This is a genomic window from Pseudomonas fulva (genome assembly GCF_023517795.1).
GTDB classification, from domain to species: domain Bacteria; phylum Pseudomonadota; class Gammaproteobacteria; order Pseudomonadales; family Pseudomonadaceae; genus Aquipseudomonas; species Aquipseudomonas fulva_D.
The window spans coordinates 4,590,097-4,644,625 of record NZ_CP082928.1; the positions used below are offsets into that span (position 1 = coordinate 4,590,097).

The 54,529-nt window shown below is 63.2% G+C and carries 55 protein-coding genes (1 of these 55 cut by a window edge); 30 read left to right on the plus strand and 25 right to left on the minus strand.

Translation table 11 applies throughout. From position 1 onward, the window contains the following. The 4 genes from K8U54_RS21165 to K8U54_RS21180 all read right to left on the minus strand — a co-directional run. A protein-coding gene (locus tag K8U54_RS21165) for an aldolase (protein WP_249907651.1) crosses the window boundary here: on the minus strand, window positions 1–358 show its 5' portion. It extends 281 nt beyond the left edge of the window; the window shows 358 of its 639 coding nt (coding positions 1–358); its start codon is at window positions 356–358; its stop codon lies beyond the left edge, outside the window. Beyond that, the gene (gene otnK / locus K8U54_RS21170; protein WP_249907652.1) at window positions 358–1,644 is read right to left on the minus strand and encodes a 3-oxo-tetronate kinase; all 1,287 of its coding nucleotides are present in this window, start codon (window positions 1,642–1,644) and stop codon (window positions 358–360) included. Before otnK ends, K8U54_RS21165 begins: the two co-directional genes overlap by 1 nt. Window positions 1,645–1,647: 3 nt before the next feature. Beyond that, window positions 1,648–2,550, minus strand: a complete 903-nt coding sequence (ltnD, locus tag K8U54_RS21175; protein WP_249907653.1) for an L-threonate dehydrogenase — start codon at window positions 2,548–2,550, stop codon at window positions 1,648–1,650. Window positions 2,551–2,844: 294 nt separating this feature from the next. Continuing rightward, window positions 2,845–3,663 (minus strand): DeoR/GlpR family DNA-binding transcription regulator, encoded by an 819-nt coding sequence (locus K8U54_RS21180; RefSeq protein ID WP_249907654.1) that lies wholly within the window; start codon window positions 3,661–3,663, stop codon window positions 2,845–2,847. 261 nt (window positions 3,664–3,924) lie between these two features. On the opposite strand from K8U54_RS21180, the gene K8U54_RS21185 reads away from it, so the two are divergent. Beyond that, entirely contained in the window at window positions 3,925–4,599 is a 675-nt protein-coding gene (locus K8U54_RS21185; RefSeq protein ID WP_249907655.1) for a DUF2076 domain-containing protein, read from the plus strand. 11 nt (window positions 4,600–4,610) lie between these two features. Here the strand turns inward: K8U54_RS21185 and K8U54_RS21190 are convergent, their stop codons facing one another. Both K8U54_RS21190 and K8U54_RS21195 read right to left on the minus strand, forming a co-directional pair. Next, window positions 4,611–5,783: a GGDEF domain-containing protein gene (locus K8U54_RS21190; RefSeq protein ID WP_249907656.1), complete on the minus strand. Its 1,173-nt coding sequence runs from the start codon at window positions 5,781–5,783 to the stop codon at window positions 4,611–4,613. A gap of 137 nt (window positions 5,784–5,920) precedes the next feature. Then, window positions 5,921–6,589: an ion channel gene (locus K8U54_RS21195; RefSeq protein ID WP_249907657.1), complete on the minus strand. Its 669-nt coding sequence runs from the start codon at window positions 6,587–6,589 to the stop codon at window positions 5,921–5,923. 237 nt (window positions 6,590–6,826) lie between these two features. Here K8U54_RS21195 and K8U54_RS21200 point away from each other — a divergent pair, with 237 nt between their 5' ends. Further along, complete coding sequence (locus K8U54_RS21200; protein WP_249907658.1) at window positions 6,827–7,570, plus strand: class I SAM-dependent DNA methyltransferase; 744 nt, start codon at window positions 6,827–6,829, stop codon at window positions 7,568–7,570. Between the two features lie 317 nt (window positions 7,571–7,887). Here K8U54_RS21200 and K8U54_RS21205 read toward each other — a convergent pair whose 3' ends face one another. Further along, window positions 7,888–8,580, minus strand: a complete 693-nt coding sequence (locus K8U54_RS21205) for a GNAT family N-acetyltransferase (RefSeq protein ID WP_249907659.1) — start codon at window positions 8,578–8,580, stop codon at window positions 7,888–7,890. A 133-nt stretch (window positions 8,581–8,713) separates the two neighbouring features. On the opposite strand from K8U54_RS21205, the gene K8U54_RS21210 reads away from it, so the two are divergent. Both K8U54_RS21210 and K8U54_RS21215 read left to right on the plus strand, forming a co-directional pair. Continuing rightward, window positions 8,714–9,049: a hypothetical protein gene (locus K8U54_RS21210; RefSeq protein WP_249907660.1), complete on the plus strand. Its 336-nt coding sequence runs from the start codon at window positions 8,714–8,716 to the stop codon at window positions 9,047–9,049. After that, entirely contained in the window at window positions 9,033–9,221 is a 189-nt protein-coding gene (locus K8U54_RS21215) for a DUF1289 domain-containing protein (protein WP_249907661.1), read from the plus strand. The genes K8U54_RS21210 and K8U54_RS21215 overlap by 17 nt, the downstream gene beginning before the upstream one ends. Window positions 9,222–9,278: 57 nt before the next feature. Here the strand turns inward: K8U54_RS21215 and K8U54_RS21220 are convergent, their stop codons facing one another. Further along, the gene (locus K8U54_RS21220) at window positions 9,279–9,911 is read right to left on the minus strand and encodes a hypothetical protein (RefSeq protein ID WP_249907662.1); all 633 of its coding nucleotides are present in this window, start codon (window positions 9,909–9,911) and stop codon (window positions 9,279–9,281) included. A gap of 317 nt (window positions 9,912–10,228) precedes the next feature. On the opposite strand from K8U54_RS21220, the gene K8U54_RS21225 reads away from it, so the two are divergent. Further along, window positions 10,229–11,194: a tetratricopeptide repeat protein gene (locus tag K8U54_RS21225; protein WP_249907663.1), complete on the plus strand. Its 966-nt coding sequence runs from the start codon at window positions 10,229–10,231 to the stop codon at window positions 11,192–11,194. 273 nt (window positions 11,195–11,467) lie between these two features. Here K8U54_RS21225 and K8U54_RS21230 read toward each other — a convergent pair whose 3' ends face one another. After that, the gene (locus tag K8U54_RS21230) at window positions 11,468–11,776 is read right to left on the minus strand and encodes a MerR family transcriptional regulator (RefSeq protein WP_249907664.1); all 309 of its coding nucleotides are present in this window, start codon (window positions 11,774–11,776) and stop codon (window positions 11,468–11,470) included. 129 nt (window positions 11,777–11,905) lie between these two features. Here K8U54_RS21230 and K8U54_RS21235 point away from each other — a divergent pair, with 129 nt between their 5' ends. Further along, window positions 11,906–12,721, plus strand: a complete 816-nt coding sequence (locus K8U54_RS21235) for an aminotransferase class IV family protein (RefSeq protein WP_249907665.1) — start codon at window positions 11,906–11,908, stop codon at window positions 12,719–12,721. 88 nt (window positions 12,722–12,809) lie between these two features. Here K8U54_RS21235 and K8U54_RS21240 read toward each other — a convergent pair whose 3' ends face one another. Next, the gene (locus K8U54_RS21240) at window positions 12,810–13,340 is read right to left on the minus strand and encodes an REP-associated tyrosine transposase (RefSeq protein ID WP_249907666.1); all 531 of its coding nucleotides are present in this window, start codon (window positions 13,338–13,340) and stop codon (window positions 12,810–12,812) included. A gap of 196 nt (window positions 13,341–13,536) precedes the next feature. Further along, entirely contained in the window at window positions 13,537–13,824 is a 288-nt protein-coding gene (locus tag K8U54_RS21245) for a hypothetical protein (protein WP_249907667.1), read from the minus strand. Between the two features lie 551 nt (window positions 13,825–14,375). Between K8U54_RS21245 and K8U54_RS21250 the strand changes: the two genes are divergently transcribed. The 4 genes from K8U54_RS21250 (at window position 14,376) to K8U54_RS21265 (ending at window position 17,913) form a co-directional block, all read left to right on the plus strand. After that, entirely contained in the window at window positions 14,376–14,894 is a 519-nt protein-coding gene (locus K8U54_RS21250) for a PAAR domain-containing protein (RefSeq protein ID WP_249907668.1), read from the plus strand. Further along, complete coding sequence (locus K8U54_RS21255; protein WP_249907669.1) at window positions 14,891–15,592, plus strand: VRR-NUC domain-containing protein; 702 nt, start codon at window positions 14,891–14,893, stop codon at window positions 15,590–15,592. Before K8U54_RS21250 ends, K8U54_RS21255 begins: the two co-directional genes overlap by 4 nt. 15 nt (window positions 15,593–15,607) lie before the next feature. Beyond that, window positions 15,608–16,696, plus strand: coding sequence for a DUF3396 domain-containing protein (locus K8U54_RS21260; protein ID WP_249907670.1), 1,089 nt, complete (start codon window positions 15,608–15,610; stop codon window positions 16,694–16,696). A gap of 131 nt (window positions 16,697–16,827) precedes the next feature. Further along, the gene (locus K8U54_RS21265; protein WP_249910490.1) at window positions 16,828–17,913 is read left to right on the plus strand and encodes a DUF3396 domain-containing protein; all 1,086 of its coding nucleotides are present in this window, start codon (window positions 16,828–16,830) and stop codon (window positions 17,911–17,913) included. Window positions 17,914–18,110: 197 nt separating this feature from the next. Here K8U54_RS21265 and K8U54_RS21270 read toward each other — a convergent pair whose 3' ends face one another. The 4 genes from K8U54_RS21270 to K8U54_RS21285 form a co-directional block, all read right to left on the minus strand. Next, window positions 18,111–18,569, minus strand: coding sequence for a BRO-N domain-containing protein (locus tag K8U54_RS21270; protein WP_249907671.1), 459 nt, complete (start codon window positions 18,567–18,569; stop codon window positions 18,111–18,113). 541 nt (window positions 18,570–19,110) lie between these two features. Next, complete coding sequence (locus K8U54_RS21275) at window positions 19,111–19,875, minus strand: BRO-N domain-containing protein (protein ID WP_249907672.1); 765 nt, start codon at window positions 19,873–19,875, stop codon at window positions 19,111–19,113. 109 nt (window positions 19,876–19,984) lie between these two features. Then, entirely contained in the window at window positions 19,985–21,247 is a 1,263-nt protein-coding gene (locus tag K8U54_RS21280; RefSeq protein ID WP_070886483.1) for a ribonucleotide-diphosphate reductase subunit beta, read from the minus strand. Window positions 21,248–21,419: 172 nt separating this feature from the next. Continuing rightward, a complete protein-coding gene (locus K8U54_RS21285) occupies window positions 21,420–24,329 on the minus strand; it encodes a ribonucleoside-diphosphate reductase subunit alpha (RefSeq protein ID WP_249907673.1) in 2,910 nt (969 codons plus the stop codon). Window positions 24,330–24,339: 10 nt separating this feature from the next. Here K8U54_RS21285 and K8U54_RS21290 point away from each other — a divergent pair, with 10 nt between their 5' ends. Further along, window positions 24,340–24,837 carry a hypothetical protein gene (locus tag K8U54_RS21290; RefSeq protein ID WP_249907674.1) on the plus strand — a complete coding sequence of 166 codons (498 nt, stop codon included), beginning with the start codon at window positions 24,340–24,342 and terminating at the stop codon, window positions 24,835–24,837. Between the two features lie 202 nt (window positions 24,838–25,039). On the opposite strand, the gene K8U54_RS21295 is transcribed toward K8U54_RS21290, so the two are convergent. From K8U54_RS21295 to minC, 6 genes are all read right to left on the minus strand, one after another. Continuing rightward, on the minus strand, window positions 25,040–25,873 hold the full coding sequence (locus K8U54_RS21295) for a 5'-nucleotidase, lipoprotein e(P4) family (protein ID WP_249907675.1): 834 nt from the start codon (window positions 25,871–25,873) through the stop codon (window positions 25,040–25,042). Between the two features lie 303 nt (window positions 25,874–26,176). Beyond that, complete coding sequence (locus tag K8U54_RS21300) at window positions 26,177–28,327, minus strand: TonB-dependent siderophore receptor (protein ID WP_249907676.1); 2,151 nt, start codon at window positions 28,325–28,327, stop codon at window positions 26,177–26,179. Window positions 28,328–28,558: 231 nt separating this feature from the next. Further along, a complete protein-coding gene (locus tag K8U54_RS21305) occupies window positions 28,559–29,194 on the minus strand; it encodes an RluA family pseudouridine synthase (RefSeq protein ID WP_249907677.1) in 636 nt (211 codons plus the stop codon). A gap of 184 nt (window positions 29,195–29,378) precedes the next feature. Further along, entirely contained in the window at window positions 29,379–29,633 is a 255-nt protein-coding gene (gene minE, locus K8U54_RS21310; protein WP_013790888.1) for a cell division topological specificity factor MinE, read from the minus strand. After that, the gene (gene minD / locus K8U54_RS21315) at window positions 29,630–30,445 is read right to left on the minus strand and encodes a septum site-determining protein MinD (protein WP_013790889.1); all 816 of its coding nucleotides are present in this window, start codon (window positions 30,443–30,445) and stop codon (window positions 29,630–29,632) included. The genes minE and minD overlap by 4 nt, the downstream gene beginning before the upstream one ends. Window positions 30,446–30,625: 180 nt before the next feature. Continuing rightward, window positions 30,626–31,357, minus strand: a complete 732-nt coding sequence (minC, locus tag K8U54_RS21320) for a septum site-determining protein MinC (protein ID WP_249907678.1) — start codon at window positions 31,355–31,357, stop codon at window positions 30,626–30,628. Between the two features lie 225 nt (window positions 31,358–31,582). Between minC and K8U54_RS21325 the strand changes: the two genes are divergently transcribed. The 4 genes from K8U54_RS21325 to K8U54_RS21340 all read left to right on the plus strand — a co-directional run bounded on the left by K8U54_RS21325 (window position 31,583) and on the right by K8U54_RS21340 (window position 35,335). Then, entirely contained in the window at window positions 31,583–32,101 is a 519-nt protein-coding gene (locus K8U54_RS21325) for a GNAT family N-acetyltransferase (protein WP_249907679.1), read from the plus strand. 35 nt (window positions 32,102–32,136) lie between these two features. Beyond that, on the plus strand, window positions 32,137–33,036 hold the full coding sequence (locus K8U54_RS21330) for a LysR family transcriptional regulator (protein WP_249907680.1): 900 nt from the start codon (window positions 32,137–32,139) through the stop codon (window positions 33,034–33,036). Between the two features lie 192 nt (window positions 33,037–33,228). Then, the gene (locus K8U54_RS21335; RefSeq protein ID WP_249907681.1) at window positions 33,229–34,443 is read left to right on the plus strand and encodes an MFS transporter; all 1,215 of its coding nucleotides are present in this window, start codon (window positions 33,229–33,231) and stop codon (window positions 34,441–34,443) included. A gap of 223 nt (window positions 34,444–34,666) precedes the next feature. Then, window positions 34,667–35,335 (plus strand): TIGR04211 family SH3 domain-containing protein, encoded by a 669-nt coding sequence (locus tag K8U54_RS21340; protein WP_249907682.1) that lies wholly within the window; start codon window positions 34,667–34,669, stop codon window positions 35,333–35,335. 215 nt (window positions 35,336–35,550) lie between these two features. Here K8U54_RS21340 and K8U54_RS21345 read toward each other — a convergent pair whose 3' ends face one another. Further along, window positions 35,551–36,414, minus strand: a complete 864-nt coding sequence (locus K8U54_RS21345) for a LysR family transcriptional regulator (RefSeq protein WP_249907683.1) — start codon at window positions 36,412–36,414, stop codon at window positions 35,551–35,553. Window positions 36,415–36,799: 385 nt separating this feature from the next. Between K8U54_RS21345 and K8U54_RS21350 the strand changes: the two genes are divergently transcribed. From K8U54_RS21350 to K8U54_RS21375, 6 genes are all read left to right on the plus strand, one after another. Continuing rightward, on the plus strand, window positions 36,800–37,225 hold the full coding sequence (locus tag K8U54_RS21350; RefSeq protein WP_070886472.1) for a VOC family protein: 426 nt from the start codon (window positions 36,800–36,802) through the stop codon (window positions 37,223–37,225). 194 nt (window positions 37,226–37,419) lie between these two features. Beyond that, a complete protein-coding gene (gene pxpB, locus K8U54_RS21355) occupies window positions 37,420–38,187 on the plus strand; it encodes a 5-oxoprolinase subunit PxpB (protein WP_249907684.1) in 768 nt (255 codons plus the stop codon). Continuing rightward, a complete protein-coding gene (locus K8U54_RS21360) occupies window positions 38,184–39,125 on the plus strand; it encodes a biotin-dependent carboxyltransferase family protein (RefSeq protein ID WP_249907685.1) in 942 nt (313 codons plus the stop codon). The genes pxpB and K8U54_RS21360 overlap by 4 nt, the downstream gene beginning before the upstream one ends. Beyond that, window positions 39,115–39,501 carry a LamB/YcsF family protein gene (locus K8U54_RS21365; RefSeq protein ID WP_249907686.1) on the plus strand — a complete coding sequence of 129 codons (387 nt, stop codon included), beginning with the start codon at window positions 39,115–39,117 and terminating at the stop codon, window positions 39,499–39,501. Before K8U54_RS21360 ends, K8U54_RS21365 begins: the two co-directional genes overlap by 11 nt. 210 nt (window positions 39,502–39,711) lie before the next feature. Next, window positions 39,712–41,037 carry an MFS transporter gene (locus K8U54_RS21370; RefSeq protein WP_434059965.1) on the plus strand — a complete coding sequence of 442 codons (1,326 nt, stop codon included), beginning with the start codon at window positions 39,712–39,714 and terminating at the stop codon, window positions 41,035–41,037. Next, a complete protein-coding gene (locus tag K8U54_RS21375; RefSeq protein ID WP_249907688.1) occupies window positions 41,034–41,828 on the plus strand; it encodes a D-glutamate cyclase family protein in 795 nt (264 codons plus the stop codon). The genes K8U54_RS21370 and K8U54_RS21375 overlap by 4 nt, the downstream gene beginning before the upstream one ends. Window positions 41,829–41,948: 120 nt before the next feature. Here K8U54_RS21375 and K8U54_RS21380 read toward each other — a convergent pair whose 3' ends face one another. Beyond that, a complete protein-coding gene (locus K8U54_RS21380) occupies window positions 41,949–42,848 on the minus strand; it encodes a LysR substrate-binding domain-containing protein (RefSeq protein WP_249907689.1) in 900 nt (299 codons plus the stop codon). A gap of 62 nt (window positions 42,849–42,910) precedes the next feature. Here K8U54_RS21380 and K8U54_RS21385 point away from each other — a divergent pair, with 62 nt between their 5' ends. Together K8U54_RS21385 and K8U54_RS21390 are read left to right on the plus strand one after the other, a co-directional pair. Beyond that, window positions 42,911–44,311, plus strand: a complete 1,401-nt coding sequence (locus K8U54_RS21385; protein WP_434060041.1) for an MFS transporter — start codon at window positions 42,911–42,913, stop codon at window positions 44,309–44,311. A gap of 223 nt (window positions 44,312–44,534) precedes the next feature. Then, a complete protein-coding gene (locus K8U54_RS21390) occupies window positions 44,535–45,809 on the plus strand; it encodes a glucarate dehydratase family protein (RefSeq protein ID WP_249907691.1) in 1,275 nt (424 codons plus the stop codon). A 34-nt stretch (window positions 45,810–45,843) separates the two neighbouring features. Here K8U54_RS21390 and K8U54_RS21395 read toward each other — a convergent pair whose 3' ends face one another. Further along, window positions 45,844–46,413: a cysteine hydrolase family protein gene (locus K8U54_RS21395; RefSeq protein ID WP_249907692.1), complete on the minus strand. Its 570-nt coding sequence runs from the start codon at window positions 46,411–46,413 to the stop codon at window positions 45,844–45,846. 244 nt (window positions 46,414–46,657) lie between these two features. Here K8U54_RS21395 and K8U54_RS21400 point away from each other — a divergent pair, with 244 nt between their 5' ends. The 7 genes from K8U54_RS21400 (at window position 46,658) to K8U54_RS21430 (ending at window position 52,681) form a co-directional block, all read left to right on the plus strand. Beyond that, a complete protein-coding gene (locus tag K8U54_RS21400; protein ID WP_070886468.1) occupies window positions 46,658–47,008 on the plus strand; it encodes a hypothetical protein in 351 nt (116 codons plus the stop codon). Between the two features lie 449 nt (window positions 47,009–47,457). Then, window positions 47,458–48,489: a phosphate ABC transporter substrate-binding protein PstS gene (gene pstS / locus K8U54_RS21405; RefSeq protein ID WP_249907693.1), complete on the plus strand. Its 1,032-nt coding sequence runs from the start codon at window positions 47,458–47,460 to the stop codon at window positions 48,487–48,489. Between the two features lie 62 nt (window positions 48,490–48,551). Beyond that, on the plus strand, window positions 48,552–49,517 hold the full coding sequence (pstC, locus tag K8U54_RS21410) for a phosphate ABC transporter permease subunit PstC (protein ID WP_249907694.1): 966 nt from the start codon (window positions 48,552–48,554) through the stop codon (window positions 49,515–49,517). After that, window positions 49,517–50,410 (plus strand): phosphate ABC transporter permease PstA, encoded by an 894-nt coding sequence (pstA, locus tag K8U54_RS21415; protein ID WP_249907695.1) that lies wholly within the window; start codon window positions 49,517–49,519, stop codon window positions 50,408–50,410. The genes pstC and pstA overlap by 1 nt, the downstream gene beginning before the upstream one ends. Before the next feature lie 76 nt (window positions 50,411–50,486). Then, entirely contained in the window at window positions 50,487–51,248 is a 762-nt protein-coding gene (gene pstB, locus K8U54_RS21420; RefSeq protein ID WP_249910491.1) for a phosphate ABC transporter ATP-binding protein PstB, read from the plus strand. A 99-nt stretch (window positions 51,249–51,347) separates the two neighbouring features. Then, complete coding sequence (locus K8U54_RS21425) at window positions 51,348–52,049, plus strand: hypothetical protein (RefSeq protein WP_249907696.1); 702 nt, start codon at window positions 51,348–51,350, stop codon at window positions 52,047–52,049. Further along, window positions 52,049–52,681 (plus strand): hypothetical protein, encoded by a 633-nt coding sequence (locus tag K8U54_RS21430; protein WP_249907697.1) that lies wholly within the window; start codon window positions 52,049–52,051, stop codon window positions 52,679–52,681. Before K8U54_RS21425 ends, K8U54_RS21430 begins: the two co-directional genes overlap by 1 nt. 58 nt (window positions 52,682–52,739) lie before the next feature. Here the strand turns inward: K8U54_RS21430 and pgm are convergent, their stop codons facing one another. Then, entirely contained in the window at window positions 52,740–54,404 is a 1,665-nt protein-coding gene (gene pgm, locus K8U54_RS21435) for a phosphoglucomutase (alpha-D-glucose-1,6-bisphosphate-dependent) (RefSeq protein WP_249907698.1), read from the minus strand. Window positions 54,405–54,529 lie beyond the last annotated feature (125 nt).

A 54,529-nucleotide genomic window follows, 5' to 3' on the forward strand; every position in this document is an offset into this window, starting at 1 on the left:
AGGGGGTCAGAGGTGGCAGGATGTCGTCTTCACGCCACACGCCGGCCAGGGTCAGCGCTACCAAGTGGGTGGAATGGGTGTGTACCACGCCGCCGACTCCCGGGTTGCGGTCATAGACCTGGCGGTGCAGGGCCAGGGTCTTGGACGGCTTGTTGCCGGACACCCATTCGCCGGCCAGGTTGACCTTGGCGATGTCGTCCGGGTGCATGCGACCCAGGCAGGCGTCGGTAGGGGTGATCAGCCAGCCGTCATCCAGGCGGGCGCTGATGTTGCCGGCGCTGCCCACTGTGTAGCCGCGCCCATACAGCAGCCGACCGACATCACAGATTTCCTCGCGCAGGGCTTTTTCATTGCTCATCAGGCTTCTCCTGCCAGCTGTTTGAGGGCCTTGGCGAAGAAGTCGCGGGCACCGAAGTTGCCGGACTTCAGCGCCAGGGCGAGCGGTTGCCTGCCGTCGCTGACCGTGGCCGGTACGCCCGGGTCAATCTGCGCGCCGATCTTCAGCAGTTGCACGCCCAGTGCCTGGACCACGGTGCCGGAGGTTTCCCCGCCAGCGACCACGAAGCGGCGTATGCCCGCAGCCAGCAGCCCCTTGGCGATCTGCCCGAGGGCGTCTTCGACCATCGCCCCGGCGCGCTCGGCGCCAAGCTTCTGTTGCACGGCCTTGACTTCGTCCGGGGCGCTGGTGGCGTAGATCAGTACGGTCTGGCCAGAGTCGCGGGCGAAGGTGATGGCCTGTTCGACCACCCGCTGGCCGGCCGCCAAGGCCAGCGGGTCGATGCGCAGCGCCGGGCGGCCGGCTTCAAGCCAGGCGCTGACCTGGCCGTTGGTAGCCACCGAAGCACTGCCGGCCAGCACCACGTCACCACCGGGAATATCGATGCGCTGGGCGGCGTCGATGTCGCGCAGTTTGCCGGCCTTGCGGAAGTTGCCCGGCAATCCCAGGGCCAGGCCCGAGCCGCCGGTAAGCAGCGGCAGGTCGGCGCAGGCTTCGCCCAGGGTGTAGAGATCGGCGTCCGACACGGCATCGGCAATCGCCATGGTTACACCCTCGGCACGCAGTTCGGCGATGCGCGCACGCACGGCATCGCTGCCATTGGCCACGGTGTCATAGCGCAGCAGGCCGACCTTGCCCTGGGTCTGGGCATCGAGCACGCGCAGCAGGTTGGCGTCACCCATTGGCGTCAGCGGGTGATTCTGCATGCCCGACTCATTGAGCAGTTGATCCTGGACGAACAGGTGGCCGCGGAAAATCGTCCGGCCGTTCTCCGGGAACGCCGGGCAAGCGATGCTGAAATCGCCGCCCAGTTTGGCCAGCAGCGCCTCGCTGACCTGGCCGATATTGCCGGCCGGGGTGGAGTCGAAGGTCGAGCAGTACTTGAAGAAGATCTGCTCGCAGCCGCGCTCGCGCAGCCACTCCATGGCCGCCAGGGACTCGGCGACGGCTTCGGCGGCCGGCGTGGTGCGCGACTTCAAGGCGATGACGATGGCGTCGGCATCCAGGCCGGCAGCCACTTCTGCGCTGGGAATGCCGATGCTCTGCACGGTGCGCATGCCGCCGCGCACCAGCATGTTGGCCAGGTCGGTGGCGCCAGTGAAGTCATCGGCGATGCAGCCCAGCAGCGGGCGAGAAGTCATGTTCATCGGTTACTCCTTGCCCTTGGCTTTCGGCAGCTCGATGCCAGGGAAAATCTTGATCACGGCGGAGTCGTCCTCGCGACCGAAACCGGCGCTGGAGGCTTGCATGAACATCTGGTGAGCGGTGGCCGATAGCGGCAGCGGGAATTTGCTGGTGCGTGCGGTATCGAGCACCAGGCCCAGGTCCTTGACGAAGATGTCCACGGCCGAGAGCGGCGTGTAGTCGGCGTTGAGGATGTGCGGCACGCGATTCTCGAACATCCACGAGTTGCCGGCGCTGTTGGTGATCACTTCGTACAGGGCATCGGCATCCACGCCTTCGCGCAGGCCCAGAGCCATGGCTTCGGCGCTGGCGGCAATGTGCACACCGGCCAACAGCTGGTTGATGATCTTGACCTTGGAGCCCAGGCCATGGAGGTCGCCGAGGCGGTACACCTTGCCCGCCATGCCGGCCAGTACGGCTTCGGCCTTGGCATACGCGTCGGCGGGGCCGGAAGTCATCATGGTCATCTGGCCGGCGGCGGCCTTGGCGGCACCACCGGAAATCGGTGCGTCGAGATAGGCGAGGCCCTTGTCAGCCAGGCGCTGGCCCAACTCCACGGCGAAGGTTGGCGCGACGGTGGCGCAGCCGATCACCAGGCTGCCGGGGCGCAGGGCGGCGACGGTACCCTTGTCACCGAACAGCACGGTCTCGGTCTGCTCGGCATTGACCACCACGGTAATGACGATGTCGCAGGCTGCGGCCATCTCGGCAGGCGAGGCACAGGCCACACCGCCCTCGGCGGCGAATGCCTGAACCACCTCGTTGCGTACATCACAGGCATGCACCTTGAACCCGCTGCGCAGCAGGGAGCGGGCAATACCCAGGCCCATGGCGCCCAAGCCGATCACCCCGACATTGGATTGAGTCATTGCTGTCTTCCTCGGTCTTTGCCGTCGCGCGTCATGCTGGTTGACGGCTTAATTGTTCTGAAATGTGAATCGGATACTGAATTAATGAGCGAATGATGTGAAGTATTTTTTCAAATTAACAAAAATTCACAGGTCCGGGCGGGCAAATATCACGTTCGAGTGAACGGGTGAGGGCGGGCTTCAGTCGGAAAAGGCTTGTACTGACCTTGAGTCAGGCGCGCGTAGACCGAAGCCGAGCCAGCCAGGGGGGTGCTGGCTGGATTGGCTTGAGGCGCGATATCTGGGGGTGGCGGGTCAGGAGGCCGGGGTGTAGGCGAGCAAGAGCTCGATGCGCTGGTGGCGGATGCTCTCGGCTGCGGCGGGGGTGAGTGCGCTGTCGGTGATGAGGGCGTCGAATTGTTCCAGGGCGGCGACCTTGTACATGCCGAAGGTGCCGTATTTGGAGCTGGTGGCGATCAGCACATTACGCGAGGCCGATTGCATGGCCGCTTGCTTGACCTCGACTTTCAGCGCCGACGGCGTGGTAGTACCACGCTGCAGGTCCCAGGAACTGGTGGAAATGAACGCGATGTCGGTGGCCAGCTGGCGCAGGGTCGCCGCCGCCAGACCACCGACGCTGGAGATGTTGGGATGGTCGAGCAGCCCGCCGGTGTGGATCACGTTCACATGGTCGGCTTCGGCCAGGGCATGCACGATCCCGAAGTCGTTGGTGACTACGGTCATGCCTGACAGCGCGATGATATGTGGCACGATCTCCAGGGTGGTGGTGCCCGCGTCCAGGTAGATCGTCATATCGGGGTGCAGCAGGCCGGCAGCCAGGCGGGCCATGGCCTGCTTGTGCGGCAACTCCACCACGGCCTTGGAGTCATGGCTGGGCTCACTGTGCAACTGGCTGGCGATACGCACGCCGCCGGTGACCGAATAGGCGCGGCCTTGTTGCTCCAGCTGGGCGATGTCGCGGCGCACGGTCATGTGCGAACACTCGAACATCTCCATCAGTTGATGAACGCTGAGCACCTGATGCTTGCGCAACTGGCGCAGCATCTGTTCACGGCGCTGCTCGGGGATCATTGGGGCAACGCTGGGCGAGGCGTGCTTATCGGAAGGTGGCATGCGCGCTCCTGCGTAAGGCACCGTGGTGCAGGTGCGAGGTAATCAGTGGCGGGTTTTTTAACACAATCCGCTCATTCAAACCATTTGGCCCTCAGCGCAGCGATGGCGGTTCCAAGGCAGCCGACTGCCGCTATCTATTACCTCCCAGCCCGGAACTTGTAATTTTGCAATTTACTCCAATATCTCGATTCAGCGGCGCCGGGCGCCGCGCGGCATCGTGAACAGGGACGTGCATTTCTCCATGGCTCAAGCGAGGCACCCATGAATTCCGAAGAGCAAACCCTGATCGATGGCCTGTTCACCCGCCTGCAAGCAGCCGAGCACGAGGGTGGGTTGCGCGATACCGAAGCCGAGGCGCAGATCAGAAACCACCTGGCCCGCCAGCCCGCCGCGCCCTATTACATGGCCCAGGCGCTGTTGATCCAGGAGGCCGCCATCAAGCGCCTGGACCAGCGCGTGCGGGAACTGGAAGCCCAGGCGGCGGATGCGCAGCGCCAGCGCTCAGGTGGTGGCGGCTTTCTTTCCGGGCTGTTCGGGGGCGGGCAGCCGGCCGGCACGCCGCAGCCGAGCCAGCGCCCGGCCGGCTGGGGCGAAACGCGCTTCTCCCAGAACGCCAATGCCGCACCCGTGGCGCCGGCCGGCATGCCCGGCGCCGCACCGGTGGGCCAGGGCGGCGGCTTCATGCGCGGCGCGTTGCAGACGGCAGCCGGTGTGGCCGGCGGGGTGATGGTGGCGGATCTGCTGACCAACATGTTCCACCACAACCAGCCCCAGGAGATCGTCGAAGTCATCCGCGAGGACGCGCCCATGCAGGACAGTTTCGGCAATGGCCTGGACGACACCCCTTACGCCGGCAGCAGCGACATGAGCAACGATATCGACACCGATGCCTTCGACAGTTCGGACTTCTTCGACGACGACAGCATGTTCAGCTGAGGCCGCGCACGCTAGCCGGCCAGCGCTGCGGCGTTGGCGGTGCGGTCCACCAGGCGCAGGCTGTCACGCCCGCCGCGCTTGGACTGGTACAGCGCCGCGTCACCCTGTTCGATCAGCGCCGCCAGGCTGGCCGGGGGCTGGTCAAACAGGCTGGCGCCAATGCTCAGGGTCACGGCTTCAGGCGTGGCGAACGCCTGGGCAGCGGTGCTCTGAAACTGCTGGCGCAGCAGGTCGCCCAGGCCGGTGATGCGTTCGGAGGAGGCATCCCTGAGCAACATCACGAATTCGTCGCCGCCCAGCCGCGCCGCCAAGGAGCCCTCCGGCAAGCTGCGGCGGATCATCTCCCCCAGGGCGACCAGCAACTGGTCACCGGCAGCATGGCCATGCAGGTCGTTGACCTGCTTGAAGTTGTCGATATCGATCAGCAGCAGGGCGCCCGGGCGCGCCGCAGACACCTCGTTGAGCAGGTTCGGCGCGCGCGCCTCCAGCGCCCGGCGGTTGTACATGGCGGTCAGGGGGTCGCGGGCGGCCAGGCGTTCGATGCGCTTCTCGCGGCGGTAGCGCACGGTGCCGGTCATCGACAGGGCGATCAGCATCAGCGCCATCACCCCTTCGACCAGCGAGACCTTGATGATCAGGCCCTGAAACGAGGCCAGGTCGATCAGCGTGCCGGGCACCAGCACCGGAAAGGTCTTGGCGAGGTAGAACAGCCCATGGCCCAGCAACACGAAGCGCAGCTGGGCTGCCCCGGCGCCCAGCGATTTGCCCCGGGGGCGCAGCAAAAAGCTGGCCCTGATGGTGATCGACGCGATCAGCAGCGAATTGACCACCAGCATGATCTTCGACCATTGCGGCCCGCTGGGCAGCAGCAACATCGCCAACCAGACGGCCACCATCAGCAGCCAGGCCCGCGATAGCCGCGTTTCGGTAAAGCGTGCGACACCGGCGAAGAACAGCCAGTGCGAGGTCACCAGCAGGCCGTTGGCGAACCAGATGCCGACCAGCAGCAGGCCACTGCTGCGCAGCAGGGCGAGCGTGGAACCCATGCTGATCAGGGCGAAGCCGGCGCTCCAGAACAGCAGCGCCGGCTCGCGAATGGTTCGCCATTCGATCGCCAGGTAGAGAGAGGCCGCCAGCGCCAGGGCGATGGTCATCGTCAGCAGGGTCAGGGGATCGAGCGCCACGGGGTAATCGGCCTTCCGTTACAGGTCAGAGGTGCGATCTGCCGGCTTGCCGGCAGTGAATCGGTTATGACTTCGAGCATAGCCACGCTTTATGAAAGTGCGGCGCTGGCGCCAGTACAGCAATGCCCGCGGCGGCTTCACTGGCCGCTGTGTTTCGGCCTGACCGTCAGGCTGACCAGGCGGGTGACCACCAGGCCGATGTACATGACCCCGGCGAACTGCTCGAGCATCACCAGGGCGCGGGCGAAGGGCCGCAGCGGAATGATGTCGCTCAGGCCGACCCCCGACAGCGTGGTGAAGCTCAGGAACAGCAGCTCCACCCAGGTGCGCTGCGCCTCGGGATCGATCGCCGCGCTGAAGCTGCCAGGGCTGACCAGTTGGCATACCGAAAACGCGTGGGCGAAGGCCCAGGCCAGCAGGGTGAAGGTGGCGCCGACGGCGAACAGTTCGTCGGTGCTGGCGCGCTGGTCTTCCATCATGTAGGCGATCAGGCCGCCGGCCGCATAGAAATAGAAGCTCGATTCCAGCGCCGCCAGCAGGATCGACAGCGCGGTGTTGCTCTCGAACTCCACGGCCACGGTCAGCATCAGGATGCACGCCGCCTGGGTGAAGGCGATCCACTGGATGGTCGGGCTGCTGCGTACCATGCGCAGTGACATTGCCAGCACCACGATGCCGAAGGCGCCGACGATGGCCCGCCCCTCGGACAGGCGCTCCATGAAGGGGTAGAGCACGATGCCCAGCAATTGCACGAACAGCAGGCTGGCGGAGGGGTAGCGGAGCAGGTAGGTATGAGCCTTGGGCATCGGAGTGGACCGGGCGAGGGGAGGTATGCAGCGGGGCTGCATTTTGCCGGGCAGTCTAAAGGATCGCCAGCGCCGCGTAAGCTGCCGTTCGCCGCCGGGCATGCACCTAGGGCGGCCGTCATCCCGGGGCATCCGCAAGGGGGCGGCGCTCGCCGGGCCGCGAATAGTCGCGGCGCCGCGCGGGATTTCGGCTATGATCCGCCACCCTCGAAAACACTCCGCCATGGTCAGGTCCCGATGCCCGTCAACGCCCTCTATACGGACCTGTCCGACTACTACGACCTGATGTGCGCCGATATCGACTACCGCGCGCAAAGCCAGGCCGTGCAGCGCCTGCACCAGTTGTTCGGCAACGGCGGCACACGGCACCTGGACCTGGCCTGTGGCACCGGGCCCCATGTCCGGCATTTTCTCGATGCGGGCTTTCGGAGCAGCGGGCTGGACATCAACCAGCCGATGCTCGACAAGGCCGCCATCCGCTGCCCCGAGGCGCACTTCGCCGTGCAGGACATGTGCGCGTTCAGCGTCGCCGAGCCGGTCGACCTGATCACCTGCTTTCTCTACTCGCTGCACTACAGCGCGACCACCGCACGGCTGGCGGCCTGCATCGCCCATGTGCATCGAGCGTTGCAGCCCGGCGGCCTGTTCTGCTTCAACGCCGTGGACCGTACCCGCATCGACAATCAGCTGTTCGCGGCGCACACCGTGCAGATTGATGCGGGGCGCTTCACCTTCAGTTCTGGCTGGCACTACAGCGGTGCGGGCGAGCAGCAGGCGCTGCGTTTGCGCATCGAGAAGACCACGGGCGACGAAACCCTGACCTGGCACGACGAACACCCCATGGTCGCCGTGAGCTTCGCCGAGCTGCAGGCGTTGCTCGAGCCGCACTTCGACGTGCATGTGCTGGAGCATGACTATCAGAGAATCCTGCCGATCAGCGAGAGCGCCGGCAATGCGCTGTTCGCTTGCGTGAAGCGTTAGCGAGTACCTTTGCTGAGGCCGCCCACTGAGCCGCGATGCTGTCAGCACCTTCTAGCTTGATCACGGCTGAAGCGGATCGCCGCCCGGCCGCGCCCACGCATCTGTGTATCTAAAGGAGGTTCGCACTGTTGGCGCTACAGCACAGTGACGCAGGCTCGGTGGCGTGAAAAACGACTGGTTGGGTGACCGACCTGGGACCTGCACGCAGCGCTGCGCAGACCGTGTCGGTTAGCCGCGTAATCTGCTAGTAACGGGCACCCACAGTTTCTGACACCGTGTCTCTGCCTGCAGCGCCGCCTACCTCGCCAGCGGGCCCGTCAGTGCAGCGTCGGTGTAAGCCGCTCGGCGACCAACTGGCGCGCCTGATGGGCCAACTGATCCAGATGATAGTCGCGTTGTTTCTCGGCCTCGCTCATGGCCTTCTTGCCATGCTGCTTGAGCAGGTAGGCGTGAATCTGCCGCACCTCGGTGGACTGGAACACCGGCGCCAGGTCCTGCACGGCCACCAGGCCATCGGAGCGCTGGTCACGGGTGTTCATCAGCACCTGCGGCCCTTGGGCGGCCAGCACCTGCAGGCCCATGGCCTCGAAGGTCGGCACCTTGCCGGCCACGCAGGCCAGCTCCATATGGGGATGGCGCTCGATGATGCGCTGCAACATGGCCCGGGCGATGCCGCCCCGGCGATGGCTGGCCGCGACGGCCATATAGGCGAGGGTGCAGGCGTCGGCATCGTCCTGGCTGGGCAGGTACAGGGCGAAACCCAGCACCACGGCGGGGTCCTGATCATCCAGGGCCAGCAGCAATTGCGTGGGGCTATCGGCTTCGCCATTCATGGCCTGCAGGTACAGGTGCACCTCAAAGCCGATCACGTACTGGTACAGCTGGAACAGCGGGTTGCTAGGCGTCAGCGGCACCGGGCTGATGTCGCTGAAGTAGTCCACCACCATCTGCAGCACCTGGGCTTTGAGGGACTCGGGTGGCGGGGCATCGAGGTGGGTGAGGGTGAACATCGCGGCGGGCTCTTGTTAATACGGCGGGCGCCATTGTAACCCGTGGGGCAGGCGGGCGTTGTGGCCGAGAACCTATGGATGGGCCTTGTCGGGTAACATGGCGGCGCACCCGACACCGATCCGGAAGGGCCTTATGGCAGCCTCGAAACGAACATATGCAGGCATCGAACGCGAGCTGATTCGCACCCTGACCGACGCCTGCGAAACGGCAAAGAGCGAGATCGTCGGCTTCCAGTGGCTCACCCATGAGGTGAACTACGCACGCTTTCCAGAGAGCCTGATCGTCACCTGGATGTTCGACAGCGAGGCCAGCAAGGCGCGGGCCCTGGCGGGCGCGGACAAGGCCAGGATGCTGGCGCTGACCCTGGCCGCGTTCGAGGCGGTGGGCATCAGCGTGTCCCGTATCAATGAGCACGTGGCGTTTTCGCTCGAGCAGCCGGCAGGGGGCAAGCGTGGCCAAGGACATTGAAAACCCCTGCGTGTCGCTGTGCCAGCTCAACAGCGAACTGTGCGTCAGCTGCGGCCGTACGCGGGAGGAAATCCGCAAGTGGCGCGGCATGAAACGCCCCGAGAAGATGGCCACCGTGCAGAAGGCGGCAGCGCGGATGAAGGCGATTGCCAAGAAGAAAAACAAAGGCTAGAACGCGGGCCGATCAAGGGCTGTCGCTCCCATCGACCCGCTGCTGGCGCCTCGGTACCTATTCTTGCGGTTCGGCTAGAAACGGTGCGACGCTGCCAAATGGGTAACTGCCCATCCCAATGCGCAGTGGCGCGACTGCTGTCGAGGTGCCGGTGCCCACTGCCATCACGTTATCGAAAAGCACCTGTTCACCGGGGTGACGGTTATCTGCTGCGACGATCAGGTAATAAGTGCCATCCCGGCGAACCTGGCCAGCCAAGTCCTGATTGACGACACCCACCTGGCCGCGTATCTGGCCAAAGCCTTGTCCAATTACCGTCGACTTGTCGTCCAACAGGATGAGGTAAGGCGCCAGCACATACTTGCTGAAACCGAGGCAGCTGTTCACGCACCAGGAGTTGACTTTGATGAGAAAGGGTTTATTGGCCTTGAGGTCGACCGAAAATACGCGGTAATTGGATGGAACCCCCTCGACTAGAAGGCGAGGTTCCTGAGCGGTGATTTGCCACTGTTTGGGACGCCAGCCGGGTGCTACCTGCATCGGTTCGGCAGCGGTGTTTCGGACTGCCTCGGCGGGCGTTTTTGCGAGTGGGGTCGTGGCGTTGGCCACCTGCTCTTGATAGACGCGCTGCGGGTTGGCGCTGCAGGCAATCAAGGCCAGGCAAATGCTGAGAAGCAGGATTAAGCGCATTGTATTTTCCTTTGAGTGGCAAGTGCGTAACGAGTCCATCGTTTGCCTAAGGCTAATTCGCCTGGAGCGTTAAGTGACGCTCGTTCTTGAATCTTGAATGTCTGAACCATGATGGACAAGCTTCGCTTTGTCCATCCTACTCCCTAGTCGATCATGGCTGCTGCGCCTGCTTCGGAGCGACGCCGTTGATATGGGGGCATGTGTCCAGCGAATCGGGTGTTGGAAGCTTGGGCTCGAACCGCACTGCCGCGCCATTGCCTTGTTTGACTTCTACACGCTCCTTTAAGATGGCCGGCCCTTGCAAGGCAGGAAACACCATGTGGTTCACCAAGAAAAACACGCTCAGTGACGAGCAGGCGACGGCGCTCAATGAGCAGGCCTGGGCGGCGTTTCGCGAGCAGGATCTGGACACCGCGCTCGAGCATTTCCAGACCCTTGCCAAGGCATGTCCTGCCGACCCGCGCTGGATGAACGGCGTTGGCGCGGTGAGCCTGGCACGTGAAGATCGCGCCGGTGCCCGTCGACACTTCCAGATGGCCGCCAAGCACGATTATCCCGGCAGCCACTACAACCTCGGCATCATGGCCTACCAGGAAGATGACCACGAGGCTGCCCGCCGGCACTTCCTGAGGGCCGCCGAGCACGATTATCCAGGCAGCCACTATAACCTCGGCACCATGGCCTTCCAGGAAGGCGATCATGATGCTGCCCGCCATTATTTCCAGCAGGCCGCCAAGTACGATTGCCCTCGCAGCCACTTCTACCTTGGCAGCATGGCCCATCAGGACGGCGATCACGATGCCGCCGTCGAGCACCTCAATAACGCCGTGCGCCACGATCATGCGGAGGCGCTGAACCTGCTCGGCGACGTCCACCTGCATGCCGAGCGCTACCCGCAGGCCGAGCAGGCCTATCGGCGCGCCGCCGAACTGGGGCATGTCGACGGCTACAACAATCTCGGCCTGTTGTACCTGCAGCTCGAGGACTACCAGCAGGCCAAGCAGGCGTTGTTGCAGGCCCTGCAATCCGACCACGTCTACGCCCAGCACAATCTGGCAGTGGCCTATCACCGCCTGGGCGAACTCGAGGCGGCCGAGCGCTGGTACCTGATCTCCTTCTCTCAGCACGGCAACCTGCAGTCGCTGGAGAACCTCGGCCACGTATATGGCGAAAGTGGGCGCGAAGCCGAGGGCCAGGCGCTGGTGGCGGCCTCCGACAAGCTCTATGAGGATCAGCCCCTGAGCGATTACGAGCAGGCGTTGATTGACCGCCTGCTTGCCTGAGCCACGGTGATCTTGCGAGAAACCCTCGCCTGTACTTGATCGAGGCCCGGGTTGTAGTGCCGAACCGGGCATGGTCGGCGGACTGCTCGCTGATGCTACGAGCCCCCGGCGTTCCGGTCCGCCCCACGGGCTACGCTAGCGCTGGGCTGTAGGGCGTACTCGCGAAGCAGTACGCCTTTGGGACGCCGGGGTATGGTGCCGAACCGGGCCTGGCGGCGGACTGTTCGCTGACGCTTCGAGCGGCCGGCGCTCCGGGCCGCCCTGCGGGCTGCTTCAGCCGCGCTCAACTTCGTGCAGAAAACTCTCCAGAATCTTGCGGCTTTGCGCCAGCTCAGCCGCCTTTTGATCAGCCACGCGGATCTGTTCGTGCAGCACCTCGCGCAACTCATCGCATGGCTCGAAAGCCAGGCCTTCACCTCTTACGCACGGCAAGAATTTCAAGATGGTCGCCAGGGTCATGCCGGCAGTGCCCAGCAACCGGATGCGTTCGACCGTGCGCAATTCCTCCAGGGCGTAATCGCGGTAGCCGCCGGATGTGCGTTTGGGCTTCAGCAGCCCCTCGGCTTCGTAGTAACGAAGCATTCGCACGCTCACACCCGAACGCCTGGATAGCTCACCTATTTTCATGCCTTGCTTCGCCTTGACTCTGACAGTGCTGTCAGGGTCGATGATAGGGGCTCCTTCAATCGAGCACCAGCAGGAGCTGTTCCCATGGCGATTCAGCCGATCCACTATCCGTCCTATATCGACGGCCAACCCGCAGCCGCCTCGGCGCTGAACCCGCTGGCGTTCGCCGGCTTTGCCCACTTCACCGCCATGCAGGTGAGGAACTCGAGCATCAAGGGGCTGGATCTTCATCTGAACCGACTGCGTCATGCCTCTCTGCAGCTCTTCAAGCGTGCGCCGGATGAGGCGCTGTTGCGCGCGTACATTCGAACGGCGATCGAGGAGGGCGCGAGCGACCAGTCACTGACGGTCACCGTCTTCTCACCGCACGGCGAGTTCACGGCCCACAGCATGGACGCCGAGCCAGCCGTGTTCGTGCGTACAGCGGCGCCGTCGAATGGGCCGCAAGGCCCGTTGCGCTTGAGCGTCATCGAGCATGAGAGGCCGCTGGCCGCCATCAAGCATGTCGGTGAAATCGGCAAGACCTATTACCTTCACCAGGCCATACGCGAGGGGTTCGATGATGCGGCCTTCGTCGATCAGCGTGGGCACCTGAGCGAGGGCACGATATGGAACCTGGCCTTCTGGGACGGTGAAGCGGTGATCTGGCCCGAGGCCGAGAGGCTCGAGGGCACCATGATGGGCATGATCCAGCGTCAGCTGGCCCGCCTCGGCGTACCGCAGCGTGTCGAGCCCATCACCCTCGAGCGTGTGAAGGGGCTTTGCGGTGCGGCCGTGCTCAACTCATGGACGCCGGGCATTGCCGTCACCGCCATTGGCTGCCATGCGCTCGACGAGGCGAGGCCGTTTATCGAGCTGCTGCACAAGGCTTACGGGGCCGAGCCGGCCGAGGTGCCCTGAGCTTGCGGGAGGCCAGCATGATCGATGGCAACCATGTAGGGTGGATGACGTTTTTTTCATCCACCATAGCGATACAACGTCGGCCCCTTTATTCGCCGTAACCTCGCTCAGCGCCCTCCGGCTCCACACACCAGCCAAGCGGATAAATGCCCATCGCCATCGCATGATGAAAGCTCGAATACGGCCAGTCCTCCAACCGCTCGACATAGCCGTGTTTCAACGGATTGACGTGGATGTAATCGAAGTGTCGCTGGTAGTCCCGTTCATCACGAGTCAGGTGTTCCCAATAACGCCGTTGCCAGATACCGCGCTCGCGGCGGCGTTGCTGATTGACCGTGCGTGTCTCGGTAAGGGGAAGACGTTTGGCGAAGGCGAACTTGATCACCTTCCAACGCCGGGCGAAGTTGGCATCGCCCGGCGGTAGCGTCCACAGACAGTGCATATGGTCGGGTAGCACCACCCAGGCATCGATATGAAAAGGGTGCCGGGCCCGAGTGGCGCGCACGGTTTCGCGCAGCAGGTCGATTTCGCGGGTCAGCAGGTTGCTGGTGCGATCACGCAGATTGACGGTGAAGAAGTAGGTGGCGCCAAGAACCTGGGCGCGGCGGTAGTTGGGCATGGCGGCTCATCCTTGAGCAGTGTGTTGCCTGAACCATGGTGGACAGGCTTCGCGTTGTCCACCCTACGCCACGCTTCAACCTCACATCGGGTTCCCAGCTCCGTAGGGTGGATGACGCTTTCTCATCCACCATTGCGGTGGTTGTTCGGGCTACTTGCTGCGTCAAGAATACCGGCGGCCAACCGCGATCAAAAGATCATTTTCGCCTGCACACTTCCACATCATCCTGCGTTTTTAGCTCGGTATCGACTCCCAGCCGATATCGGCAGTATTCAATAATCAGATTGCGCTCCTCATCGGTAAGGCGCTCAACCTTCCTGATCTCACTATCATTGGCGTGAATGTTGTAAAACTTCATCTGAAGCGTTGGGTATTTCTTGAGGAACAGAATGGTTTCTATATCACCGTCCTCAAGGGCTTCGTAATAGCCGGCATAGAACACAGTGGTGAGTATCAGGATTACTACAATCAGCAGCTTTTTCATTCGTGTGGTGCCGGTTGATTCCATTCGGCCTCTGACAGGGCGTTTATACTTGGCGTAGTTACGCCTTTGTGGGCGCTTCGTGTGTTATCGACCCGGAGCTTCGAGGGTCGTATTCCTGTAAGCAGCCTAAGAGCGATCAAACATACAACGGCTTCTGCCATCAGTGAATGAGCAATGCTGAAGAAGTATTTTTGACGCCTCGAAAATTTTCTGACCCTTGGCGTCTCTGGTTTTCAGGTGGTGTGCGCAGGAAGTTGCGCATTCAAGAGCGGTTATCATTCGGTTACCCGTTGACCCACCGGGCAATGGCATGATCTCTGTTACTCGGCATGGCGATGCATCTCTGCCCATTCCTGGCTAGGATACACCGCCCATGGTTTCAGCCGCTGTCGGCAGCGCTATTGATGGCAACGCCATCAGCAGCAATTTGCAACGCGCTGCACAACACCTGAGTAACGTTAATGGACAGCGCTCCAGCCGGGCTATCAGACGGTATAAGCCAGTCAGCCGCCAGAGCTGTCAATACCTCTCGCTAATGCAAGGACTCGCACATGAGCGGAAAACCTGCTGCACGCGTCACCGATCCAACGGCTTGCCCACTGCCAGGCCACGGCACCAATCCTATCTCCAGTGGTTCACCCGACGTCATCTTCGATGGCCTGCCAGCAGCCCGCCAAAACGACGTGTCCGCCTGCGGTAGTCCGATCGTCTCCGGTGTGTCATCGACGGTGTTCATCAATGGCCAGCCTGCTGCCACTCTGGGCAGTGTTGGGGCTCACGGCAATGTAATCATTGGTGGCTCTGGAACTATCATCATCGGTGATGTATTCATTCCCGCCCCCTTCGTTCCAGTCACTCCGCTATCTCGCGCCACGGCGCCTTATTCCGGGCGTTTCCAGCTTATCGACCAGGAAACAGGCAAGCCCGCCGCCGGGCGCAAGGTGAGGGTCTGGTCCAGCGGCGGCTGGAGCGTTTTCAGCACCACGGATAGCGAAGGTATGACGCAGTGGGTCAACCACGATGCCTCGCATTCCATCTATATCGATCTGGTGCAGGGAGGCGAGGCATGAGTGATCAGCCCAGCCTCTCTCAGGGCGGCATGAGCCCTGGCGGCAAGACCAACCCAGTGGGCATCCTGCAACCCAAACTCGATCCTCAGGATAGGAAGGTGCTGTGCTCGGCGATCTGCTATTGCAGCAGCACGCCCAACGTCAGCCAAAATGGCAGAAATCTGAAGCAAGCGTGTGTGGCTCAGCGCTTCGGCGAGTTGGACGAAATTCTCAAGGGGCGCAGCCCCTACAAAGCCGAGATCAGTTACGACATGACCAAGAACCCGCCGCAGCCGATTCTCGACAGCCAGACAGGCAGCAGTGCACATGGCTGGATACCGGGCTGGATCAGTAAGTACTGGGATGAAGACCCGGAACATCCGCCGTTCAAACCGGGAAAAGGAATGATTCGGCGCCCCGACGTAGTGATCGTAAAGGATCCTAACAAGCCACCGACGCAGGACAATATCAAGCAAGTAGTGGAGATGAAGTTTCCGCCTGATCCGCGCAATGACGAACAACTTAGTGCTTACGAGAGGATCGCAGGAGATGATTCGAAAGTTGTTGAGATGAGTTCTACGGACTGCGACTGCAGTCAGGAAATTCAACATTCCGAGGTGCCGGTTGAAGAACTGGGCTGGGCGGCAGCCGTCGCAAGCGGTCTGATGTTCCTGTTTACTCGTGGACGCTCTTCTCGGCCAACTGCACCTGCCTACTGATAAAGAGAAAAAATCATGGAATCAGAATTCAATCTGGCGGAAGGGTTGGCCGAGCAACCCCACCTTTTGGAAATGCCCGGCAATTTGTTGATGAAGGGTGGTCGGGAGGACTACATCGGTGCTGTGCTGTGCCTGCGTGGGACGCTGTTTTTCAAGGAAGCCCATACTCCACTGGTACGCGAGGCTTTGTGCCGGTGCTTTGATGAGTTTAAGCGTATGGCCGATACTCATCTCACCTGGCTTTGGCGAGAAGGGCCACCTCAGGGAAAACCCCTGATGCCCTATCGCGAGGCAACTCCATTGCGCGAAATGATGGCGGCAATGGACGAAGACGATCACCTCAGCTTTTGCTATACCAGCGGCATGCAATCACGGGATGCCAGCGCTTGGCTGTTCGACGTTTTTGGCAAGCGAGGCTGGGAGGCAAAGATGGGAGACGGTCTGAGCGTTCTGGAGTTTTCAGTACCATTGCTATACCAGGAGCAGAACTCACTGGCTTTTCTGCAGCTTTTTCTCGGCTTCGTCAATCGGCTTGTTCCGGAGCAGGGCTATGCTGGGCACGCTTACAACTTATCCCCCACTGGTCGGAGCTTTAACGAACCCACAGAGGCATTTATGGCTGCGCGCATGCCAGGCCTGGACGCGGGGAAAGCTGCTCTACTGGCCAACCGTCCGAAGTTCAGGCATACCAAGATTAAAACCGTCAGTTGGTTGACTGTACTTGATCACACGCGACTTCAACAACTCGGCGGTCTGGAGGTGTTGCGTGCGAAACTGCCGACCAGCCACTTTGCTCTCTATGACTACGGCGCAGGTGTGGTGATTCAGTCTGGCGCGTATCCATATCTAGTTGGAGATGGCGCAGACCCAAAACCGGCCGCCTATGTGTTGCTCAATCACGTGCTCAAAGGCATTCGCTACGAAACGGTAGGTTCGCTGCATGGCGGTTCACATGATGGCGAGTTGAGGCTTGTCGGCTGGTCGGCGGACCAGTGGCTCAAGCGTCTGGATGTGGATGATGCTGAGCTACCGGCCTGGCGCAGCAAGTTGCTCGCCAATGAACCCTGCCTAGACGCTACGAATAGCTTGCCTGAGCGCTTGTAAAGCGGCCATTTTTACGCGAAGGCAAAGCCGGTATCCGAAAGCGGGAGGGGGCTGTAGCCTTCATGGGCTCGTTAGCTGATCTGCACGGACCATCCATCTTGGGCCAGGCTTTTGAATTGGAGAGTATTCACCTGAAGCACGAATTCAGCCTGGCCGAAGAGTTGACCAAGTATCCTCAGGCGCTGGAAATACCCGGTAACCTGCTGATGAAAGGTGGCCCGAAAGACTATATCGGGGCTGCGCTGTGCCTGCGCGGCACGCTCTATTTCAAGGAGGCCCATACGCCATTGGTGCGCGAGGCGTTGTGCCAGTGCTTCGACGAGTTCAAGCGCTTGGCCGAACCTCACCTCACTTGGCTCTGGCGCGAGGAGCCGCCGGAGAGTAAGCCACTGACTGCATATGGTGATGCGAGGCCATTACGCGAAATGCTGGCCAGCATGGATGAGGATTATCCACTGAGCTTCTACTACACCAGCGGGAAGCAGCCTAACGATGCTAGCGCGTGGTACTTCGATATTTTTGGCCAGTCAGCCTGGGAGGCGAGGATAGGCGATGATCTTAGCGCAATGGAGCTCTCCGTTCCGCTTCTATATCAGGAGCAGAACCCGCCAAGTTTTCTGCGCTTGCTCCTCAATTTTGCGCGGCGACTGGCGCCAACGCAGGGATATGCCGGGCATGCTTTTAACCTTTCTGTTACCGACAGGAGTAATAACCAACCTACCGAAGCCTTCATGGCGTCTCGCATGCCTGGGCTGGACGCGGGTTCCGCAGGACTGCTAGCGAATCGGCCCGAGTTCAAACCGATCAGAATCAAGACTGTCAGCTGGTTGACAGTACTCGACAACGCGCGCTTAGAGCAGGCTGGCGGTCTGGCGGCGCTACGTGCACAGCTGCCGTCCAGCCATTTCGCTTTTTACGACTATGGAGCTGGCGTCGTGATTCAGGCCGGGGCTTATCCGGCCGGAGGAGATGGCGAAGACCCGAAACCGGCTGCCTATGTGTTGCTCAATCACGTGCTCAAAAGTATTCGCTACGAGACCATAGGTTCGCTGCATGGCGGTTCGCATGATGGCGAGCTGAGGCTGGTCGGTTGGTCGGCGGACCAGTGGCTCAAGCGTCTGGATGTGGATGACGCCGAACTACCAGCCTGGTGCAGCAAGTTGCTCGCCAATGAGCCGTATCTCGATGCTACGAATACTCTGTCTGAGCGTTTGTAGAGCAGTTACCACGACTCTTTTGATGCAAAGATCAACATACGGCTGCCGACGGCCGATTCCCTGAGGATGAACCACTGCCAATGCCTTGGATGGTTGGAGCTCGTCGAGGAGGTGTCCGATTCTGATGACTCCCACACGGCAGCGTAGGAGCCATGTTGTGACGCACCGAGCCTCGAACTGGCCGGTTCGCTGTGGCATCAAGGCCGGTAAGGCATCCAGACATCGCCCTGCCAGTGCAGCAGTGACAGGCCCTGGTGGTTTTCGCGGCGCGGGCGGTGAGTGTTCGCCGGCTCGCCCTCGCGCAGTGCCGGCACCACGTCGGCGCTGAGCCAGCGGCGGATGCAGCGGTTTTCCGGGTGGTAGTAGTGGATCAGTACGGCGTACACGCCTGATTCGCTGATCAGCCGGGTCGTCTCGGGTTGGCCATGGGTGTTGAGCAGCACGGCATCGAGCAACTGGTCGGCATCCAGCGTGCGGGTAACGCGTTCTCCCAGGTGCGGTTGGCCGATCAGGCGGCCCAGCTCGTGGGCGCAGAACCAGCAGTGCGGGTCGAGCATTACGGCGCGCAGTTGGCGGCGGTGGCGGGTGAAGGTCGTGGGGATCAGGGTTTCGCCGGGAAGGGCGGGTATGGCGGGGAATGCGGATTGAGTTGGCATATCCATTACCTCTGTGTGATTGATCAGCTTTCTTAGGGCTGGGTGCCGGGAGCTAAGAAACCCCACACAGAGGGCCGGACGTATTTCCCTTTCGGGTCTTGTATTAGCCCACTCCCGACATATCAGAGGTGTTTTTCTTGCGCGCACGGGCAGGCCGTAGGCACAAAAAAGCCGCGAATGTCGGATGCGGGCGGGCCGCTGTGTGAAAGGCGTTTCTTAGGCGCCGTTTAGTAGGGTAGGGGTGTAGATGAAACCGGTCAAGGACAACGGCTTGTGCGGGCAGAGCTCGTCCGGGTTTCCCACTGGATTTGGTCGTCCTGAACGGTGGACAAGCTTCGCGTTGTCCACCCTACGTCACGATTCCCGCCTTGCGTAGGGTGGATGACGCTCTTTTCATCCACCGTTGCGGGGTGTCCGGGCTACTTGCTGGCCGGTGGCAGATATGAGTTTCGGCGTCGTACTTGGTAGTGATCGACGCAGAGCGTCGAGGGCTGCATTACCACGCGGAGCGTGGGAACGATCAAACGAGTAAGTATATTTACTACTGGTTTATTAAGGCGATCGCATTAGCAATTACTTCTGGAGGGTAAGCTCTATGCTCCTCCCCGTCACGGTATATTTTTCTCGAGGGGATGCTTTGTTCAAGGCGAAGTTTAGTGCACATTGCTCTCAGATGTTGCTGGTCAATATCAATGCTGTGTTTTGTGCAGTACTCTTTTATTTCTATGAGTTCGTCTGCAGTAGTTGAAGCAGTGATGTAGTCGATTTTTTCATTAAGATCATTTAGTTGTTGTTCTGTTCGATTAAAGCGAAGTTTTGTTTCAAGTGCTAATTTTTCTCGCTCTTGTATCTCTCGGATGAGGATGTTTGTGTGCTGTGCCAGTGTTTGCGCAAGTGACATCAAATCCGAACTTCCTGTCTGCAGTGGAGCAGGGTATGTTCCGTACTTTCGAACAGATGGGATTACATCATGAAATATCCAACGCTGGAATTTCTTGCTAGCTGGAGTGCTGTCTCTGGAAATTATTCTATACAGGCCGGGTTCTGTAATAAATGGCTCTTTTCTTGGTGAGTGATCTTCTCCGGGGGTAGGGAAGTATTCGCACTCGTCTTCGTCTAAAATTCCTAGTTGTGCTTTAACTAGAGATGCAAAACTATTGGAGCCTCCTTCTATATGTTTGTTCGAGGAGACCAGAGTCCGAATGACATCCTCTAGTGATACATAAAGTTTTTCATTGATGTAGAGAGATCTTATTTTTGAAGTGCCATGTTCTGCGTGGTAGTCAAGTAGCAGTGGTGCATTCATTAAATATCCTCCAAATAAAAGCCCCGCACTAGGCGGGGCTCTTTATTAAGCTTCAACCCCAACATCCATGGCAGGTGTTGGGCGAATCTACAATGATTTCAAACTGACATCAATCCCAGCTCAACGCCCCACCGGTCTGATACTCGATCACGCGGGTCTCGAAGAAGTTCTTCTCCTTCTTGAGGTCCATGATCTCGCTCATCCACGGGAACGGGTTGGTGGTGCCTGGGTATTCTTCCTTCAGGCCGATCTGGGTCAGGCGGCGGTTGGCGATGAATTTGAGGTAGTCCTCCATCATCGCGGCGTTCATGCCCAGTACGCCGCGCGGCATGGTGTCGCGTGCGTATTCGATTTCCAGCTGGGCGCCCTGCAGGATCATCTGGGTCGCCTCGTCCTTCATGGTGGCGTCCCACAGGCTCGGGTTCTCGATCTTGATCTGGTTGATCATGTCGATGCCGAAGTTCAGGTGCATGGACTCGTCACGCAGGATGTACTGGAACTGCTCGGCGGTGCCGGTCATCTTGTTGCGGCGGCCCATGGAGAGGATCTGGGTGAAGCCGCAGTAGAAGAAGATGCCTTCGAGTACGCAGTAGTAGGCGATCAGGTTCTTGAGGAACTGGCGATCGGTTTCCGGGGTGCCGGTTTCGAACTTGGGATCGGAGATCGAGCGGGTGTACTTGAGGCCCCAGGAGGCCTTCTTCGCGACGCTCGGGATCTCGTGGTACATGTTGAAGATTTCGCCTTCATCCATGCCCAGCGATTCGATGCAGTACTGGTAGGCGTGGGTGTGGATCGCTTCCTCGAAGGCCTGGCGTAGGATGTACTGGCGGCACTCGGGGTTGGTGATCAGGCGGTACACGGCCAGTACCAGGTTGTTGGCAACCAGGCTGTCGGCGGTGGAGAAGAAGCCAAGGTTGCGCTTGACGATGCGGCGCTCGTCTTCGGTCAGGCCGTCGGCGGACTTCCACAGGGCGATGTCCGCGGTCATGTTCACTTCCTGGGGCATCCAGTGGTTGGCACAACCATCGAGATACTTCTGCCAGGCCCAGTCGTACTTGAAGGGTACGAGCTGGTTGAGGTCGGCGCGGGCGTTGATCATCTGCTTGTCGCCGACTTCCACGCGCGCGGAGCTGCCTTCGAGCTCGTCCAGGCCTTCCTGGATGTCGAGGTCGTTGAGGGCCTGTTTGGCGCGGGCCACGGCGGCGGAGTCGTTGGCGTCGACGGCGCGGGCTTCGAGGGCGGCGTTGCCGCCGACCTGGTTGAGTTTTTCCAGGCTCATGTCGGCACCGGCCTGGGCCTGTGCGGCGGTGTTCTTGGCGGGGGAGGCGGCTTCGGCGCCGTCTTCCTTGTCGAATTCATCCCAGCTCAGCATGGTGGGGCTCCTGCTCGAGAGGCCGGTTAAGGGCCGGCCTGTGTGGATAGTGGCTAATCGTCGGTAGCTCGCGGTGCACGCAGAGCGCTACGGCTGATTATCAGAGGCCGGGGCTGTACCCCGGCTCTTGGGTTATTTGCGCCGGCTGCAGGGGCTGCAGCCGGCTGGGCCATTACTGGCAGGCTTCGCAGTCCGGCTCGTCGATGGCGCAGGCCTTCGGAACCGGCGCCGGGCCAGGGGAGGCCTGGGTGGCCGGCGCGGCAGCCGGGGCTGCGACGAGGCCTTGGTCGCCACCACTGGACACGGCGTTGAGCTTGCCGGTGTTGATGGTGGACTTCTCGGTGCTGGTGGCGGCCAGGGCACGGAGGTAGTAGGTGGTTTTCAGGCCACGGTACCAGGCCATGCGGTAGGTCACGTCGAGCTTCTTGCCCGAAGCGCCAGCGATGTACAGGTTGAGCGATTGCGCCTGGTCGATCCACTTCTGGCGACGGCTGGCGGCATCGACGATCCACTTGGTGTCGACTTCGAAGGCGGTGGCGTACAGGTCTTTCAGGTCTTGCGGGATGCGCTCGATCTGCTGCACGGAGCCGTCGTAGTACTTCAGGTCGTTGACCATGACCGGGTCCCACAGGCCGCGGTTCTTGAGGTCGCGAACCAGGTAGGGGTTGATCACGGTGAATTCGCCGGAGAGGTTCGACTTCACGTAGAGGTTCTGGTACGTCGGCTCGATGGACTGCGACACGCCAATGATGTTGGAGATGGTCGCGGTCGGCGCGATGGCCATGATGTTGGAGTTGCGAATGCCTTTCTTGACGCGCTCGCGCACCGGCGCCCAGTCCAGGGTCTCGTCCAGGTTGACGTCGATGTACTTGGCGCCACGGGCCTCGATGAGGATCTGCTGGGAGTCCAGCGGCAGGATGCCCTTGCTCCACAGCGAACCGTCGAAGGTTTCGTAGGCGCCGCGCTCGTCGGCCAGGTCGCAGGACGCCTGGATGGCGTAGTAGCTGATCGCTTCCATGGAGCGGTCGGCGAATTCCACCGCGGCGTCGGAGCCGTAGGCGATGTGCTGCAGGTACAGGGCGTCCTGGAAGCCCATCAGGCCGAGGCCGACCGGACGGTGCTTGAGGTTGGAGTTCTTGGCCTGGGGCACGCTGTAGTAGTTGATGTCGATGACGTTGTCGAGCATGCGCACGGCGGTCTTCACGGTGCGACCGAGCTTGGCGGTGTCCAGCTTGCCGTCGACGATGTGGTTGACCATGTTGATCGAGCCCAGGTTGCAGACCGCGATCTCGTCCTTGTTGGTGTTCAGGGTGATCTCGGTGCACAGGTTGGAGCTGTGCACCACGCCCACGTGCTGCTGCGGGCTGCGCAGGTTGCACGGGTCCTTGAAGGTCAGCCACGGGTGGCCGGTCTCGAACAGCATCGAGAGCATCTTGCGCCACAGGTCCTTGGCCTGGATGGTCTTGTACAGCTTGATCTTGCCGTACTCGATCAGGGCTTCGTAGTACTCGTAGCGCTCTTCGAAGGCCTTGCCGGTCAGGTCGTGCAGGTCCGGCACTTCGCTCGGGCTGAACAGGGTCCACTTGCCGTCTTCGAAGACGCGCTTCATGAACAGGTCCGGAATCCAGTTGGCGGTGTTCATGTCGTGGGTACGACGACGGTCGTCACCGGTGTTCTTGCGCAGCTCGAGGAATTCCTCGATGTCCATGTGCCAGGTTTCCAGGTAGGCGCACACGGCGCCCTTGCGCTTGCCGCCCTGGTTGACCGCCACGGCGGTGTCGTTGACCACCTTGAGGAACGGCACCACGCCCTGGGATTTGCCGTTGGTGCCCTTGATGTAGGAGCCCAGCGCGCGCACCGGGGTCCAGTCGTTGCCCAGGCCGCCGGCGAATTTGCTCAGCATGGCGTTGTCGTGGATGGCGCCGTAGATGCCCGACAGGTCGTCCGGCACGGTGGTCAGGTAGCACGACGACAGCTGCGGGCGCAGGGTGCCGGCGTTGAACAGGGTCGGGGTCGACGCCATGTAGTCGAACGAGGAGAGCAGGTTGTAGAACTCGATGGCGCGCTCTTCACGGTTCTTCGGCTCTTCGATGGCCAGGCCCATGGCCACGCGCATGAAGAACACCTGGGGCAGTTCGAAGCGCACGCCATCCTTGTGGATGAAGTAGCGGTCGAACAGGGTCTGCAGGCCCAGGTAGGTGAACTGCTGGTCGCGCTCGTGGTTCAGCGCCTTGCCCAGCTTCTCCAGGTCGTACTCTTTCAGTTTCGGGTCGAGCAGCTCGAACTGCGCACCGGCTTCGACGTAGGCCGGCAGGGCCTTGGCGTAGAGCTCGGCCATCTCGTGGTGAGTGGCGCTGGCGGCAATGTTGAGGAAGCTCAGGGCCTCGGCGCGGATGTTGTCCATCAGCAGGCGGGCGGTGACGTAGCTGTAGTTCGGCTCACGCTCGACCAGGGTACGGGCGGTCATCACCAGGGCGGTATTGACGTCCTTCTGGTTCACGCCGTCGTACAGGTTCTTCAGGGTTTCCTTCTGGATCAGCGCGCCGTCGACTTCCAGCAGGCCTTCGCAGGCTTCGGAAATGATGGTGTTGAGGCGGCCCATGTCCAGCGGCTCGAGGCTGCCGTCGGCGAGGGTGACGCGGATGCTCGGGTGCGGCTCGGCGATGCCGCTGCCGGCATCGGCGCTCTTGCGCTTGTTGGCCTGGGCTTCACGGTAGATCACGTAGTCGCGGGCGACCTTCTGCTCGCCGGCGCGCATCAGGGCCAGTTCGACCTGGTCCTGGATCTCTTCGATATGGATGGTGCCGCCGGACGGCATGCGACGCTTGAAGGTCGCGGTGACCTGCTCGGTCAGGCGCGCCACGGTGTCATGGATGCGCGACGAGGCGGCGGCGGTGCCGCCTTCCACTGCGAGGAACGCCTTGGTGATGGCCACGGTGATCTTGTCACCGGTGTAAGGCACCACGGTGCCGTTACGCTTGATCACACGCAGTTGGCCCGGGGCGGTGGCGGCCAGATCCTGAGGGGCGTCGCCCTGAGGCACGTTGGCCTGAGGGTTCTCACGAGTGGTGTCGGTGTGCATGAAGGTCTCCATGATCAATGAAATTTTCAGGGCGAAGCGTTGTGTCGCTGATCGACGTGGTACCTGGCGTTCATTCCAATCGACAAAGCCTGCGCCTGCACGGGCGGGCAGCAGGGTGTTGCAAAAAGGCGGTGATGGACCGGTCGAGGCGCTGCTCGGCGGCGGTCGGTACTGTTCGATGCCGGAACGCTTCGTCCCTGGCGTTTACTGGTGCTTCACGCTGCGTGGGGCCACTAGATGTAGTGGTGGCCGCTACGGGCGCAGCGTCTGGTGTCGCGTGCGGCACGAACGATCGGCTCGTTCGCTGCCGCTGTATCCCGGTTTTGCCGCAGCCTCTGCAAAAAGCGCCTGGGGCATGGACTTTTTCAGCACATTTGTGCTTGGGTCCTTTTGGGCCAGAAACCCAACATATAGGGGTCTGGCGAACTGGGGATACAAGATAGTGCGGTGCGCGCGCCATGGCAAGCCCTTGGGGCTGTGGATAAAGCTGTGGGTTATGCCGGGGTAAGTGGCGCAAAAGCCCATGGTTGCTGGCGCTCGCCCAGGCATGGGCGCTGATGCCGCAGGGCGTTTTTTTTCAGGCGGCCGTGAGGCTTTGCCACTGGTTCACGGAAACACAACATATGGGGTTATTCAGGGAACTTTCAGGTCAATGTGCCATCACGGCGCAAGCGCCCGGTTCCGGTTGCTGGAGCATGACCGTTGGTCGCTCAGGGCAGGACCAGCGCGCGCAGCTTGAGGGCGCGTTTTTCACCCTCCGGCAATGCGTCCTGATCGGCATAGGGCGCCGTGTACCAACCCCCATAGGTGGGGTTGGGCAGCAGGAACCAGCGCTGGCCGAACCAGGCCCGGTACGGCGCCGCGGCCTGGCGCTGCGCGTCCAGGCGATTGGGCGCGGCAATGAAGTCGCCGTAGCTGTCGCCCACCATCAGCAGCACCCGCGCGCGCTCGCCCACCCACTGGCGGCGGCAGGTCTTGTCCGAGCCCGCTTGCTGGCAACCGCCAATGGCCGTGCCGGCAGTCAGGATCTGCCCGATGTCTTCGATGGGAAAGCCCGCCTGGCGCAGGTTGCGCAGGGTGTCGGCTTCCTGCCCCGGTTCGCGGTTGGTCAGGTAGTAGGCGGTGATGTCCAGCCGGGCGGCCGCCTGCATGAAGGCCACCGAGCCGGGCAGGGCGCGGGCCTCGGCCTTTTCCACCCAGCGGTACCACTCGGCATAGTCGTAGGCGCCGCCATCGACCACCGCCTTGGCGTTCACCGGGGTGTTGTCGAGCAGGGTCTCGTCGATATCGACGATCAGCGCCGGCGGCAGGCCGCTGAGGTCGCGCGGCGCCTGGGCGAGGGCGTCCCATTCGGGGTCGGCCAATGCAGGCTGCAGCTGGCGGGTCGCGGCGGCGTAGATCTGCTGGTAGAGCACCTCGTGCTCAATGGCGGTCTGGGTCCACAGCACGGCATCGAGCTGGTCATGGCCCTTGGGTGTTTGCTGGCAGCCGGTGAGCAGGGTGCCGAGCAGGGCAATGACCAGGGCGGGGGCAGCGCTACGCATGGGAGGATCCTCGAGGTTGGTCGATGGTGATTGGAGGGCAGGGCTGGGGTGCCTATGGGCTGCAGGAGCCTGTGGGAGCGGGCAGGGACGCCTAGTTCATGCCCGCGAAAATCACCGGCATGGCCCGTTCCCACAGGGTGTGGTGATCAGCGTAGGGTGGACAACGCTCTTTTTGTCCACCGTTGCGATCGTTGCATGGTGGACGGATGAAGCGTCGTCCACCCTACGAAAGGCCGCTCCCGCCACTCCTCTACCCATCACCTGGCCCATGTGTACATGGGTTTCCAGATCGTGACTCACCTCTTAAAAACTCACCGTGGCAGACAGCCGCGCCGTACGCGGGTCGCCCGGGAACAGGTAGCCATCGCCCTGGTAGGCGCCGGTGTCGCGCCAGTAGCGCTTGTCGAACAGGTTGTCGACGCTCAGGCGCAGCACCGTCTCATGGCCCTCGATGCGCGTGGTGTAGCGGCTGCCGAGATTGAACACCGTGTAATCACCGACCTTTACCGTGCCGCTCGGGTCGGCGTACTTGCTGGCGCTGTACTGCAGGCCGCCAAGCAGCGACAGGCCCTGGATGCCGGGTATCTGATAATCGGCGGCCAGGCTGGCACGCACCTTGGGCACGTTGACCGCCTGGTGGCCTTCAAAGGCTTCGGTGCCGCTGTCGATGGCCCGGGCGCGGATCACCGCGGTGCTGGCCGACAGCTGCAGATTGCGGCTGGCCTGGCCGCTGGCGGAGAGCTCCAGACCGATATTGCGCTGCTTGCCCTGCTGCACGTAGGTGAGCGAGCCGTCGTCGTTGGGGCGGCTGTATTGCAGTGCCTGGTCGATGCGGAACAGCGCGGCGCCCAGGCTCAGGCCCTGCCAGTCGCGTTTGAGGCCGGCTTCCAGTTGCCGGGATAGGGTGGGGGCGAGTGTCTGGCCCTCGTTGGTGGTGAACCAGGGCGCCTCGCCGCCCAGGGACAGGCCCTTGCTGTAGCTCAGGTACAGGGTGGTGTCCGCCTGGGGCTTATAAAGCAGCGCGGCGTTGGGCAGGAACTCACTGCGCCGGGTGCGGCGATCGCTGACGCCGCTGCTGGTGAAGGCTTCCTCGATCAGGCGCACCTGGCGACCACCCAGCAGCACCTGCCAGTGTTCGTCGAGGCTGATGCGGTCGCTGAAGAACAGGCCGTACTGGCGGCTGTCCAGGCGACGTTGCTTGGGGTTGAGCGGCACATCGGTCGGGGCGAAGTCGGCTGGGTCTTCATGGATATTGCCGGCACCGATCCATTCGTTGACCGAGCTGCGGCGATCCACGGTGCGGCGCAATGCGCTGCTGCCGACCGTCAGCTCGTGACCGATTGCACCGGTAGCAAAGGCGCCGCTGAGGGTGGCCTGCAGTTCGTCATGTCGGCGGGTGTCATCCGGGCTGCGGTAATCGTAGATGTCGTAGCCACCCTCTGGGCTGAACTGGGTGAGCCAGTCGCTACACCCGGAGGCCGGGCTGCAGCCGTAGGGAAAGCTGCTGTAGTCGTCGATCACCACTTCGCTGCGCGAGGCATCGAGGGCGGCTTTCCAGCTGTCATCGAAGCGGTACTCGAAGCGCCCGCCCAGGTTCAGCGAATCGATGCCCACCGGCTTGCCCCAGCTCTGATGGCCCAGGCGTCTGTCCGGGTCGACGCCGCTTGGCGCCTGGGTGCCGCCGAGCAGTTGATAGCCGGGCACCGAGCGCTGTTCGCGGGTCTGGTATTCGGCATCCAGCTGCAGGGTGGCGTCCGGCGAAATGTTCCAGTCCAGCGCCAGGGAAATGAAGTCGCGCTTGCCATCGGCATGTTCGACGAACGAGCGGATGTCCTCGTGGGCCAGGTTCAGGCGCACGCCTACCTGCTGCTCGGCGCCGAACCACTGGCCGAGGTCGGCAGTCAGGTAGCGCTCGCCGTCCTGGTTGCTGGCCACGCTCAGCGAACGGATATTCTCGGCGCGCTTGGTCACGTAGTTGATCAGCCCGCCCGGCTCGGTCACGCCGCTCTGCAGGCCGGACAGCCCTTTGAGCAGCTCGACCTGCTGCTTGTTCTCCAGCGCCACGTTCTGCTCGCCCACCAGGCTGCGGCCGTTGACCCGGTAGCTGTTGGCGGCGTTGAGGGAAAAGCCGCGCACCACGAAGTTCTCGTAGTAGCCGATGGGCGCATAGGCCTCGCCCACCGAGGCGTCGTTCTTCAGCACGTCGCTGAGCAGACGCGCCTGCTGATCATCGATCAGTTGCCGGCTGACCACCGCCACCGAGGCTGGGGTGTCGAGCAGCTCGGCCTCGCTGAAGCCACCCACTGCGGCGCTACGCGCCCGGTAACCGTCGCCGGCCTGTTCCTCGATGGTGGTGGCGTCGAGCACCACGGCCGAGTCGACGGCCCAGCAAAAGGTCGGGCTCAGCGCCAGGGCGAGCAGGCTCGGGGCAAAACGCGGGCAGGGCAGTGCCATGCAAACTCCTTGGTTGCAGAGGTGGGCGGTTGGCTATCCGGCGTGCGTACGATTTATCGGCTGCGTGGCAGCCATCGCTTGGTGGGGCGGCATTGTCGCTTATCGGGGCGGCGGTTGCCATGGCGGATCTGGCAATCCGTCAGCCGTGGCCTGGCGTTGAGCGTTAGCAATACCCAGGAGCAATCCCGGGTTTCGCTGCGCTCTACCCAGGCTACGGAACGGTTCAGCCGTTCAGAACGGCGCCGGGCACTCGAAGCGCAGGCGTTCGCCGCTTTGCGGATGGGTCAGGCTGAGCATGCTGGCGTGCAGGCACAGGCGCGGGTAGGCGGCCAGGGCCTGTTCGTGGGCGTAGAGGCCGTCGCCGAGCAGCGGGTGGCCGATGGACAGCATATGCACCCGCAGCTGGTGGGAGCGGCCGGTGATCGGCGTCAGCTCGACGCGGGCATGCTCAGGGTGGCGTTCGAGCACGCGCCAGAAGGTCAGGGCGTGCTTGCCGTGCTCGTGGCAGACCACGTGGCGCGGCTTGGTCGGCGGGTCATAGCGCAGGGGCAGGTCGATGCTGCCGCTGTCGCCCTCGGGTGAGCCCCAGCACAGCGCGGTATAGGCCTTTTCGGTCTCGCGGTCGTGAAACTGGCGCGACAGCTCGCGGTGGCTGTCGGCATCGCGGGCCAGCACGATCAGCCCCGAGGTTTCCCAGTCCAGGCGGTGCACGATGCGCGCCTCGGGGTAACCGTTTTCCTGCAGGCGGGTAACCAGGCAATCCTTGTTGTCGTCGGCGCGGCCGGGCACCGAGAGCAGCAGGGTGGGCTTGTTGATCACCAGCAGGGCGGCATCCTGGTGGACGATTTCGATTTGGCTGAGCGGCATGGGCGTTCTTTGGGTTGGGCGATAAAAGCGAATGGCGGCCATCGGGGCCGCCATTCGTGGCGCTGAGTAACGCAGAGGTCGATGTCGTCTCCGGCACCGCTTGGTGGGTCACGCAGCGCGCTGAGTCTGACTGCGATGCGACTGTCCCTAGCAGGCGCCGCTAACCCACCCTACGGTACGCGGATCAGCGGTCGGGCAGGGTGATGTTCAGCTCCAGAATCGAGCAGCTGCCCTGGTTTTCCAGGGCGACCTGCACCTGGTCCGAGTCGATGGCCACGTACTTGCGGATCACCTCGACCAGCTCCTGCTGCAGGGCAGGCAGGTAGTCGGGCTGGGTGCGCTGGCCACGTTCGTGGGCAACGATGATCTGCAGGCGCTCTTTGGCGATGGAGGCTGTGGTTTCCTTCTTGCGCGAACGCAAGAAGTCGAAAATATTCATTCGCGACCTCCGAATAGACGTTGCAGGAAGCCCTGCTTCTTCACATCAAGGAAGCGGTGCGCCACTTCCTTGCCGAGCAGGCGATCGACGGCGTCGCTGTACGCCTGGCCGGCGTCGCTCTGGTCGTCGAGGATCACCGGTACGCCCTGGTTGGAGGCCTTGAGCACCGCCTGGGACTCGGGGATCACGCCGAGCAGGCGGATGGCGAGGATTTCCTCGACGTCTTCCACGCCGAGCATTTCGCCCTTGGTGACGCGCTCCGGGTTGTAGCGGGTCAGCAGCAGGTGTTCCTTGATCGGCTCGCCGCCCTGTTCGGCGCGGCGCGACTTGCTGGCCAGCAGGCCCAGCATGCGGTCGGAGTCACGTACCGAGGAGACTTCCGGGTTGGTGACCACGATGGCTTCGTCGGCGAAGTACATGGCCAGGTGCGCGCCTTTCTCGATACCGGCCGGCGAGTCGCAGACCACGTATTCGAAGTTCTGCGACAGCTCGGCGATGACCTTTTCGACGCCTTCCTGGGTCAGGGCGTCCTTGTCACGGGTCTGGCTGGCGGCCAGCACGTAGAGGTTCTCGAGGCGCTTGTCCTTGATCAGGGCCTGGGTGAGGGTGGCTTCGCCGTTGACGACGTTGACGAAGTCGTACACCACGCGGCGTTCGCAGCCCATGATCAGGTCGAGGTTACGCAGGCCGACGTCGAAGTCGACGATGACGGTCTTGTGGCCGCGCAAGGCGAGACCGGTACCGATGGCAGCGCTGGTGGTGGTTTTACCGACGCCACCCTTGCCGGAAGTGACTACGAGGATCTTGGCCAAGGTGATTCACCCTAAAAATGAATAAAAGCAGGAACCTGCCGCGATTGGCGGTCTGTCGAAAGAATCGCTCGGCTGCGGCGGGCGCGATGCTCGCCAGGGGCCACCGATGATTGTTTTGACAGCCCGCCCAGAGGCGTTCGAGGGCCCTGTGTGACAGTTAAAAGTGCCGGGCAGTATCCGTTAAAGACGGGTGATGTTCAACACGTCGCCCATCAGGCTGACTTGCACCGCGCGGCCCCAGTTCGGGTCGCGGCGCAGGTCCTCGGCAACCTTGTACTGGCCGGCGATGGAGAGCAGTTCGGCGCCCATCTGCTGGCAGAAAATCCGTGCTTGCCGGTTGCCCTTGACGCCGGCCAGTGCCCGGCCACGCATCGGGGCGTAGACATGGATGTTGCCGTCGGCGAGAAGTTCCGCACCGGCACTCACCGGGGCCAGCACCACCAGGTCGCAGCCCTGGGCGTAGATCTGCTGGCCGCCGCGCACCGGGGTGGTGATGACGCGGGTCGGCTTGACCTCGGGTTCCACTGGCTTGGGCGGCTCGACCGGTTTGGGCGCCGGGTCGATGACCCGCTCGCGGGCGCCGGACGGTGGCAGCACCGGGAGGTCCAGGGCATTGGCGGCGGCGATGTCGTCCTCGCGGCTGGCGCGCACGGCCAGGGTGCGCAGGCCATGCTTGCGACACAGCGCCATGAGCGCGCCCAGATCGAGGTCGCCTTCCTCGCGGGGCAGTTTGTCGAGGGCCAATACCAGCGGCGTGTTGCTGAAGAAGTTGGGCGCCTGGGCGACCTTCTCGGCGAGTTGCAGGTCGAGGCGGGAGAGGTCGTTGTGCGCCAGTTCCATCACGGTGATGGCCAGCATGCTGCCCTTGAGCTGGAACACGGGGTCTTGGTCGAGGAGATCAGCTTGGCTCATGGTCTGCCTGATGGCCCTTGGAAAATTAGCGGGACTTATAACGAGAACGGCGGCGGGGCTCAAGGATAAATGTCGCCCCGGTTCCCGTCGCCTGGCTTGCAGTGACAAGCTGACGGGGCATTGGTGCCGCGACTGCCCTCACGGCTGCCACCGGTTGTGCGCCGCCAGGCGTGCGCGCTATGTTGCCGCCCCTTGTCAGCCAATGATCGAGTACCTTCCGGCCCCATGATCGATAGCGCTTGCGTACAGATAAGCCAGGCCACGCGCGAGGATGTCGACGAGGCGATCGGCTTCGTGATGGCCGCCCGCGCCGAGACCTTCCCGATGCTCGACAGCTCCGTCCTGCCGGATGACCTGAGGCGTTTTGTCGAGACCTACGTGCAGGGCGAGGCGGGCGCCTTCTGGCTGGCGCGCTGCGCCGGCGAGATCGTCGCGGCCGTCGGTTACCTGCCCTACGACCACCGCTTCGCCCAGCTGGACTACCAGGGTGTGCGCACCGTGGAGATCGTGCGCCTGTTCGTGGCGCCGGCCTCGAGGCGCTCCGGCGTGGCGGCGAGGCTTTGCAACGTGCTGCGCGTACATGCCCTCGGCGAGGGGGTCGAGGTGCTTTACCTGCACACCCATCCCTTCCTGCCGGGCGCCATTCGTTTCTGGGAAAAGCAGGGCTTCACGGTCACCGATGTGGAAAACGACCCGGTGTGGCAGACGACGCATATGCAATGCCGGCTGGCGGACTTGCGCTAGGGTCTATTGCCGGTCGAGTGTGGGAGTAGGTGGAGATGGATAAGTTGCTGGCCTTGCAGGCCTTCGTGGAAACCGTGCGTTGCGGCGGGTTTTCCGCGGCCGGGCGCTCGCTGGGCGTGGCGACCTCGTCGGTGACCCGGCTGGTCAGCAGCCTGGAAGCCGAGCTGCAGAGCGTGCTGCTCAACCGCAGCACCCGCCAGGTCGGCGTGACCCAGGCCGGGCAGGCCTACTTCGAGCGCGCCGTGGCGATTCTCGAGGCGTTGGCGGAAGCCGATGCCGCCGTGTGTGACGGCGGCGTACAGGCCCGCGGCCGGCTCAGCGTCAGCGCCCCGGTGGAGTTCGGGCGGCGGATCATCGCGCCTCGGCTGGGGCGTCTGCTCGAGCGGCACCCGCAACTCGAGCTGAACCTGCGCCTGAGCGATGAGGTGGTCGACCTGCTCGGCGAGCGCGTCGATGTCGCCGTGCGCCTTGGCAGCACGCTGATCAGCGACGACGTGGTCAGCCTCGGAGTCGGCCAATTCCAGCGTTGGCTGGTGGCCAGCCCGGATTACCTGGCGCGCAGCGAGCCGCTCGATGCTCCCCAGGGGTTGCTGACGCACCAGTGCCTGCGCTTCGATTACGGCACGGTGAGCCAACCCTGGCAGTTCAGCGCTGCCGGCGAGGTGCAGCAGCTGGCGGTGCGCGGGCGCCTGCACAGCAACAATGCCGACGTGCTGCGCGAAGCGGCGCTGGCCGGGCAGGGCGTGGCGCTGCTGGCCGACTGGCTGGTGCGTGACGATGTGGCCAATGGCCGACTGCAGCGCCTGCTCGATCGGTACACCATCAGCCCAGGCTCGGCGAGCGGCGCCATCAGCGTGCTGTACCTGCCCAATCGCCGCGGCTCGCGGCGGGTTGCCGCGTTCGTCGAGTTCTTGCGTGAGCTGCTTGCGGGCTGAGCGCGGGCAGCGTTCGATCTGGCGCAACGCTGCGTTGCGCGGCAGGTGGATTCTCCGCTGGCACCAGGGCTCGTAACCTTGCTTCACCCAGGCAGCCAGCCTCGTGCTGGTCACGCCATGGCATCAGCGGGCATTCCACCCGTTTCCCGTTCCGACGAGCCGCCGTGCAGGCCGGCTCATCGCGAGGTAATCATGAGCACATCCACGTCCACCCCGTCGCACAGCCTTTCACCGGCACTGGTGCTGCTGTTCGCCTTCTGCTGCGGCGCCATCGTCGCCAACCTCTACTACGCCCAGCCGATCATCGAGCTGATCGCGCCCGCCGTCGGGCTGTCGATGCAGCAGGCCAGCCTGATCGTGTCGCTGACCCAGATCGGTTATGCCGTCGGCCTGCTGTTTCTGGTGCCCCTGGCCGACCTGCTGGAGAGCCGGCGGCTGATGTTGCTGACCACCCTGGCGGCGATGGTCTGCCTGCTGGCGGCGGGGTTTTCGACTTCGCCGGGGCTGTTTCTTGGCCTCTCGCTGCTGATCGGCCTGAGCTCGGTATCGGTGCAGATGCTGATCCCGCTCGCCGCGCACCTGGCGCCGGAAGCGACCCGCGGCCGGGTGGTGGGCAACATCATGGCCGGTCTGCTGCTGGGCATCCTGCTGGCGCGGCCGGTGGCCAGCCTGGTCGCCGAATACTTCGGCTGGCGTGCGGTGTACGTGATGGCGGCGGCGCTGATGCTCGGTATCGTGGTGGTGATCGCCACCACCATTCCCCGCCATGCGCCGGACAACCGCGGTCACTACGGGCACCTGTTGCTGTCGCTGTTCGGCCTGCTGCGCCGCTACTCGACGCTGCGCCAGCGGGCGTTGTACCAGGGGCTGATGTTCGCCTCGTTCAGCCTGTTCTGGACGGTGGCGCCGATGGAGCTGGTGCGCCACTACGGCTTCAGCCAGACCCATGTGGCGCTGTTCGCCCTGGTCGGTGCCATCGGCGCCATCGCTGCGCCGATTGCCGGGCGCCTGGCCGATGCCGGTCATACCCGGCGTGCCACCCTGATCGCACTGGTGCTGGCGCCGCTGGCTTTCGCGCTGACCCTGGCCAGCCCGTTGGCAGGCGTGATCGGGCTGGTGCTGTGCGCCGTGCTGCTGGATTTCGCCGTGCAATTGAACATGGTGCTCGGCCAGCGCGACGTCTACGGGCTGGAGCAGAACAGCCGGGCGCGTCTCAATGCGTTGTACATGACCAGCATCTTTATCGGCGGTGCCAGCGGCTCGGCCATCGCCAGCCCGATCTACGAGCGCTTCGGCTGGCAGGGCGCGGCCCTGGCGGGGGCCGCGTTCCCGGCGTTGGCCCTGCTGCTCGCCCTGTGGCAGGGGCGGCACGCGGCCGAAGAGCAGCGGCTGGCCGTCGGCAAATAGGCGAGCGCAGGCGGCGCGCCGTTCTCGACGGGTGCGCCGCCAATCTGCCGGCCGCTGAGGAACCCGACCGATCTGCTGCGGTCTTTCAGCAGTCGGCCAAACCGGTGGAAGGCATGGCGTTGCGCCACTTCCGCGCCCGTGCACACCGGTTACAACAATTCGCCTGGCCGACGTTCGCGCGCTGCGTCGCATTGTGTTCCACCGCCAAGTGAAGTTGGTTTTTATGTCCCTAGCCCGCCCTTTTTCTGCTTCCTTTTCCCTGCCGCCGCTTCGCGTGCTGGGCACTTGCGTTCTATCCGGCCTGCTGCTGATCGCCGCGCCGGCCCACGCCCAACAGGCCAGTGACAACGTGCGCTGGGTCAGTGACAGCCTCAACACCTACGTGCGCAGCGGCCCCACCGACGGCTACCGCATCGTCGGCACCCTGAGCTCCGGCACCCGCGTGCAGCTGCTGCGCACCCAGGGCGACTACAGCCAGGTACGTGGCGAGAGCGGCGACGCGGTGTGGATCCCCAATCGCGACCTGCAGGAGGTGCCCGGCCAGGCCGAGCGGCTGCCAGCCCTGGAGCAGAAGGTCACCGAGCTGAGCACCGAGCTCAAGGGCATCAACGAAACCTGGGAAACCCGCGTGCAGGGCATGCAGGAAACCCTCGACTCGCGCAAGAAACTGATCGACGAACTCGAAGCCAGCCGCAGCGCCCTGGACATCGAACTCAACCAGGCTCGCTCGGAGCTGCGCGAGGCCCAGGCCCAGCTGGGCGACGAGCAGAAGCAGGTGCTGATGCGCTACATGGTCTACGGTGGCAGCATCGCCGGCGCCGGCCTGCTGCTCGGGCTGATCCTGCCGACCATGCTGCGGGTGCGCCGCAAGCGCAACGATCAGTGGATCTGAGGCTTTCGGTGACGTTCGTGTGGTTTAGATGCGGTCGCTAGAAAACAAAAGCCGCCTTTCGTAGGGTGGACCGGGTCGCGTAGACGACGCTTCACCTACGCGGCCCGACCCGTCCACCACCACGGGATCGCAATGGTGGATGAAAAAAGCGTCATCCACCCTACGGGAACGACCGGCCGGTATCGCCACGTTGCCGCCACCCCTGGCTGGTGTATTCAAACCTGCTCCATCACGCATTCGCGGAACAGTTTCTGGGCCGGTGACTGCCGTGAGCCGTAGCGGGAAATCAGCACCAGGTCGCGATAGAACACCTTGTCGCCAAGGTCGATGATTTGCACCCTGGGCTGGTTTTCGACCCATAGGCCGGCCTCTGGAATCAGCGCGATGCCCAGGCCGCTTTCGACCATCTTGACGATGGCATCCAGCTCGTCCAGTTCCAGCACCTGGCGGGGCTGGATATGTTGCTTGCGCATGAACTGGGTGACCAGGCGGCCGCCGAACGAGCTGCGGTCGTAGCGTATGAACGGATGCTCGGTCAGCATTTTCAAGGGCTCTTGCGCGTCCATGTCGGTAGGCGCCACCAGCACGAAGGGTTCGCTGCGCACCAGCTCGAGTTCCAGTTCCTTGGGTAGCTGGAAGGGCGGGCGGATGATGATCGCCAGGTCGATTTCGCCACTGTCCACCTGGTTGAGCAGGTCCAGCGAGACGCCGGGCACCAGCTTGGTCTCGATGCCCGGTGCCTGTTCGCGCAGCTTCAGCAGCATCGCCGGCATCAGGCACGACTGTACGGTGCCGATGGCGCCGATGCGCAGTTCACCACGGTAATCCTCGAGACGCTCGGGGGTGCTCATCAAGCTGAATTGCTCGAGAATCTTTTCCGCCAGCGGTACCGCCCGGGCCCCGGCCTGGTTGAGGGTGGCGGTGCGACCGGTACGGTCGAACAGCGACTGGCCGACGGCGTCCTCGAGGTTTCGGATCTGCGCACTGACCGCCGACTGGGTCAGGCCGATCTGCTTGCCGGCAGCGGCGAAGGTGCCGCAGCGGACCACGGTCAGAAAGGTTTTCAGTTCACGAAGCATGGGGGGATTTCGGTATCTATTGATCGAAATTATTTGAGCTCGAATCAAAAGATATGCGCTTTTCTGCACTGGCGACAAGCTGCACCATGGTTAGGGTCTGCTCTTGCTTCAACGCAAGCCGCGTTGCTGCGGGAAATCTCGCCAGGCTAGGCGGAGGGCGCAGGGAATGGCATTCCCTTTCCAAGCCCTCCAACGACGCATGGCGAGATTTCTCGCGCAACCCGAAGGGCCGTGCCTGTTTTGCCGCGATGCTGCGTTTCTCGCCGGCTCATTTGGCCGACCAAATTTCGCGGCTCGTGCCTTGCCTCGCGGCAAAATAGGCTACGGCGCGGCTGCGTTGAAGCAAGAGCAGACCCTATAAAAACACCGCACAGGATGACCTACCGTGAGCCTTTCTCCTTTCCACCTCGCTATTCCCGTTTACGATCTGGCCGCTGCGCGCGCGTTCTATGGTGAGGTGTTCGGCCTGCCTGAAGGCCGTTCCTCCGATCACTGGGTCGATTTCGATTTCTACGGCCACCAACTGGTGATCCACGAGCACCCGAAAACCGCTTCTCAGGAATCCGCTCACACCAACGCCGTCGACGGCCACAACGTGCCGGTGCCGCACTTCGGCATCATCCTGCACTGGGAGGAGTGGGAAGCCCTGGCCGACCGCCTGCGCGCCCGTGACACCCAGTTCGTGATCGAGCCCTACGTGCGCTTCCAGGGCCAGGTCGGCGAGCAGGCCACCATGTTCCTCTTCGACCCGTGCGGCAACGCCCTGGAGTTCAAGGCGTTCAAGGACATGAGTCAGTTGTTCGCCAAGTAATGCGCTAACGCAGACCGCCAACACAGAGTGGCGGCTCGACAAAAAATGCTTTGCGGCATATCCCTTCCGTGGGCCTGGTTTGATGAGAATAACAATCGATAATGATCGATTTTATTTGTCAGTCCGCTGGCCCGTGGCAGGGAGGTGTATCCGTCGAGCGCTTCATTTCCTCTGCCAAAGACGATGAAGACGCCATGGGCCAGCCAGCAACCGTTGATTCCTCCGTTATCCATCAGGCACTGCATGCCTGGCAGATCGTCCCTAGCGGCGATGCCTGCCTGATCATCCAGTTCGCCGCACAATTCAGCCTCGCGGCCAACCGCCATGCGGCCGCCGTTGCCCGGCAGATCGAGGCGCAGCGCCGCCGCGGCTCGCTGGTGGGCATCACCGACGTCGTGCCGGGCATGGTGTCCATCGGCCTGCATTACCGCGCCGAGCGCGTGCACTGCCAGGCGGCGGAACTGCCGTATCGCAGCCTGACTCGCCAGCTGGAAGCATTGCTCGGCAGCCTGGAGATCGGGGCGGGGCAGAGCACCTCGCGGGAGATCACCATACCGGTGTGCTATGGCGGCGAGCATGGCCCCGATCTCGATGAGGTGGCCTGCGCCTGCGGCCTGACGCCCCATGAAGTGATCGAGCTGCACACCCGCACAACCGTGGACGTGCTGATGCTCGGCTTCGCGCCCGGCCATGCCTATATCGGCGAGTTCGACGGGCGCCTCGCCATAGCGCGCCGCAGCACGCCACGCACCCTGGTGGCCAAGGGCAGCATCGGCGTGGCGAACCGGCAGAGCGTCATCTATCCCGCGGATTTGCCCGGGGGCTGGAACCTGATCGGTCGCACGCCGCTCGAGGTGTTCGACCTCGCCAGCGCCTCACCCTGCCTGCTGCAGGCCGGCGACCGGGTGCGTTTCGTCGCAATCGACGCCGAACAGTTCCAGGCTCTAGAGGTGCGCCCATGACGCTTCGTGTACTCAAGCCTGGTCTGGCCTGCACCTTTCAGGACCTGGGCCGCAGCGGGTATCAGCACCTTGGCGTGCCGGCCAACGGCGTGATGGACGAGAACGCCCACCGCCTGGCCAACCTGCTGGTGGGCAACGAGGCCGAGCAGGCCACCCTGGAAATCACCCTGCAGGGCCCGGAGCTGGTCTTTCAGTCCGGTACCGTGATTGCGCTGGCCGGGGCCGATCTGCGGGCGACACTGGATGGCCAACCCCTCGAGCCCCTGCGCGCCGTGCGTGTGCGCCCGGGCACCGTCCTGGCCTTCGGCAAGCGGGTCAGCGGCGCCCGGGCCTACCTAGCGGTGCGCGACGGTTATCGACTGCCGGCCATACTGGGCAGCACCAGCACCTATGGGCGTGGCGCCTATGGTGGGTTTGCCGGCCGGGCGTTGCGCCGTGACGATGTGATCGGCATCGCTTGCAACTTCGCCAATCCGCCGCGGGTGCTGCTACCCCGTGAAGCGGCCCTGCTGGGCTACGCGGATGGACCGATCCGCATCGTCGCCGGTCGCGAGTGGGGGCTTTTTCGGCCCGCCGCCCGGGCGCGTTTCCTGTCCACCGCCTACCGCATCGAAAACGATTCGGAGCGCATGGGCTATCGCCTCAAGGGCGAGCCCATCGAGTTGATCGAACCGGCCAACCTGCTGTCCGAGGCGGTCGCGTTCGGCACCATCCAGGTGCCGCCCAGTGGCCAGCCCATCGTGCTGATGGCCGATCGGCAGACCACTGGCGGCTACCCGAAAATCGCCAGCGTGATCAGCGTCGACCTGCCACGCCTGGCGCAGAAGCTGCCCGGTGACGAAGTCCGCTTCGAGCAGGTCAGCCTGGATCGGGCCCAGCAACTGAGCCTGGCGCGCAGCGCACTGTTCGCCGAACTGGAGGCCGCCCATGCAGGTTGATTTCAACAGTGACCTGGGCGAGAGCTTCGGGCTTTATTCGGCTGGCAGCGACGCCGAGGTACTGCCATACATCACCTCGGCGAACATCGCCTGTGGCTTTCACGCCGGCGATGCGCCGACCATGGGAGAGACCGTGGCCCGCCGGGGTACGCCCGGCGCGATGATCGACGACCCCGACGTCGCCACCATGCAGATATTGACGATGCTCCACGAGGGCAGGGTGCGCAGCCAGCAGGGCACCTGGGTGCCCGTGCGTGCGGACAGCGTCTGTATCCATGGCGATCAGCCCGGCGCGGCGCAGTTTGCCCGGGCGATTCGTCAGGCACTGGAGGAACAGGGCGTGCTGTTGCAGGCGCCCTGCACGAACACGCCATGACGCGGCCCGGTTAACAACAACAACGCCGCGTCAGTCACACCCCCACGCCCCCTGGAGACGGGCCGCGACACCCCTATCACTGCCGGGATTCACCAAGCCAATAAAAGCAAGAGGGCCGTGACCGCAGCCGCCGCGCTGCGTTACGGACGACAAGAAACAGCCAGCCCGACTGGCCAACACTGCCTCCATAAATCGACATAAAGGTGAGATATGTCTCGCGTGCTCAGTCCTGAATATTCGGGAACGGCTTCGGCCGCCCCGCAAAAAGCTTCCTCGGTCGCCAAACGTGCCGCCACCGCTTCGGCAACGGGTACCGCGGTCGAGTATTACGAATTCGGTGTGTACGGCTACATGGCCGTGATCATCGGCCCGCTGTTCTTCCCCGGTGACAACCCGACCGCTTCGTTGCTCGCCGCCCTGGCGGTGTTCGGCAGTTCGTTTCTGATCCGGCCGCTGGGCGGGGTGTTGCTCGGTCGCCTTGGCGACCGGATCGGCCGGCGCAAGGTGCTGCTCACCACGGTGATCGGCATGGGCATGGCGACGGCGACGATCGGCCTGCTGCCGACCGCGGCTCAGGTCGGCATCATCGCGCCGATCCTGCTGGTGCTGATGCGCCTGACCCAGGGGTTCTTCGCGGGTGCCGAAGTGATCGGTGCGGCGGCCTTCGTCGCCGAGTCCTCGCCGACCGGGCGACGCGGTTTCTTCGGCGCCTTCACCCCGGTTGGCGTGGCGCTGGGCGGCGGGCTGGCGGCCATCGTCTGCGCCACCACCACCGGCCTGCTCAGCGATGAACAGCTGCGTGAGTGGGGTTGGCGCGTGCCTTTCCTGCTGGCCATTCCACTGGTGCTGATCTCCTGCAAGATGCGGCATAACGTCGAGGAGACCCCCGAGTTCAAGGCGTTTCTCGAGAAGCAACAGCCACCCAAGGCGCCGATCAGGGAAGTGCTGAGCACGCAACTGGGCCCGGTGGGCCGGGTGATCCTGCTGACCTTCGGGCAGAACGCCGGTTACTGGATCGGCCTGGTGTTCATGAACGTCTACCTGACCACCTACCTGGGCTTCGACAAGTCCAAGGTATTCTGGGTGATCGCCTGCATCAGCCTGTGCATGGCGGCGATGATGCCGTTCTGGGGTGGGCTTTCCGACCGCCTGGGCCGTCGCAAGGTGCTGACCATCGGCTTCGTCGGCTACATCACCCTGGTCATCCCGATGATGCTGCTGATGGACAGCGGCTCGCTGTGGATCGCCGCCCTGGCCATGTTCATCGCCACGCTGCCGATGCCGATCATCCAGTCGGTGGGCTACCCGACCTACGCCGAGCAGTTCCCGACCCGGGTGCGCTACACGGCGATGGCGATCAGCTTCAATATCGGCGCGATCCTCGGCGGCGGCCTCACGCCCTATGTGGTGACCTGGATCATCGCCAGGACCGATTTCCTGCTGACCCCTGGCATCTTCATGGCCGGCGCGGCGTTCTGTGCACTGCTGGCGCTGCTGACCCTGCGCGAAACCGCCCACACGGAGCTGTCGCGATGACTCTGGACGCTGCCGCAGTACCGAGCACGCCGCACCGATTGCGCGAGCTGATCGCCCGTGGCGAGTGGGTACGCCCCACCTCGGGTGTGCTCGACGATTATCAGCAGGCCAACCTGGCGGTGGTGCCGCGTGCCCATGCCTACGACTTTCTGCTGTTCTGCACGCGCAACCCGAAGAGCTGCCCGCTGATCGCCGTTACCGAGCCGGGTAGCCCATTCGTCGATGGCCGCGATGGGCCCATCGACCTGCGCAGCATGCTGCCGCGTTACCGGGTCTGGAAGCAGGGCGTGCTGGTCGACGAACCCACCGACCTGAATGCCTATTGGCAGGACGACGCCGTGGGCTTTCTGCTCGGTTGCAGCCACACCTTCGATGCGCCGCTGCGCCGCGCCGGCATCCCGGTTTCCGGCGCGGCGCCGGCGGTGTACCGCACCACCTTGCCGTGCCGCGAGGCCGGCGGCCTGTCCGGACCGCTGGTGGTCAGCATGCGCCCGGTGCCGGCCAGCAAGGTGGCGCTGGCCGTGGAAGTGACGGCGCGCTACCCGACCGGCCACGGAGCGCCGGTGCACGTCGGTGACCCGGCCAGGCTGGGCATCGCCGACCTCACCACGCCGGACTTCGGTGTGCTGCCGCCCATGGACGCCGACAGCGTGCCGGTATTCTGGGCCTGCGGGGTGACGCCACAGCTGGTGCTGCCGGCGCTGGGCGCGCCCTATGTGTTTTCCCATTACCCCGGACACATGCTGGTGCTCGACTGGCGCGTCGACGAAATGGCGGCGCGGCTGAACTGAAACCGAGAGAGATCGAGGCGGACATTCAGCGCAGCGAAGCCCGATCCCGGCGTTCATACCTGGTGTGGAGTCATCCGCGATAGCGCCGCGGCCAAGCGCAGGCTGCGGCGCTATCGGCCTTCAATGCATGTCCGCCGCTACCGCAGCGCGGATCGCCTCGAGCAGCATCAGGCAGGCCGGGTTGTCGTTGTTGCTGCGCCAGGTCAGGTGCAGCTCGCTCTGGATGCCTGCGCCGAGGTCGATCTCGCGAAAGCTCACGTCCTTGAACACCACGTTGGTGGCGCAGCGCGGCACCAGGGCCAGGCCCATGCCGGCGTTGACCAGGGCCAGGATGGTCAGCGACGAGCCCAGCCACTGCACGTATTCCGGTGCCACACCCGCGGAGCGGAACATGCCGGTCAGCAGTTCGTTGAAGGGCGGGTAGGCGGCGTGGGAGTACATCAGGAAGGGCGCGCCATCCAGATCCCCGACGCCCACCTGGTCGGCGGCGGCCAGTGGATGGCCGCTGGGAATGGCCAGCACGAAGGGTTCGCGCACCAGGCACTCGTTCTCGTAGCCGGCCTGCAGCAGCGGCTGACGCACGATGCCCAGGTCGATGCGCCGGGTGCGCAGCGCCTCGTGCTGCTGGTGGGTGTTCATCTCGCTCAGGGAAATCTTAACCTGGGGCTGATTGAGACGCGCCTCGGCGATCACCCGGGGCAGGAATTCGTACACCGCACTGCCCACGAAGCTGATGCTCACCGAGCCGATATCGCCGGCTGCGAAGCGCCGCGCCGAGCTGGCGGCCTGGTGGGCGCGTTCCAGCAGGTTCTGGGCTTCGATGAAGAACGCCCGGCCGGCGGCGGTGAGCGCGACGCTGCGGGTGCTGCGGGTGAACAGCTCGACGCCCAGGCTGTGTTCGAGCAGCTGAATCTGCCGGCTCAGGGGCGGCTGGGTCATGTTCAGCCGTTCGGCGGCGCGGCGAAAGTTGAGTTCGGTGGCGACGGTGGTGAAGCAGCGTAGCTGGGCGAGTTCGAACATTGATCTAATCCGGGTATCAATCGAATGCCAAACTAGATTAGACGGGATCAATGCCCGCGTACATGATCGGCGTATCCCACAAAAACAATGATCGGGAGTTGCCCCAATTGAATAACGTCCAAGGTTCAGCCGACCCGCAGGTTGTCGCCCGCGCGGTCTCGAAAGTGAAACGCCACGTATTGCCGCTGTTCGTGGTCATGTTCATCGTCAACTACATCGACCGGGTGAACATCGGCTTCGTGCGCAGCCACCTGGAAACCGACCTGGGTATCGGCGCCGCCGCCTATGGCTTGGGTGCCGGCCTGTTCTTCATCGGCTACGCGCTGTTCGAAGTGCCCTCGAACATGCTGCTGCAGCGCTACGGCGCCAAGGTGTGGCTGACCCGCATCATGTTCACCTGGGGCATCGTCGCCACCGCGATGGCCTTCGTGCCCAACGAAACCTGGTTCTACATCCTGCGCTTCTTGCTCGGCGTCGCGGAGGCCGGGTTCTTCCCGGGCGTGGTGTACTACTTCACCAAGTGGCTGCCGGCCGGCGAGCGTGGCAAGGCCATGGCCATCTTCCTCAGCGGCTCGGCGATCGCCTCGATCATCTCCGGGCCGCTGTCGGGTGCACTGCTGCAGATCGACGGCCTGGGCATGAAGGGCTGGCAGTGGATGTTCTTCATCGAGGGCATGTTCTCGGTGGTGCTGTGCGGCTTCGTGTGGTTCTGGCTGGACTCGCTGCCCAAGGACGCCAAGTGGCTGACCCGCGAGGAAAGCCAGGCACTGACCGACTGCATCGACGAAGAGCAGCGCCAGCGCCAACTGGCGGCGGGGGAGACCGGCGCGGTCAAGCACTCGGCCTTCAAGCTGCTGCGTGACCCGCAGATCATGCTGTTCTGCTTCCTGTACTTCTCCATCTCGCTGACCATCTATGGTTGCACCTTCTGGCTGCCGAGCATCATCCGCTCCATGGGCGGGCTGGGCGACTTCGAGATCGGCCTGTTCAACTCCATCCCCTGGATCATCTCGGTAGTGGCCATGTACGCCTTCGCGGCCCTGGCCTCGCGCTACAAGTGGCAGCAGGCCTGGGCCTCGGCGGCGTTCATCATCGCGGCGTTCGGGCTGTTCATGTCGACCACCGGTGGGCCGGTGTTCTCCTTCGTCGCCATCTGCTTCGCGGCGATCGGCTTCAAGGCGGCGTCCTCGCTGTTCTGGCCGATTCCCCAGGCCTACCTGGATGCGCGCATCGCCGCGGCGGTGATCGCCCTGATCAACTCGGTGGGCAGCCTGGGCGGCTTCGTGGCACCGGCCACCTTCGGCTATCTCGAGCAGCACACCGGATCCATCGAGGGTGGCCTGATCGGCCTGGCGGTGGTCTCCCTGGTCGCCGGCATCCTGGTGTTCATGACCAGGACCAGCAAGGGTGCCAAGGGCAACGGCAATGGCGTGAGCCCCAAGCCAGCCGTGACGCCCGCCTGACATGCACAGGCGCTGGCCGGGCTAGCCGTAGGGTGGACGACGCTTCATCCGTCCACCGCTCTGCGATCGCAGTGGTGGACAAAAAGAGCGTTGTCCACCCTACGTCATGACCGTCCGATTTTGCTTTCCTGCGAACTTAAAAAAGATCGTGAAAAGGCCCTAAGAGAAGTACCAGCGCCGGCATGGCCGGCGCAGCAAACTTGCGATTCAAGGAGTTTCAATCATGAAGATCAAAAACGTACGCGTAACGCCGATTGCGTTTCGTGACGCACCGCTGCTCAACGCCAGCGGCATCCACGAACCCTACGCGCTGCGCTCGATCATCGAAGTGGAAAGCGACAACGGCTTTATCGGCCTGGGCGAAAGCTATGGCGATGCGCCGGTGCTCAGCGTGCTGCAGGCCATGCAGGATTCGCTGGTCGGCCTCGACCCCTTCGACCTCAATGGCCTGCGTGCCCGGGTAGTGAAGACCGTTGCCGCGCTCAAGCCGGGCACCGCGGGCGCCGAGCTGGCGCCGGGCTCGCACCCGAGCAAGCAGGTGGCCAATGCCTACTCGGCCTTCGAGGTGGCCTTTCTCGACCTGCAGGCACGCTCGCTGGGCATGCCGCTGGTGGATCTGCTCGGCGGCGCGGTGCGCGATCGCGTACCGTTCAGCGCCTACCTGTTTCTCAAGTACGCCGAGCACCTGGGCTCGCCCTACAAGCCGGATCGCTGGGGCGAGGGCATCAGCCCGGAGCAGATGGTCGCCCAGGCGCGCACCATGATAGAGGAGAACGGCTTCAAGAGCATCAAGCTCAAGGCCGGCACCTTGCTCGGTCCCGAGCATGAAGTGGCGTGCATCAAGGCGCTGCGCCAGGCCTTCCCGGAGGCGCCGCTGCGTATCGACCCGAACGGCAACTGGTCGGTGGAGACCTCGCTGCGCATGGCCGAGCTGCTTGGCGATGACCTGGAATACTACGAGGACCCGTGCCCGGGCCTGGAGGGCATGGCCGAGGTGCACAAGCGCACCGGCATCCCGCTGGCCACCAACATGGTGGTCACCGACTTCGACGAGTTCCGCCGCAGCGTGGCGCTGGGCAGCGTGCAGATCGTGCTCGCCGACCACCATTACTGGGGCGGCCTGCGCGACACGCAGATCCTGGCGCGCATGTGCGACACCTTCGGCCTGGGCGTGTCGATGCACTCCAACTCGCACCTGGGTATCAGCCTGATGGCCATGACCCACGTGGCGGCCGCGGTGCCCAACCTGTCCTACGCCTGCGATACCCACTACCCATGGCAGGAGCCGGACGAGGAAGTGATCAAGGGCGGCAAGCTGCCTATCGTCGATGGCTGCGTGGCGCTGACCCGGGCGCCGGGTTTGGGCGTCGAGCTGGACTACGAGCAGTTGGCCAAGCTCAACGACCAGTACCTGACCTGCGGCATCCGCTCGCGCAACGACGTGACCCAGATGCAGAAGTACGACCCGAGCTGGAAGGCGCTGAAACCGCGCTTCTGATCCCGCACCTGCCGAGGTGGCCGCCCTGGCCGCCTCACTCCTTTCCCATGCCGGCCTTCAGTAAGGCCAACGCTGCGCGGGTTTCGATTACCTGGGCGTATTCGTCCTGCAGGTTGGCCAGGGCCATGGCATGCACCTCGTCAGCGCTGCGCAGCACGCCGTGGTAGTCCGCCTTGGCGAAGGTAAAGCAACCATCGGCGACCACGTGGGTGGTGAAACCCAGGTTGCCCGCCGAGCGTGCCGTCGCTTCCACGGAATTGTTGGTGCTGACCCCGACGATCACCACGGCCTCGAGGCCGCGTACCCGTAGCCAGCGTTCCAGGCCGGAGTGGGTGAAGGCATCGGGCACGTTCTTCTCGACCACATGTTCCCGGGGCAAGGGCTGCAGCGCCGGCTGGAATTCCACACCGGCCTGGCCCGGCGCGAACAACGAGTCTGCCGACCGGGAGATATGGCGGACATGCACCACCGGTGCGCCTGCCAGGCGCCAGGCCTGCAGCAGTTCGCCGATGCGCGCCGGGGCGTCGGGGTTGTTGCGCAGGCCGGCGGCCGGCTCGAGCATGCCGCGCTGCATGTCGATGATGATCAGGGTGGGCTGGGCCATGGGACTACCTTGTGTCGGGTGGCAGGGCACTTCCAGGGGAATTGCCGCTCTATAGAATAATCCCCTCGCTCTCAGTATTGCATCTTGCACGACCAGAATCCGGTTACCGTGCAGGATGCATAGTTCAATTATTTTTTGTCTGTAAATAGTCCTTTTAAATCAATGGCTTAGATTTTTCCAATAGCTGGCATGCAGTCTGCAATATCCCTCTCGACGAAGGAACACCACTCAGAGGGTACGAGCCATGCAATACGCCATCCAGCACCTGATCGAAAACCTCCCGGACTACGCCATCGATTTCAAGAAGCGCCCCGACGGGATGTTGCTGATGACGTTGCGCAAGGATGGTGAAGTTGCGTTCGTGAAGGCGATCGACCGCCAGACCGTTTTCTGCGAGACCCGCGTACAGGCGCTGTTGCACGAGATCATGCGTGACAGCAAACTGATCAGTGGCGAAATCAACTGGAAGGGGCAGGGCGCCCAGTGGATCGATCGCAGCCTGCCGACCTTTACCGGTGCGCCGATCAACCCGACCGCTGCCAAGATGATGTGGGCCCGTCGCGGCCGCGATGGCAGCTACCGCGCTACCGCCTGACCTCGGTCAGCAGGCTCGAAAAAGCCCCGCCCAGGCGGGGCTTTTTCATGCTCGCATGACGCCTTTGCGCGTTCGATACCGGCGCGGGCCAACTGGTGCGCATCGCACTGCGCAAACTGTCCTCGCCGCGCAGCCGCTACGGCAATTCGCTATCGAATGGCGAAATCCTCACAGGGCATCTGGCTGAGCAGTCGAGTCGCGCATTCGCTCGCCATCCGCCTCTACTATCTGCGCGGGCGCCTCGGTGATGCGGCAAGCGCCATAATTTGTTACCTGCTCATGACAAGTATTGAATGCCGATGCGCGGCCCGCCTGGACAGCGGTTGGCAATGCGCCAGGGCCTTTTTTGCGCGCTGAAAACCCGGGTGCGGGCGATCAGCCAGTATCTGTCACAAAAAGTTCATGAGATTGATGCAAAGTGCGGGCTCCCGCTCACAAGGAGTCCCCTGATGAAAAAGCTAATCAAGTCTGCCGCCATCGCCTTTACGGTTTCTCTTTGTGCCACCTCGGTGTCTTTTGCCGCGGAAAATCTGCGACTGACCGGCTCCGGTGCAAGCTTCCCTGCGCCGATCTACCTGACTTGGTTCAAGGATTTCAGCAAGAACACGCCCGGCGTTACCGTCGACTACCAATCCAAGGGTAGCGGTGCCGGCGTACAGGATTTTCTGAACAAGACCGTCGATTTCGCCGCCAGTGACTCGGCGATGAAGGAGGAAGATATCGCCAAGGTGCCCGAAGGCGTGCAAATGCTGCCGATGACCGCGGGCGAAATCGTTCTGGCCTACAACCTGCCGGGCAACCCGAAGGGTGTCAAACTGCCCCGTGACGTCTACTCGAACATCTTCCTGGGCAAGATCACCCAGTGGAACGATCCGCAGATCGTCGCCGCCAACCCCGACCTGGAACTGCCCGATCTGCCGATCACCGTCGTCGTGCGCGCTGACTCCAGCGGCACCACCGCCGTATTCACCAAGCACCTGTCGGCCATCAACGGCGAATTCAACAAGCAGCTGGGCGAAGGCAACACGGTCAACTGGCCTGCCAGCGACAAGTTCATCAAGTCGCCGAAAAACGACGGCGTGACCGCTACCGTTCGCCAGACGCCCGGTTCCATCGGCTACATCGAGTACGGCTTCGCCAAACTGGCCAAGGTCGACTTCGCCGTGCTGGAGAACAAGGCCGGTGAATATGTAGTGCCGAACGCCGAAAGCGGTGCCGAAGCGCTCGCTGCCGTGAAGATGCCGGAAAACCTGGTGGCCTGGCTGCCGGACCCGGACGGTGCCAAGTCCTACCCGATCACCACCTACACCTGGATGATCTTCCGCAAGGACAACGGTAACCCGGCCAAGGCCAAGGCCCTGCGCGACATGGTCGAGTACAGCCTGACCGAAGGTCAGAAGATCGCCGATTCGATGGGCTACATCCCGCTGCCGCAATCGGTCATCGACCAGGTTCGCAAAGCGTCTGCCAACATCCAGTAATGCCCGCCAGGCCCCTTGCGGTAGATGCCGCAAGGGGCCAGCAATTGCGTCGGAATTAGCCAATGACCAGCCCTTTCCTTGTACCAGACAATCCTGATTCTGCTTGTCGGCCGCCTTCCAAGAAGGATTTTCTGGTCGACCGCACCTTCCGCGCCCTCGCCCGAGTAGGCGTGGTTCTGATTCTGGCCGTGGTCTTCGCTCTGGTATTCGAAGTCGGGAGCAAAGCGCTTCCCGGCATGCAGGAATATGGATTCGATGTACTGTTTGGCACCGTCTGGGATGTCAATCAGAACAAGTACGGCATCCTGCCCGCCATCTGGGGCACGCTGTACAGCGCCTTTATCGCCCTGTTGATCGCTGGTTTCTTCGGCATCAGCATGGCCATCTTCCTGACCCAGGATTTTCTGCCGGCCAAGCTCGCTGCGGTGTTTCGCACCATCGTCGAGCTGCTGGCGGCCATCCCCAGCGTCGTCTACGGCCTGTGGGGCATCTACGTGGTGATCCCGGCCATCCGGCCGCTGACCACCTGGTTGCACGCCGAACTCAGCTGGATTCCTTTTTTCGGCTCTTCGCTGAGCGGCCCAGGGCTGCTGCCTGCCGCGCTGGTGCTGGCGATCATGATTCTGCCGACCATTGCTGCGGTGTCCCAGGATGCGCTCTCCAGCGTTCCCATGAAGACCAAGCAGGCCGCCTACGGCATGGGCACCACCCATTGGGAAGCGATTCTCAAGGTGATGGTGCCGTCCGCCGCGACCGGTATCTTCGGCTCGCTGGTGCTGGGCCTTGGCCGCGCCCTGGGTGAAACCATGGCACTGGCCATGCTGGTCGGTAACGCCAACAACATTTCCCTGTCGCTGTTCGCGCCGGCCAACACCCTGGCGGCGCTGCTGGCCCTGAACTTCCCGGAAGCGGGGCCGCGCGAGGTCGAGGTGTTGATGTACGCCGCACTGGTGCTGATGCTGATCACCCTGATCGTCAACATCATCGGCTCGATGCTGATGGTCTACGCCCAGCGGGGCCATAAATAATGACTGACCTGACTGCTCCTCCCGCCGAAATGCCGAGCCTGCAGCGCCGCTTCGAGGGCCGTGCGCTGCGTAGCCTGGTGCTGACCGGCATGGCTTGGCTCGTGGCGTTGCTGGCCAGCGTGCCGCTGCTCTCCGTGCTCTACATGCTGATCACCCGTGGCGGCGCGCGCCTCAGCCTGGAAGTGTTCACCGAACTGCCACCGACCGGTTTCGAGACCGGCGGTGGCTTTGGTAACGCCATGGCGGGCACCTTCGTGATGGTCGGCATCGCGGCTGCCATCGCCGTGCCGGTCGGCATTCTCGCGGCGATTTTCCTGGCCGAGCTGGGGCCCCATAGCCGGCTCGCCAATGCCGCGCGCTTCGCGGCCAAGATGCTCACCGGGCTGCCATCCATTCTCGCCGGGGTGTTCGCCTACGCGCTGGTGGTCGTCACCACCGGCACCTATTCGGCACCGGCCGGCGGCGTGGCCCTGGCGGTATTGATGCTGCCCATCGTCGTGCTGACCGCCGAAGAGGCGATGAAGATGGTGCCCAAGGTCATGAAGGACGCTGCCTACGGCATGGGCTGCACCCGCTCCCAGGTGGTCTGGAAGATCATCCTGCCGACCGGCCTGCCGGCGATCCTCACTGGCGTCATGCTGGCTGTGGCCCGCGCCGCTGGCGAAACCGCGCCGCTGCTGTTTACCGCGCTGTTCAGCAACTACTGGATCTACCACAACGGTGAGCTGGCCGTGATGAATCCCACGGCATCGCTTGCCGTACTCATCTACAACTTCTCCGGCATGCCGTTCGACAATCAGCTTGAGCTCGCCTGGGCCGCTTCGCTGGTCCTGGTGTTGATCGTGCTCATGGTGAATGTCATCAGCCGTATTTTCGGCAAGCCCAAGTATTGAGAATGGGAGCACTCTGATTGTGAACCAATTATCCCCACAAATGGCCGCCCCGTTCGAGACCCACGCACCCGTGGTCATGGACTGCAAGCTGGACAAGATTTTCTACGGCAACTTCCTGGCCGTGCGCGACAGCCATGTGCCGATCGAGAAGAACAAGATCACCGGTTTCATCGGCCCGTCCGGTTGCGGCAAGAGTACCGTGCTACGCAGCCTCAACCGCATGAACGACCTGATCAAGGGCTTCCGCTTCGAAGGGCACGTGCACTTTCTCGGTCAGGATGTCTACGGCAAGGGCGTCGATCCGGTGGTGGTGCGCCGCTACATCGGCATGGTGTTCCAGCAGCCCAACCCGTTCTCGATGAGCATCTTCGACAACGTCGCGTTCGGCCTGCGGCTCAATCGCTACAAGGGCGACCTGGGCGACCGCGTCAAGCATGCCCTGCAAGGCGCCGCACTGTGGGACGAGGTCAAGGACAAGCTCAAGGTCAGCGGCCTGTCGCTGTCCGGCGGCCAGCAGCAGCGTCTGTGTATCGCCCGCGCCATCGCCACCGAGCCGGAAGTGCTGCTGCTCGACGAACCCTGCTCGGCGCTCGACCCGATCGCCACGCGCCGGGTCGAGGAGCTGATGATCGAGTTGAAGAAGGACTACACCATCGCCCTGGTGACCCACAACATGCAGCAGGCCATCCGTGTGGCCGACACCACGGCGTTCTTCTCGGTGGACATCTCCCAGGGCACCCGCACGGGCTACCTGGTCGAGATGGGCGCAACGGACCAGATCTTCGGCAATCCCCGAGAGAAAATGACCGAGGACTACATCAGCGGCAAGTTCAGCTAACCGCTGTCATCGCTGCAGGCCGAATGCCGTGAGGAGTGGAAACGCTCCAACGGGTATCGGCCGTTTTGTCGTTTCAAAATTTTTCGTACAGGAATGCCAATGCCTGCCAAGCGTCGCCTTGATTTACCTGCGGTGGAGCACGCGCTGCGCGAGGTGCAGAGTCGCTTCGCCGAACTCAGCCGGCACTTTACCGAGCCTCGCGATCCGCTCACCGATGAAGTGCTGGAAAATGTGCTTGAGGGCTACGGGCTGATTGACGAATATGTCGCCCGCGGCATCGACCTGTTCGAACTGCAGAACCTGAACCTGATGCTGGAACTCAATGCCACCGTACTCTGTGGGCAAGACGCGGCACGTCGGCAGGAGTTCGCCCAGCACCTGGCGGCGACTGAAGCGCACTTCTTCAACAACATCGAAGGCGGAATCAAAGACGTGTTCAACTGGTATTGCGCCCATCGCGGCGAATCGGTCTGGAAGCGTGCCGCCGGCGTCTATGTGCGGATTCTCAGCAAGCCGCAGCTGTTCATCGAAGGCAACAACCGTACCGGCTCGTTGATCGTCAGCTACCTGCTGATGCGTGATGGGCAGCCGCCTTTCGTACTGACCCTGGAAAATGCCGAAGGCTACTTCAATCCCTCTTCGGTGATCCGCAACTCCGCCAAGCACGGGGTGAAGGCCTTGTACGAACTGCCCAAGATCAAGAAGAAATACGCTGCGTTTCTCGAGGACCAGTCGCCCGAGCGCAAGAAGTTCTTTATCAGCGAGAAGAAGCTCGCTGCGGCACAGCGGTGGGAGGCGTAATGAACAAGCGTTTTGCAGCCCGGCTATCTCACCTCACCGATCTGCCGACGTTGCAGTCCTTCAGAGGTCTCGTCCCGCTGGCTTCGCTCAAGCGCCAGCGCCTGCGCATTTCTTTCGACATCGACGACACCCTGGCTTGCCAGGCCCTGCATAGCGACGCCGAACCGAGCAGGCTGCCGGCGTTCATCCATCGCTGGCTCGGCGAGCCGCTGCGCATCGGCACCCGTTCGCTGATTCGCGAGCTGCGCCGGCAGAATTGCAGCGTGTGGATCTACACCTCGTCCGGGCGCACGCCTGCGTACATCCGGCGCTGGCTGATGCTCCACGGCATTCACGTCGACGGCGTGGTGAACAGCGTGCGCCACAAGCATGCGCTGACCGCGCGCGGGCTGTCCCACGCGCCCTCGAAGCTGCCGTCGGCATTCGATATCGACCTGCACGTCGACGATTCCGAAGGCGTGCAGATCGAAGGCCAGCACCATGGCTTTCGCGTGGTGGTGGTGCGCCCCGATGATCAGCAGTGGGCACAGCAGGTGCTGGGCGCGGTGGCGCAGGTGCAGAGGCAGATAAGTCGGCAGCAGGTGGTACGCCGGACCAAGGTCGTGCGGGGTGCGGAAGTTTATTCGTCCTGAGGCCAGGCTTTTCAAACCGATCTAAAAAACGCCCGGCTGATGCCGGGCGTTTCGTTTATCAGCCGGCCAGCACGCTGTCGACCAGGGCCTTGGCTTCGCTCTGGATGCGCTTGAGGTGGGCATCGCCCTCGAAGCTTTCGGCGTAGATCTTGTAGACGTCCTCGGTGCCGGACGGGCGCGCGGCAAACCAGCCATTGTCGGTCACCACCTTGAGCCCACCGATGGCCGCGCCGTTGCCTGGCGCCTCGGTGAGAATCGCGGTGATCGGCTGGCCGGCCAGCTCGCTGGCGGTCACCTGGGACGCCGACAGCTTGCCGAGGCGGGCCTTCTGCTCGCGATCCGCCGGGGCGTCGATACGCTGGTACACCGGCGCGCCGAAACGCTCGGTCAGCGCCTGATAGCGCTCGCCCGGGTCCTTGCCGGTGACGGCAGTGATTTCCGCCGCCAGCAGGCCGAGAATGATGCCGTCCTTGTCGGTGGACCAGGCGCTGCCGTCCTTGCGCAGGAACGAGGCGCCGGCCGATTCTTCACCGCCAAAGCCGAAGCGGCCGTCGATCAGGCCATCGACGAACCACTTGAAGCCCACCGGCACTTCCACCACGTCGCGGCTGATGCCCTTGGCCACGCGGTCGATCATCGACGACGACACCAGGGTCTTGCCGATGGCGGCCTGGGCCGCCCACTGCGGACGGTGGGTGAACAGGTATTCGATGGCCACCGCCAGGTAATGGTTGGGGTTGAGCAGGCCTACCGAGCGGGCGACGATGCCGTGGCGGTCATGGTCGGTGTCGCAGGCGAAGGACACGTCGAAGCGGTCCTTGTTCTCGATCAGCCCGGCCATGGCATGGGGCGAGCTGCAGTCCATGCGGATCTTGCCGTCCCAGTCGAGGCGCATGAAGCGGAAGGTCGGGTCGATGCGGGTCGACAAAACCTCCAGCGGCAAGCCGAAGCGCTCGGCGATGCGCGTCCAGTAATGCACGCCTGCGCCGCCGAGCGGGTCGACCGCGAACTTCAGGCCCGAACCACGGATCGCCTGCATGTCGAGCACCTGCTCGAGATCGCCGACGTACTGCTCGATGAAATCATGACGTTGGGTGGTCGGGGCTTTCAGGGCGCTGGCATAGTCGATGCGCTGTACGCCGTTCAGGCCAGCGACCAGCAACTGGTTGGCGCGCTCCTGGATCCACTTGGTGACGCCGGTATCGGCCGGGCCACCATTGCTGGCGTTGTACTTGAAGCCGCCATCGGCCGGCGGGTTGTGCGAAGGCGTGATTACGATGCCGTCGGCCAGGCCGCTGCTGCGCCCTTTGTTGTAATCGAGAATCGCCTTGGAAATCGCCGGGGTCGGGGTATAGCCCGGCTCGCCGTTGGTTTCGCTGCAACCGGCATCGATACGCGTCTCGATGCGGTTGCCGGCCAGTACTTGCAGGGCAGAAACGAAGGCGGGTTCGGACAGCGCATGGCTGTCCATGCCGATGTACAGCGGGCCGTCGATGCCCTGGCCGCGGCGGTAATCGCAAATGGCCTGGGTCACGGCGAGGATGTGCCATTCGTTGAAGCTGTTCTTCAGCGAAGAACCGCGGTGGCCCGAGGTGCCGAAGGCCACCTGCTGAGCAGGGTCGCTCGGGTCCGGGCGCTCGCTGTAGTAGCGCGCCACCAGACGGGGCAGGTTGACCAGGCTGTGCTCGTCGGGAAGGAGCCCCGCGTTGCTGTGAATGCTCATCAATCGTTCCTTTGATGGGGTGAAGGGGCCGGGCGGCTGTTGCGCCGCGCCTGTCGGACTCGGGGTTCGACACCGGGGCGGTAGGCTGGAGTTCCCCATACTCGCGCGCGGATGATAAAGATTGC

What these genes read in the sequence shown, in the direction of transcription:
- otnK (WP_249907652.1), bottom strand. Translation starts at nt 1,644, where the DNA reads ATGAACATGACTTCTCGCCCGCTGCTGGGCTGCATCGCCGATGACTTC.
- ltnD (WP_249907653.1), bottom strand. Translation starts at nt 2,550, where the DNA reads ATGACTCAATCCAATGTCGGGGTGATCGGCTTGGGCGCCATGGGCCTG.
- K8U54_RS21180 (WP_249907654.1), bottom strand. Translation starts at nt 3,663, where the DNA reads ATGCCACCTTCCGATAAGCACGCCTCGCCCAGCGTTGCCCCAATGATC.
- K8U54_RS21185 (WP_249907655.1), top strand. Translation starts at nt 3,925, where the DNA reads ATGAATTCCGAAGAGCAAACCCTGATCGATGGCCTGTTCACCCGCCTG.
- K8U54_RS21195 (WP_249907657.1), bottom strand. Translation starts at nt 6,589, where the DNA reads ATGCCCAAGGCTCATACCTACCTGCTCCGCTACCCCTCCGCCAGCCTG.
- K8U54_RS21200 (WP_249907658.1), top strand. Translation starts at nt 6,827, where the DNA reads ATGCCCGTCAACGCCCTCTATACGGACCTGTCCGACTACTACGACCTG.
- K8U54_RS21205 (WP_249907659.1), bottom strand. Translation starts at nt 8,580, where the DNA reads ATGTTCACCCTCACCCACCTCGATGCCCCGCCACCCGAGTCCCTCAAA.
- K8U54_RS21210 (WP_249907660.1), top strand. Translation starts at nt 8,714, where the DNA reads ATGGCAGCCTCGAAACGAACATATGCAGGCATCGAACGCGAGCTGATT.
- K8U54_RS21220 (WP_249907662.1), bottom strand. Translation starts at nt 9,911, where the DNA reads ATGCGCTTAATCCTGCTTCTCAGCATTTGCCTGGCCTTGATTGCCTGC.
- K8U54_RS21225 (WP_249907663.1), top strand. Translation starts at nt 10,229, where the DNA reads ATGTGGTTCACCAAGAAAAACACGCTCAGTGACGAGCAGGCGACGGCG.
- K8U54_RS21230 (WP_249907664.1), bottom strand. Translation starts at nt 11,776, where the DNA reads ATGCTTCGTTACTACGAAGCCGAGGGGCTGCTGAAGCCCAAACGCACA.
- K8U54_RS21235 (WP_249907665.1), top strand. Translation starts at nt 11,906, where the DNA reads ATGGCGATTCAGCCGATCCACTATCCGTCCTATATCGACGGCCAACCC.
- K8U54_RS21240 (WP_249907666.1), bottom strand. Translation starts at nt 13,340, where the DNA reads ATGCCCAACTACCGCCGCGCCCAGGTTCTTGGCGCCACCTACTTCTTC.
- K8U54_RS21245 (WP_249907667.1), bottom strand. Translation starts at nt 13,824, where the DNA reads ATGAAAAAGCTGCTGATTGTAGTAATCCTGATACTCACCACTGTGTTC.
- K8U54_RS21250 (WP_249907668.1), top strand. Translation starts at nt 14,376, where the DNA reads ATGAGCGGAAAACCTGCTGCACGCGTCACCGATCCAACGGCTTGCCCA.
- K8U54_RS21255 (WP_249907669.1), top strand. Translation starts at nt 14,891, where the DNA reads ATGAGTGATCAGCCCAGCCTCTCTCAGGGCGGCATGAGCCCTGGCGGC.
- K8U54_RS21260 (WP_249907670.1), top strand. Translation starts at nt 15,608, where the DNA reads ATGGAATCAGAATTCAATCTGGCGGAAGGGTTGGCCGAGCAACCCCAC.
- K8U54_RS21270 (WP_249907671.1), bottom strand. Translation starts at nt 18,569, where the DNA reads ATGCCAACTCAATCCGCATTCCCCGCCATACCCGCCCTTCCCGGCGAA.
- K8U54_RS21275 (WP_249907672.1), bottom strand. Translation starts at nt 19,875, where the DNA reads ATGAATGCACCACTGCTACTTGACTACCACGCAGAACATGGCACTTCA.
- K8U54_RS21280 (WP_070886483.1), bottom strand. Translation starts at nt 21,247, where the DNA reads ATGCTGAGCTGGGATGAATTCGACAAGGAAGACGGCGCCGAAGCCGCC.
- K8U54_RS21285 (WP_249907673.1), bottom strand. Translation starts at nt 24,329, where the DNA reads ATGCACACCGACACCACTCGTGAGAACCCTCAGGCCAACGTGCCTCAG.
- K8U54_RS21290 (WP_249907674.1), top strand. Translation starts at nt 24,340, where the DNA reads ATGATCAATGAAATTTTCAGGGCGAAGCGTTGTGTCGCTGATCGACGT.
- K8U54_RS21295 (WP_249907675.1), bottom strand. Translation starts at nt 25,873, where the DNA reads ATGCGTAGCGCTGCCCCCGCCCTGGTCATTGCCCTGCTCGGCACCCTG.
- K8U54_RS21300 (WP_249907676.1), bottom strand. Translation starts at nt 28,327, where the DNA reads ATGGCACTGCCCTGCCCGCGTTTTGCCCCGAGCCTGCTCGCCCTGGCG.
- K8U54_RS21305 (WP_249907677.1), bottom strand. Translation starts at nt 29,194, where the DNA reads ATGCCGCTCAGCCAAATCGAAATCGTCCACCAGGATGCCGCCCTGCTG.
- minE (WP_013790888.1), bottom strand. Translation starts at nt 29,633, where the DNA reads ATGAATATTTTCGACTTCTTGCGTTCGCGCAAGAAGGAAACCACAGCC.
- minC (WP_249907678.1), bottom strand. Translation starts at nt 31,357, where the DNA reads ATGAGCCAAGCTGATCTCCTCGACCAAGACCCCGTGTTCCAGCTCAAG.
- K8U54_RS21325 (WP_249907679.1), top strand. Translation starts at nt 31,583, where the DNA reads ATGATCGATAGCGCTTGCGTACAGATAAGCCAGGCCACGCGCGAGGAT.
- K8U54_RS21330 (WP_249907680.1), top strand. Translation starts at nt 32,137, where the DNA reads ATGGATAAGTTGCTGGCCTTGCAGGCCTTCGTGGAAACCGTGCGTTGC.
- K8U54_RS21335 (WP_249907681.1), top strand. Translation starts at nt 33,229, where the DNA reads ATGAGCACATCCACGTCCACCCCGTCGCACAGCCTTTCACCGGCACTG.
- K8U54_RS21340 (WP_249907682.1), top strand. Translation starts at nt 34,667, where the DNA reads ATGTCCCTAGCCCGCCCTTTTTCTGCTTCCTTTTCCCTGCCGCCGCTT.
- K8U54_RS21345 (WP_249907683.1), bottom strand. Translation starts at nt 36,414, where the DNA reads ATGCTTCGTGAACTGAAAACCTTTCTGACCGTGGTCCGCTGCGGCACC.
- pxpB (WP_249907684.1), top strand. Translation starts at nt 37,420, where the DNA reads ATGGGCCAGCCAGCAACCGTTGATTCCTCCGTTATCCATCAGGCACTG.
- K8U54_RS21360 (WP_249907685.1), top strand. Translation starts at nt 38,184, where the DNA reads ATGACGCTTCGTGTACTCAAGCCTGGTCTGGCCTGCACCTTTCAGGAC.
- K8U54_RS21365 (WP_249907686.1), top strand. Translation starts at nt 39,115, where the DNA reads ATGCAGGTTGATTTCAACAGTGACCTGGGCGAGAGCTTCGGGCTTTAT.
- K8U54_RS21370 (WP_434059965.1), top strand. Translation starts at nt 39,712, where the DNA reads ATGTCTCGCGTGCTCAGTCCTGAATATTCGGGAACGGCTTCGGCCGCC.
- K8U54_RS21375 (WP_249907688.1), top strand. Translation starts at nt 41,034, where the DNA reads ATGACTCTGGACGCTGCCGCAGTACCGAGCACGCCGCACCGATTGCGC.
- K8U54_RS21380 (WP_249907689.1), bottom strand. Translation starts at nt 42,848, where the DNA reads ATGTTCGAACTCGCCCAGCTACGCTGCTTCACCACCGTCGCCACCGAA.
- K8U54_RS21385 (WP_434060041.1), top strand. Translation starts at nt 42,911, where the DNA reads ATGATCGGCGTATCCCACAAAAACAATGATCGGGAGTTGCCCCAATTG.
- K8U54_RS21390 (WP_249907691.1), top strand. Translation starts at nt 44,535, where the DNA reads ATGAAGATCAAAAACGTACGCGTAACGCCGATTGCGTTTCGTGACGCA.
- K8U54_RS21395 (WP_249907692.1), bottom strand. Translation starts at nt 46,413, where the DNA reads ATGGCCCAGCCCACCCTGATCATCATCGACATGCAGCGCGGCATGCTC.
- K8U54_RS21400 (WP_070886468.1), top strand. Translation starts at nt 46,658, where the DNA reads ATGCAATACGCCATCCAGCACCTGATCGAAAACCTCCCGGACTACGCC.
- pstS (WP_249907693.1), top strand. Translation starts at nt 47,458, where the DNA reads ATGAAAAAGCTAATCAAGTCTGCCGCCATCGCCTTTACGGTTTCTCTT.
- pstC (WP_249907694.1), top strand. Translation starts at nt 48,552, where the DNA reads ATGACCAGCCCTTTCCTTGTACCAGACAATCCTGATTCTGCTTGTCGG.
- pstA (WP_249907695.1), top strand. Translation starts at nt 49,517, where the DNA reads ATGACTGACCTGACTGCTCCTCCCGCCGAAATGCCGAGCCTGCAGCGC.
- pstB (WP_249910491.1), top strand. Translation starts at nt 50,487, where the DNA reads ATGGACTGCAAGCTGGACAAGATTTTCTACGGCAACTTCCTGGCCGTG.
- K8U54_RS21425 (WP_249907696.1), top strand. Translation starts at nt 51,348, where the DNA reads ATGCCTGCCAAGCGTCGCCTTGATTTACCTGCGGTGGAGCACGCGCTG.
- K8U54_RS21430 (WP_249907697.1), top strand. Translation starts at nt 52,049, where the DNA reads ATGAACAAGCGTTTTGCAGCCCGGCTATCTCACCTCACCGATCTGCCG.
- pgm (WP_249907698.1), bottom strand. Translation starts at nt 54,404, where the DNA reads ATGAGCATTCACAGCAACGCGGGGCTCCTTCCCGACGAGCACAGCCTG.